General features: G+C 45.0%; 50 protein-coding genes and 1 pseudogene (2 of these 51 only partly in view). 6 read left to right on the forward strand and 45 right to left on the reverse strand.

The genetic code is table 11. The annotated features are described in order from the left end of the window. The 29 genes from dnm_RS15670 to dnm_RS15810 form a co-directional block, all read right to left on the reverse strand. Positions 1 to 2772: the 5' portion of a LamG-like jellyroll fold domain-containing protein gene (locus dnm_RS15670; protein WP_207677859.1), read on the reverse strand. Its footprint begins 1617 nt before the window's first position; only the first 2772 of its 4389 coding nucleotides appear in the window; it begins with the start codon at positions 2770 to 2772; its stop codon lies beyond the left edge, outside the window. Between the two features lie 476 nt (positions 2773 to 3248). After that, positions 3249 to 4790 carry a DUF6519 domain-containing protein gene (locus dnm_RS15675; protein ID WP_207677860.1) on the reverse strand — a complete coding sequence of 514 codons (1542 nt, stop codon included), beginning with the start codon at positions 4788 to 4790 and terminating at the stop codon, positions 3249 to 3251. A gap of 166 nt (positions 4791 to 4956) precedes the next feature. Then, positions 4957 to 7089 carry a phage tail protein gene (locus dnm_RS15680; RefSeq protein ID WP_207677861.1) on the reverse strand — a complete coding sequence of 711 codons (2133 nt, stop codon included), beginning with the start codon at positions 7087 to 7089 and terminating at the stop codon, positions 4957 to 4959. A gap of 282 nt (positions 7090 to 7371) precedes the next feature. Beyond that, on the reverse strand, positions 7372 to 7923 hold the full coding sequence (locus dnm_RS15685) for a hypothetical protein (protein ID WP_207677862.1): 552 nt from the start codon (positions 7921 to 7923) through the stop codon (positions 7372 to 7374). Continuing rightward, positions 7913 to 8407, reverse strand: a complete 495-nt coding sequence (locus dnm_RS15690) for a hypothetical protein (protein WP_207677863.1) — start codon at positions 8405 to 8407, stop codon at positions 7913 to 7915. The genes dnm_RS15685 and dnm_RS15690 overlap by 11 nt, the downstream gene beginning before the upstream one ends. 476 nt (positions 8408 to 8883) lie before the next feature. Next, the gene (locus dnm_RS15695) at positions 8884 to 9177 is read right to left on the reverse strand and encodes a hypothetical protein (RefSeq protein ID WP_207677864.1); all 294 of its coding nucleotides are present in this window, start codon (positions 9175 to 9177) and stop codon (positions 8884 to 8886) included. A gap of 9 nt (positions 9178 to 9186) precedes the next feature. Further along, entirely contained in the window at positions 9187 to 9501 is a 315-nt protein-coding gene (locus dnm_RS15700) for a DUF4258 domain-containing protein (RefSeq protein ID WP_207677865.1), read from the reverse strand. A gap of 308 nt (positions 9502 to 9809) precedes the next feature. Beyond that, the gene (locus dnm_RS15705) at positions 9810 to 10163 is read right to left on the reverse strand and encodes a hypothetical protein (protein WP_207677866.1); all 354 of its coding nucleotides are present in this window, start codon (positions 10161 to 10163) and stop codon (positions 9810 to 9812) included. A 252-nt stretch (positions 10164 to 10415) separates the two neighbouring features. Then, entirely contained in the window at positions 10416 to 14192 is a 3777-nt protein-coding gene (locus dnm_RS15710) for a putative baseplate assembly protein (protein WP_207677867.1), read from the reverse strand. Between the two features lie 39 nt (positions 14193 to 14231). Next, positions 14232 to 14870: a hypothetical protein gene (locus dnm_RS15715; RefSeq protein ID WP_207677868.1), complete on the reverse strand. Its 639-nt coding sequence runs from the start codon at positions 14868 to 14870 to the stop codon at positions 14232 to 14234. Between the two features lie 40 nt (positions 14871 to 14910). Next, positions 14911 to 18201 carry a LamG-like jellyroll fold domain-containing protein gene (locus tag dnm_RS15720; RefSeq protein ID WP_207677869.1) on the reverse strand — a complete coding sequence of 1097 codons (3291 nt, stop codon included), beginning with the start codon at positions 18199 to 18201 and terminating at the stop codon, positions 14911 to 14913. Positions 18202 to 18302: 101 nt separating this feature from the next. Next, entirely contained in the window at positions 18303 to 18680 is a 378-nt protein-coding gene (locus dnm_RS15725) for a GPW/gp25 family protein (RefSeq protein ID WP_207677870.1), read from the reverse strand. A gap of 6 nt (positions 18681 to 18686) precedes the next feature. Further along, a complete protein-coding gene (locus dnm_RS15730; RefSeq protein ID WP_207677871.1) occupies positions 18687 to 18881 on the reverse strand; it encodes a DUF5615 family PIN-like protein in 195 nt (64 codons plus the stop codon). 374 nt (positions 18882 to 19255) lie between these two features. Then, entirely contained in the window at positions 19256 to 19453 is a 198-nt protein-coding gene (locus dnm_RS15735) for a hypothetical protein (protein ID WP_207677872.1), read from the reverse strand. A 114-nt stretch (positions 19454 to 19567) separates the two neighbouring features. Beyond that, entirely contained in the window at positions 19568 to 20209 is a 642-nt protein-coding gene (locus dnm_RS15740) for a phage baseplate assembly protein V (RefSeq protein WP_207677873.1), read from the reverse strand. 290 nt (positions 20210 to 20499) lie between these two features. Then, entirely contained in the window at positions 20500 to 21612 is a 1113-nt protein-coding gene (locus dnm_RS15745; RefSeq protein ID WP_207677874.1) for a hypothetical protein, read from the reverse strand. Between the two features lie 64 nt (positions 21613 to 21676). Next, on the reverse strand, positions 21677 to 22006 hold the full coding sequence (locus dnm_RS15750; protein ID WP_207677875.1) for a LysM peptidoglycan-binding domain-containing protein: 330 nt from the start codon (positions 22004 to 22006) through the stop codon (positions 21677 to 21679). A 369-nt stretch (positions 22007 to 22375) separates the two neighbouring features. Then, positions 22376 to 23041, reverse strand: coding sequence for a CIS tube protein (locus dnm_RS15755; RefSeq protein WP_207677876.1), 666 nt, complete (start codon positions 23039 to 23041; stop codon positions 22376 to 22378). 104 nt (positions 23042 to 23145) lie between these two features. After that, the gene (locus dnm_RS15760) at positions 23146 to 25386 is read right to left on the reverse strand and encodes an eCIS core domain-containing protein (protein WP_207677877.1); all 2241 of its coding nucleotides are present in this window, start codon (positions 25384 to 25386) and stop codon (positions 23146 to 23148) included. Positions 25387 to 25429: 43 nt separating this feature from the next. Next, on the reverse strand, positions 25430 to 25705 hold the full coding sequence (locus dnm_RS15765; protein ID WP_207677878.1) for a hypothetical protein: 276 nt from the start codon (positions 25703 to 25705) through the stop codon (positions 25430 to 25432). Further along, positions 25696 to 27675 (reverse strand): ATP-binding protein, encoded by a 1980-nt coding sequence (locus dnm_RS15770; protein ID WP_207677879.1) that lies wholly within the window; start codon positions 27673 to 27675, stop codon positions 25696 to 25698. Before dnm_RS15770 ends, dnm_RS15765 begins: the two co-directional genes overlap by 10 nt. Positions 27676 to 27813: 138 nt before the next feature. After that, a complete protein-coding gene (locus tag dnm_RS15775; protein WP_207677880.1) occupies positions 27814 to 28485 on the reverse strand; it encodes a DUF8756 domain-containing protein in 672 nt (223 codons plus the stop codon). A 33-nt stretch (positions 28486 to 28518) separates the two neighbouring features. Further along, positions 28519 to 29085, reverse strand: coding sequence for a Pvc16 family protein (locus dnm_RS15780; RefSeq protein ID WP_207677881.1), 567 nt, complete (start codon positions 29083 to 29085; stop codon positions 28519 to 28521). Next, positions 29082 to 30446 (reverse strand): hypothetical protein, encoded by a 1365-nt coding sequence (locus tag dnm_RS15785; protein WP_207677882.1) that lies wholly within the window; start codon positions 30444 to 30446, stop codon positions 29082 to 29084. Before dnm_RS15785 ends, dnm_RS15780 begins: the two co-directional genes overlap by 4 nt. Beyond that, positions 30443 to 31174, reverse strand: coding sequence for a T4 family baseplate hub assembly chaperone (locus tag dnm_RS15790; protein WP_207677883.1), 732 nt, complete (start codon positions 31172 to 31174; stop codon positions 30443 to 30445). The genes dnm_RS15785 and dnm_RS15790 overlap by 4 nt, the downstream gene beginning before the upstream one ends. Positions 31175 to 31197: 23 nt before the next feature. Next, entirely contained in the window at positions 31198 to 31710 is a 513-nt protein-coding gene (locus dnm_RS15795; RefSeq protein WP_207677884.1) for a phage tail protein, read from the reverse strand. Positions 31711 to 31823: 113 nt separating this feature from the next. After that, positions 31824 to 32309 (reverse strand): phage tail protein, encoded by a 486-nt coding sequence (locus dnm_RS15800; protein WP_207677885.1) that lies wholly within the window; start codon positions 32307 to 32309, stop codon positions 31824 to 31826. A gap of 47 nt (positions 32310 to 32356) precedes the next feature. Next, positions 32357 to 32827 carry a contractile injection system inner tube protein gene (locus dnm_RS15805; protein ID WP_207677886.1) on the reverse strand — a complete coding sequence of 157 codons (471 nt, stop codon included), beginning with the start codon at positions 32825 to 32827 and terminating at the stop codon, positions 32357 to 32359. Positions 32828 to 32859: 32 nt separating this feature from the next. Next, positions 32860 to 34383, reverse strand: coding sequence for a phage tail sheath C-terminal domain-containing protein (locus dnm_RS15810; RefSeq protein WP_207677887.1), 1524 nt, complete (start codon positions 34381 to 34383; stop codon positions 32860 to 32862). 543 nt (positions 34384 to 34926) lie between these two features. Between dnm_RS15810 and dnm_RS15815 the strand changes: the two genes are divergently transcribed. Next, positions 34927 to 35217, forward strand: a complete 291-nt coding sequence (locus dnm_RS15815) for a hypothetical protein (protein WP_207677888.1) — start codon at positions 34927 to 34929, stop codon at positions 35215 to 35217. Between the two features lie 598 nt (positions 35218 to 35815). Here the strand turns inward: dnm_RS15815 and dnm_RS15820 are convergent. The 16 genes and pseudogenes from dnm_RS15820 to dnm_RS15890 form a co-directional block, all read right to left on the reverse strand. Next, positions 35816 to 37117: a hypothetical protein gene (locus tag dnm_RS15820; protein ID WP_207677889.1), complete on the reverse strand. Its 1302-nt coding sequence runs from the start codon at positions 37115 to 37117 to the stop codon at positions 35816 to 35818. Then, on the reverse strand, positions 37104 to 37934 hold the full coding sequence (locus dnm_RS15825; protein WP_246555995.1) for an outer membrane lipoprotein-sorting protein: 831 nt from the start codon (positions 37932 to 37934) through the stop codon (positions 37104 to 37106). The genes dnm_RS15820 and dnm_RS15825 overlap by 14 nt, the downstream gene beginning before the upstream one ends. Before the next feature lie 221 nt (positions 37935 to 38155). Next, positions 38156 to 40843: an efflux RND transporter permease subunit gene (locus tag dnm_RS15830; protein WP_207677890.1), complete on the reverse strand. Its 2688-nt coding sequence runs from the start codon at positions 40841 to 40843 to the stop codon at positions 38156 to 38158. Between the two features lie 592 nt (positions 40844 to 41435). Next, complete coding sequence (locus dnm_RS31305) at positions 41436 to 41567, reverse strand: hypothetical protein (protein ID WP_276571802.1); 132 nt, start codon at positions 41565 to 41567, stop codon at positions 41436 to 41438. After that, entirely contained in the window at positions 41564 to 42109 is a 546-nt protein-coding gene (locus dnm_RS15835; protein ID WP_207677891.1) for a flavodoxin family protein, read from the reverse strand. The genes dnm_RS31305 and dnm_RS15835 overlap by 4 nt, the downstream gene beginning before the upstream one ends. Positions 42110 to 42283: 174 nt before the next feature. After that, complete coding sequence (locus dnm_RS15840) at positions 42284 to 42751, reverse strand: MarR family winged helix-turn-helix transcriptional regulator (RefSeq protein WP_207677892.1); 468 nt, start codon at positions 42749 to 42751, stop codon at positions 42284 to 42286. A gap of 572 nt (positions 42752 to 43323) precedes the next feature. After that, positions 43324 to 43932 (reverse strand): methyltransferase family protein, encoded by a 609-nt coding sequence (locus tag dnm_RS15845; RefSeq protein WP_207677893.1) that lies wholly within the window; start codon positions 43930 to 43932, stop codon positions 43324 to 43326. A gap of 629 nt (positions 43933 to 44561) precedes the next feature. Beyond that, positions 44562 to 45134 (reverse strand): annotated as a pseudogene (locus dnm_RS31800) (methyl-accepting chemotaxis protein); the annotation flags it as partial. Between the two features lie 1133 nt (positions 45135 to 46267). After that, positions 46268 to 46618 (reverse strand): ABC transporter substrate binding protein, encoded by a 351-nt coding sequence (locus tag dnm_RS15855; protein ID WP_207677896.1) that lies wholly within the window; start codon positions 46616 to 46618, stop codon positions 46268 to 46270. 1 nt (position 46619) lies between these two features. Next, a complete protein-coding gene (locus dnm_RS15860) occupies positions 46620 to 47861 on the reverse strand; it encodes an ISAzo13 family transposase (RefSeq protein ID WP_246555998.1) in 1242 nt (413 codons plus the stop codon). An 86-nt stretch (positions 47862 to 47947) separates the two neighbouring features. Further along, positions 47948 to 48301, reverse strand: coding sequence for an ABC transporter substrate binding protein (locus dnm_RS15865; RefSeq protein WP_207677897.1), 354 nt, complete (start codon positions 48299 to 48301; stop codon positions 47948 to 47950). Between the two features lie 51 nt (positions 48302 to 48352). Further along, positions 48353 to 48712, reverse strand: a complete 360-nt coding sequence (locus dnm_RS15870) for a type 1 periplasmic-binding domain-containing protein (RefSeq protein WP_207677898.1) — start codon at positions 48710 to 48712, stop codon at positions 48353 to 48355. A 503-nt stretch (positions 48713 to 49215) separates the two neighbouring features. Then, entirely contained in the window at positions 49216 to 49773 is a 558-nt protein-coding gene (locus dnm_RS15875; RefSeq protein WP_207677900.1) for a class I SAM-dependent methyltransferase, read from the reverse strand. Between the two features lie 593 nt (positions 49774 to 50366). Then, on the reverse strand, positions 50367 to 51467 hold the full coding sequence (locus dnm_RS15880; RefSeq protein WP_207677902.1) for a transposase: 1101 nt from the start codon (positions 51465 to 51467) through the stop codon (positions 50367 to 50369). Between the two features lie 198 nt (positions 51468 to 51665). Beyond that, a complete protein-coding gene (locus dnm_RS15885) occupies positions 51666 to 52325 on the reverse strand; it encodes a PHP domain-containing protein (protein WP_207677903.1) in 660 nt (219 codons plus the stop codon). Between the two features lie 11 nt (positions 52326 to 52336). Next, positions 52337 to 52834: a hypothetical protein gene (locus dnm_RS15890; protein WP_207677904.1), complete on the reverse strand. Its 498-nt coding sequence runs from the start codon at positions 52832 to 52834 to the stop codon at positions 52337 to 52339. 551 nt (positions 52835 to 53385) lie between these two features. Here dnm_RS15890 and dnm_RS15895 point away from each other — a divergent pair. The 5 genes from dnm_RS15895 to dnm_RS15915 all read left to right on the forward strand — a co-directional run. Then, entirely contained in the window at positions 53386 to 54153 is a 768-nt protein-coding gene (locus tag dnm_RS15895; RefSeq protein WP_207677905.1) for an electron transfer flavoprotein subunit beta/FixA family protein, read from the forward strand. Positions 54154 to 54213: 60 nt separating this feature from the next. Next, entirely contained in the window at positions 54214 to 55167 is a 954-nt protein-coding gene (locus tag dnm_RS15900; RefSeq protein WP_207677906.1) for an electron transfer flavoprotein subunit alpha/FixB family protein, read from the forward strand. Positions 55168 to 55353: 186 nt separating this feature from the next. Continuing rightward, positions 55354 to 55698 carry a membrane protein insertion efficiency factor YidD gene (yidD, locus tag dnm_RS30730; protein WP_246556376.1) on the forward strand — a complete coding sequence of 115 codons (345 nt, stop codon included), beginning with the start codon at positions 55354 to 55356 and terminating at the stop codon, positions 55696 to 55698. Further along, positions 55695 to 56420: a hypothetical protein gene (locus tag dnm_RS15910; protein ID WP_207677908.1), complete on the forward strand. Its 726-nt coding sequence runs from the start codon at positions 55695 to 55697 to the stop codon at positions 56418 to 56420. Before yidD ends, dnm_RS15910 begins: the two co-directional genes overlap by 4 nt. A 182-nt stretch (positions 56421 to 56602) precedes the next feature. After that, positions 56603 to 57671 carry the 5' portion of a 30S ribosomal protein S1 gene (locus dnm_RS15915; RefSeq protein WP_207677909.1) on the forward strand. It continues 464 nt past the right edge of the window, so the window shows 1069 of its 1533 coding nt (coding positions 1-1069); the start codon lies at positions 56603 to 56605; the stop codon falls past the right edge of the window.

A 57671-nucleotide genomic window follows, 5' to 3' on the forward strand; every position in this document is an offset into this window, starting at 1 on the left:
CGCGCCGCTTATGGTTCCGTCATGATCCCCTGCGGAGTCGGTTATATCGGTTCCGGTTCCCTGATCCAGTCTCCAGTAGCCTGCCAGCCCGGCTTCCTTTCCCGACATCCTGCGCTGGATATGAGTTTCGATTTCACTTTCCGAACGGGATCTGTTCCAGACACGCAAGTCCGCAACATTTCCATTAAAATAATTCCCGCCCTGGCTCCTTCCGATATACAGCTTTCCGCTTCCCTGGAATGGTTCGTGATCTTTCTCAGACACCTCAAGCCTGCCATCAACAAAAATTGCCATCTCCTTTTCCGCTTTTGTATAGCGCCAGGCAATATGATGCCAGACATTTATGCCAAGGTCTGTTTTGCTTGTCAAATCGTTGTTCAAAAATCCGAGATGCGGTTTGCCATCTTTCATGCCCAGGCACAAGGTCTGACCGTTAATATTTCCGTCCGTGCCAAGCACCGTGTCCGTGCCTGAAAAAGCGCCGCTGTTTATCCACGCCTCGACCGTGAAATCACCATCCTTCAAGCCCAGATATGAGGCATTGGTCAAGTCCGCATAATCATCGCCGCCGAATCCGAGAACAGATTTCGGGGTTTCGATCTCAGAAGCCGTGGAACCGTTCCCAAGCTGTCCCTTGTTGTTTCTGCCCCAGGTAAACACCGACCCGTCTTCCTTGAGCGCCATTGCGTGGTTGTTGTACGCGGATATCGTCACGACTCCGCTCAGATTTTTGACTTGGACCGGAACAAGGCTGTCCTCATTGGTTTCATTGCCGAGCTGCCCGTAAAAATTGGAACCCCACGCCAGAACAGTGTTCTCTTTTGTCCTCGCCAGAGTGAAATATTTTCCCACCGCCACTTCTTCGACATTGCCGAGGTAAACATTCTCTTTTGTCTTTACCTGCACCGGAGCGACACGATCTATTGTGGTTCCGTCCCCGAGCTGACCAAAATCGTTCTGTCCCCATGTCCAAACTGTGCCGTCCTGTGCAAGCGCGACAGTATGACAGGGACCCGCGGCGATCTGCTTAATCTCTTCGAGAGGTCTGTAAAGGGAAAGTTCGTCAGCATCGCCCCATTTGGCCTTGTCTCCCTTCAGGACTCCGTTATTATTTTTTGCACAATCCGCCACAACAGATCCTGCGCTTTCATCGCAGCGCCAGCACCCGACAAGTTGGGGATGATCCTCGGGTTTGACCCGCCACTGCATATATTTTTTTAGCTCCTCGGCAGATCGCATTGTGTTCCAGATACGCGCTTCCGCAAGCTTTCCTTTAAAGGGGATAAAATCAATGCTGTCCTGATATACGCCGATCACAAACCTTCCCTGCTTGGGGTTGCCCGGATCCGTGACCGGATAGTTGATATCCCCGCTCTGAACTTCAGATTCCGCCTCCATATTGCCGTTCACATACAGTTGCATCTTTGTGCCGGTATAGACCCCTGCCAGATGATACCATGTGCCGGGTTTATGGTCTTTCTCCGTTTTCAGATAAGTAAGATCACTCTGCGAAATGCTGTCCATCCTGCCCTGGGATGAAATGGCAAAACAAAACCTGCCGTTCCTGCTGCCCAGAAGCCAGCCCTGCTGCTCAATTTCATCTTCTATGACACCTAAGTATCCGCCTTTTTCCTGTATTTCAGAAGGCTTTATCCATATTTCCGCAGTAAACGCCTGCCTGAACAGGAGCTTTATCGTATCAGCAGGACACACATCTATATGATCGTTTGCCGCGGTCAGCTCCGCGCAATAATTTGCATAGGAGCTGCTTCTTTCGAGCGTTGTCACAGAACCGCTCATGCTGCTTATGCCGATTCCGTCCTCGTTTTCCGACCGCACCCGAAAATAATATTTGGTTGTTTCGGTCAGACCGCTCACAGCCTGTTTTGTGTCTGTGACTTTTTTATTTTCAAAGCCTGCGACAAATGCGGCGAAATCCGGATCCGTGGAAACATCAAGATAATAGCAATCTGCTTCCGCCACAGCCTGCCATTTGGCAATAAACGCATTACCCCGAATATCCTTTTCCGGATCCGGTTCGACAATCTGCGGCGGGGGCGGCGCGGGCGTAAAGCCTCCCAAAGTCAGGGATTCATCCATTATCCACACGACTTCCGATCCTTTGATTTCGCCAGTCTGCTCCGCTTTGCCCAGTGCCCAGTTGTCCACATATCCATCTTTGTCACCGCGCAGGGGCCAATATCCCACAATATCCGGAAACTTGCTGCCATCAAGGCGTTTGTTCATATTCCCGTTGATCTCTTCCTCGGAGCGGGCTATGTTCCACAAACGCACCTCGGCAATGCTGCCATAAAAAGGATACGTCTCGTCCTGGTCTATGAAAGCCCCGACCACGAATTTCGCATTTTCCGGGTATAAAATGCCGCCGGACTGATCTCCGGAGATGCCCATAAGCTGGCCGTTCACATAAAATCTCATTTCCTCGCCATCATACACACCCGCCAGATGCCGCCATCTGTTCAGCGGAAATTCCATATCATCCCGAAGGTATGTGAACCCTCCCAGCGGGGCTTTCGCCAAAGAAGCCAGCGCAAAGCTGCATCTTCTGCCAAAAGGGATGCCCAGCATCCATCCTTTTTCAATCTCGCCCTTATCCTCCATGATCCCGACGAAACCGGTCCAGATATGATGGTCAGCCTGCCTGACCCATGCCTCAATGGTAAAAGCCTTTGAAATCAGATCCTTTGCCATATCCGTATCGCCCAGCAGGATATAATTATCTGTTCCGTTAAATTTAAATGTCCGTATCACGTTGTTTCTCCTGTATGCAATTATCCGACATCTCCAACTCAGAAAGATGTCAGCACGGAAAACTCTATTTTACAGTGGCGTTATGATTTGCAGCCAATCATTCTAACAGGAATTTCTCAATAAATAATCTGCCCGAACATGCCTGCTAAAATTCCGTTCCGCTCCATTTTAGCACTCCATTCTAACAGGAATTTCTCAATAAATAATCTGCCCGAACATGCCTGCTAAAATTCCGTTCCGCTCCGTTCCTCCGCTCCACTCCATTTTAGCACTCCGGATTCGGGTATATTAACTCTTTGGAAGTTCCTCGAAATACTCGTCGAAAGCATTATCAATTTTAGCCACTTTAGCTCACTTTAGCTCACTTTTATCACTTTAGCTCACTTTTATCACTTTAGCTCACTTTAGCTCACTTTAGCTCACTTTTATCACTTTAGCTCACTTTTATCACTTTAGCTCACTTTTATCACTTTAGCTCACTTAATACCGACTTTCTTCTCCAGATCCTCAATCCGCTTCTCCAATTTTTTTATAATCTGTTCGATTCCGCCCTCGAACTTTGCGGCCCGGATACTGCGGGCATAAATAATCTCTGCGGTCAGGTCGCCATTTACATCGAGCCTTGAAACAGGAGATTTTACGCCAACACCGATATTGCCCCTGACATCCAGGGATTTATTGAACGTCATATCTCCGGTAATCGTGTCCCCTTCTTTGCTGACCAATCCCGTGACCAAATTTTTAAAAGGAACCCTGAGATCATTGGTCAGTGTCCATGCCCCATTGTAGCGCACCACCACCCCGAGGCAGGCATAACAATGGCGGACACCATAAGGCGGCTGAGATAAGGGATTTCCGCCAGTGTCCCGCTCCCAGTAAATATTTTTCATCAGCGTTCGTGAAGGAATGAGCCAGTAATCCCCGGATTTGTAATAGGAAGAGCCGGAATCAGCATCAAATTGAATCTCGATATCATTCTCTGTCTTCAGCCATTCCCCCTCTTTTACGCTGCCCGTTGCGTCCCATAATCTTGCCCGGGTATGAAGCTGCCGCAGGCGGTCGGTTTTGGCAACACTGCCGCCCCCGATAATGTCATTGTACCAGCAATCCTCATCTTTTTCTTTAATCTTCAAGGTGAGAGCATCATCCGCGGCCTGATTGATTTCAGCAAGCACGCCCGGTTTTCCGCGTAACTCAAGTTTGTCGTTGGTTACCTCAATGATCTCTCCGGCTCTGAAGCCCTCTTCCATTCCCCGCCCGATTCTCCAAATCGTAACGGTGCGATCAGTGATCCCCGTCACCTCTGCCGCGATGGATCCGTTATCCCTGGACCATTTGAATGAAGCCGCTTCCCCCTGCCCCGGGGTATGAATCTCAATGCGGTACAACTGATTTCCCAAGGTGCTGCCCGTTCCTGAAACCCGTGCTTTAAGCTGACCCGTACTCAGAGGAAGGTCATCTGAATTCTTTGTTTCATCAGCCGGAATCCATTCCTTACCCGGTTTGAACCTGTCTGTTTCGCCATCATCGAGTTTCAGGTTTCTGTCACCAAGCCTGAGCAGCTTTACCTGCCACAAGTTTTTAAGCCTGGCAGCCGTATCCTGATCTCCCAGGGCCGCATCTCGCATATCCGGCTCCTCAAGAGCAGTCAGATGGTGTCTCCACACATCCAGATAAGCCAGATACAAGCCATCATCCCCGGGCAATTCCTCATCAGGCAAGTCAGGCTGCTCAGTGAATCTCATATCATTTTCATTCTCAATGAGCATCCCATCCACGTAAAACCGTCCCTTACCGATCAGGAAATCGCCATTTTCACCTTTTATCTCAAACCCCGGATTTTTTTCCGGCGTTCCGCTTTGACCTATGAAATCCTTTACCTCAGTCTCCATACGGTGACGTGCGATTTCAAACTGCTCATTAATATCCGCATCCGTCTGCACCCGTCCCTGCTGCACAAGCACGCCGCTATAGTGTTTTTTCGGATCAAAAGTAATTCTTGAATAATCGCCCTTCATGGTTTTTGCTCCTTTGTCATTGTTAAATCTCCCACACCATGATATTTAGTCAATTCTCCGGAGTGCGGAAATGGAGCGCAGCGGAATTTTCGCAGCTTTCACAATTTCTCGGAGTGCAATTTTTGCGAAAATTCCGCTGCGCTCCATTTCCGCACTCCCTTTCCTATTAGGTCACATAAAAAACCCCCGCCTCCATATCCTGCCTTAAATACTCATGGATCACATTTTTCAAATTTTCTTCCCTCTGATTTTGGCGCAAATGCTTGAACGCTCCCATTTCCGAGCCGCCCTTTGTGCCCCTGCGAATTTCGTCAGGGCAGATATGGCTGAGTTGGGCATATCCGGGATTTCCGTATTTAACGGAAGTGAAATGGGGCCGCACGGATATGGAACCCACAGAAGCAGGTTGACATCTGTATTTTATGGGTAACAGAGAATCAGGCGGGGCATAACTGAAGCGGATATAACCGAGCTGGCATCGCTCCGCAGTGACCGTGCCTGAAAATATGGTTTCCGAAGCAGTGAGTTCCCTGACCCGAATCTGACCAAACACGGTGACACGCCTCAAAACAGAAGGCGGTCCCCATCCCTCGGAATCTTTATCCTGACCAATAGCCATGCCCGTGGAATTTTCATCCACAATTGAATCTGTTATCTCCAGGGATACTGCCGCATCCGCAGGCACATACACGGGGCCTGTGATGGTGTGAGAAATATCTATACGAATATCATGAGCTTCCGCATCAGCAAGAATTCCCGCCGAAGACGATACGCCGGAAGCAGACGGCATAATCGTACTGTGCAGGACTTTCAGGCTGACACCGCCCCTGAGTCGGACAGGTTTGTCTATCCGTAATCCGTTCATAATAAGACTTGCCTGTGTATCTTTTTGTTCGGGACCCGCCAATTCCAAGCTGACAAGGGGACAGATACATGGCTCTTTGCCATCTGCCGCCTCTATTATGAGGTGAGTGCCCGCGGGGAGATTTATAACGAATTCTCCTTCATAAACCCCGTTATCCACAATTCTTATAATCCCTTTCAGGGGCGTGGAGCCGCTGTTTTCCGCGCAATACGCATCCCACCTGTCAAAAGCCTTTTGCAGTGTATTCAGTTCCGCACCGTTTCCCACAAGGAGTTCCAAACCTGCTGAAGATGAATCCGTCAGCACGGAAGTTCTGTCATATGAACCTCCGCCAATATCCGCGCTGAACCCGTAATAAAAATTCACAATCACATCGCCATCTTTCAACGGATTTTCCTGCAAAAACGCTTTGGAAAAAGCCATTCTGCCCAGTTCCACATCCACAGCCACGGAAGGGGACAGTTCATTTCCCTCCGTGATCTCTTTTCTTTCTAAAAGTTCCCCGTTCCATTCACTGAGGTCCGCGCTGATCACCTGCATGGGGGGCACTGGTTTGTCTTTTACCATAATGTGCATACTGCGATCCGGCCCATAAAAAGCAGTATTTTCTGAGCGATGTCTCTCAAAGATGTTGATCTCTTTCTTTTTATATTCTTTTAAATCTTTCTCAAAAATATCCCGGTTGAGCAAAGCAGGAAGATTATATGCCTCTGAAACAGACGTTAAGTCATTATTTGTCTGCGCCTTGTTGAATAAAGGTATGTCAAGCCCCGTGGGACTGAAAAAAAAGCAGCCTTTTTTTTCGGAACAGGAGCGAGCAGGATATCCTATGGCTGCATAGCTCTGCAAACGCCATAAGAACAGACCGATATTGGAGATATTGTACTTTCCCTGTTTTCCTCCGGACGAATTTTTATCTCGCCCTATGGAACGCACATCCATGAGATGAGCCGTTGAGTCAAAAGGCCCGCCGGACTGGGCAATGGCTGATTTGTCACGGAAATCAAGTGTCATGCCTCTGTCCAATCTGACATTATATACACACTGAGTTATGGAAACTCTGTCAAAGAATTCCACAACCCGGGTACGCCATCCTGTTACGTCATATACCACATTTTCCAGAACCGCTCCGATTCCTTTGCGCCTCCTGTAACGAACAGTATTTGCAATGCGCCTGCGCTGACTCGTAATGACGCTTTTCTCATCCAGGATATCCCGAACCCCCAACAGTTCGCCGATATAGGGCAGAACCCATTCCTGGCAGGTATCCACGAACCAGTTATCATAAAGCCTTTCAATATCCGCCTCCACCACGCGCATTTCCCGTTCCATCACCGACATGAACGCGCGTAGCGATTCTCCACTTTCAAGGTCCCGCTGGCGGTATATCGCGGGCAGAAGGTTGTATAATCTTTCAGTAACAGGTTGTTTCATGTTCCCCCTATAAATTTTAAAATGAGCCAAAGGATGTAGGAAATAAGGTGGGTGGAGCGCAGCGCAACCCACCTTACGGTGTAATGAGATATTTTATTTTCACATATTCCGATCTTGTTTTTAAAATCAGTCCCGCTACTGGAGCGATTGGCTTTCCGGTAATTGATACCAATGGAAGTTCCTGATTTTATCAGATGATTCCGTATAACGCCAGGCTAACCGACGCAAAGGGCGGAGGGAGCGAAGCGGCCAGAGACCTTTGTGTCCGTGTTCGGCATCAGGTTAGGCAGGTCTTGAGATTGTACCAAAATCAGGGTGTTCTTCTAATTGTTTGAGAATTTTTGAAATTATCTCATATGCCTTTTGAGGCGTAATATTGGGCGGCGCATCTTTGCTGATGTTGCGATGAGCCACCCAATCCCGATATTGTTTTATCTGTTTAGCCTGCCCAATAATATCAGGATCAATAACCACCTTGAATAGGTTCAGGATATCGTCAATTCTCCAATACTCTATTTCATGTTCCACTTTCTCATGAATTTTTTGATTAAATGCGGACGGGGGATTGCTTAAAATCCTTCGCCCCTGTATTTGCAGATATTCCATTATGGTTCTCTCAAATGCTGCCCATAAAGATAATATGACATAGTCATTTGCATCGGTTCTGCTTTTTTTAATCTGATTTATCGAGTCTTCTTCGGAGGTTGCCAAAAAATTGGTTCTGTTTAAAAGGCTCATGTCTTGTTTTAATATACCTCTTTGTGCAATTTTCAGACAATCACATATCACCTGATAAGATTCCCATATCGGGTCAAGAGGATTTTCAAAACTCATAATCCGATACCTCCGACAATAAATCAAAGAACAAATCTTTGTTTAAAACATGAGCCTTACCAAGTTTTTTATCTTCAATCCAATACCATCCTGCCTTTTCAAAGCCTTTGTAGAGGGAATGACCATTTTTTGACACCTCCTGATCTTCATCATCATTTATCGAAGTCGTCCCAGACGTTTTCATTTTTATATCTTTTTGTAAATAAATAAGAATCTGTTGGTCAAAGTTTCCAATCAAATCAATACGTCCATTTGCACCTATTGTCCAAGCACCGACAGGAATCAGTTCCGCAATCTGATTATTTTTGTCTTTATAAATAATCAGCTTTTTAGTTATATATTTACCTGATGCCTTTTCATGTATATCGTACTCAATTTGTTCAGAGAAAAGAGATTTTTCTTTCAACCATCCCTCAATCATGGTATGACATTTTGAAACATTATTAAGGTATTTGGCTAAAATTACTTCATTTTCTTTGCTCATTGCAAATCTCCTTATAAGAAATATGGTGGTGGTACAGATATGCTGATGATATATTAATTTTAAAATGTCAGCGGAACGAAAAACGCCTCGAAAAGCTCCAGGCAGATTGGAAAATCCGCCGGAAATGTCCGGGATTTGTCAATCCCGGACGAGCATGAAATATCCCCCGAAAAGCTCCCGGGGGATTGGGAAATCCGCCGGAAATGTCCGGGATTTGTCAATCCCGGACGAGCATGGGGACGGATTCCGACGACTTTTTTTAGTTCACTTTGGTCTCCCTCATATTCAAAACCAACCCCGTCCGAAACGTTTGTCCGCCGTGTTGAAACATCCCGGACGAGGTTGCAAACCCCGTCCGGCAAAAGAGAAAAATAACCTCGCCTTGGTGGTGGGTTACGCTGCGCTCCACCCTCCCTGTGGCTACTGTCCGGTGCAACGACTTGTCACCCACCTCTAATTGCGGTATGTTTTTAAAGTCAGCAATAGAGTTCTCTTTCAACTGGAGGAAATTGTATGCCAACATGAGGAGCAGGCAGAACTTTATCCTGTTGCATGGATTCAGCGTCAAAAATCGGATCTATTATTGAATCAATATATTTTGCAATTTTACTTGGAATTATTCTGTAAAAACATTTTGTACAAACATTGGCAGGAATTCCTATAACGTCAATTTGGGTTTCGCATTTTTCTCTTTTGTATAGAATGTTGATAAGCTGAGGTTGCATTTCCGCACCGCATTCCGGACAATTTCTTTTTCTTAAAAATGTCATAATTTCACACTATTTCTTCCGTATTTGATATTTAATCCAATATTTGCTGTCGGGAACGTAACTTGTGACTATGACGGGCTCCTCCAAATCAGAATAATCAACTACAATATGAACAGGCAGATTATCTTCTTCAATTTCCGAATATATCAGGATTCTTTTACGTTCCGGATACTCTTCGATTATTTTTCCATTTATGGCTACATATTCAAGTTTCTTAATTGTTTTTGGATCAATACCATCTTTCCTACCCTCAATAATGGCATGATCGCTAACAGCATATTCACCACTTTTAAATCTTGCAAGTATTTCTTCAAATATATCCATTTGACTTTGTTTATGAATTTAAAACTTTAAAATCCACCGGAAACGTCCGGAATTTGTCAATCCCGGACGAGCATGAGGACCGATTTCCGGCGACTTTTCAAATATCAGCAGATCGAAAACATCACCAATCCAGCGACATACGGAATTGCCGATCCGCTTCGCAGCTAACTCAACAGGCCATTCGCTACAATACCGGGTTATTTTTTCCAAACCGGATTGCTTCGCTGCCTTTGTTTTACTCCCCTGTTTCCTTCGTTGAAACCGGAATGCCTCACATAACCATTTGTTATAAAATTCGATTTGTTTCATTAAATAATAATAGGTGATCCATATTTACGAAATAAATCCCATAGTACAGACATAACACTTTTTCGAGAATGCCTTAATATTCCATCTTTTGAATAATCCCTAGCTTCAATTTCTTTGATGATAAATCTGGATGTATATACCTGTAAATACAATCTTTTAGTTAAATTTATAGCTTCCTTTTCCCTCTTTTTATTGAGTCGCGTAATATTAATATTTTCCTTAATATTTTTCCTCTTTTTTTTCTTTAACTTTCCATAACTGTATAACCCCTGATTTACAAGCGATTCAGTTTTTTCCTGATGTATCCTAAGTATTTTATATCCGCTACCACCAGATTTGAACAATTTTGACATATTATTCCTCATGCCTTATAATTTTAGATGGCTAGCCAAATTTGTTGATAAATCAAATGTTAAGAATCACTCTGATATATTGTTTGTTTGGTAGTGCCCCAAAACTGGAGATCAACTTTATAACTCTTTGAATCAATTTAGTAAATATTGAATCAAATCCAATTTTAGAACACCACCCTTTTTAACAAAATCTTTATTATCCATTATAATGAATATCAAATGCTTAACTTCAAGCACATTAGCCCACTTTAGTCATTTTTTTATATTCAAAAGCATTTTTTCAGGATCAATCAGCAGCATCTCAGCAGGCAGGACTTTATCTTTTTCATAGTCCCAGTGGGCTTTCAGGGCTTCCAGAGAACGGGCTTCTTTTTGATGCTCCATTATAAACCCTTTGAAAACCACATACACGACTCCGGGCGTATTCTGAATAACCGGAACAGCATCGGATTTGGTCACTTTCTGACCGAATTTTTGGTTTTCAAAAGAAAAAGCGTCAAGCAAAGCGGCCCGAACCCTCTCTTCCACTTTTTCTTCCCTGTGATTCGTATCGAAAAAAATATCGGCCTCCAGTCCGAAACGGAGCGGCTTATATGACTGAAGCTTTACTGCCTGTCCGTAAATATGTCTGTTTTTGATTGCATCGAACAACGTCTGAGCAATTTTTGAGTTATTGGGAATCTCCCTGCCCTTTTCTCCGGCAAGTGTGATATGCACGAGAAAGCGGTTTTTTACTCGAAATCTGGTTGCCTGTGCCTTTGCCACGCCGGGAAACGTGGCTGCAAAGTTTTCATAATCCCCAAGGGAAACGATACGATCATGGGGAGCTTCAATGAGCGGGAGGCGAATACGGGTCTGTTCATGGTTTTCCGGGTCCGCGCCTCCGGTTGCAGGAACAGGATTGCTCACCTTTAGGATTCCCAAGGGCGGAGCTGTCAGTAAAATCAGGCTGTTTGCCTCTGGCATATCTTCACTGCCCAGACCGATTCTGTATGTTGCGGTAATATTTTCCTCTCCACTGGGCAGCCTGGCACCGTGTTTCCCATCGCCGAATATGACCACAGCGTTGCCGCTTTCATCTATGCGAACCATGTAAGTTTTGCTGTTTTCATCTGAATCATACAGGGAAGCTGTTTCGTTCCAGCGTACACCGTTCACCCATATCTCCAGCGTGCTTTTTTCGGCGATTATGTATGTAAGCGGTTTTCTTTTCAGCATAAAACGCTGATTGGTCACAGTTGCGTCGCCGCTGCCCAGCACCTCATTGTCAATTGTTTCACCGTGGGTGGCGAGAACCACGTTGGCGTTAATGGACAGTGTTCCGTAAACATAATCGTTTTTTAAAGGTTCTTCGAACTCCAATAAGGTTTGCTCCTCATCTTCAATCACCTTTTGGACGATGGCTATTTCTCCGATTTTTTCATTTTTTATATTATTTCCTGTAAAAGCAATGGCCTGTCCTGGAGTCAGTCCGAGTTTTTTGTCGAAACTCAGCCTTATCACTGTTTTCTCAGCGTAGTTCAGAATCCGGTCTTTGTTTGCGGTAAAATCTGCCGAGTCTAAAATGGATTCGTCAAATTCCCGATCCCTCAATTTTTCTATGTTTGGAATATCTGATAATTCTTCTAATGCCTTCTCCGTCAGTGTATATTTGGACGCGGCCGCGTCTTTCACGGACGGGTCGGTTGTGTCCGGTTCGAGGTGTTCACTTTTGGCGTAAAGAACCGTATCCCGCAAATTGAAGATATCCGGGTTGAAATCGCTGTCAGCATTGATTTCAATCCGGGTGACTTTTCCTGAAACGCCGTAGTTCCTTCGGAACACGGTGGAAACACGCTTTATGTATGTCAGAACAGGTTCCACACCGTCTCTGATTAAGACCGCGTAACTGCCGGCCACAATATCGGAATAGTCGCTGTCAAAATCAAGAAATTTTTTGTCTTTGATTTTGTAATTATACCAGTCATCGAGCAAATGACCGGCAAGAAGTTTTTCAATGCTGTCCGCGTCCTGACCGGAAGAGCCGCTGTCCCCCTGACTTTCACCCTCTTTTGTCCATGTGCCGCTTGACTCGGGAATCTGTGCTGAGGTATCTGATTCTGCGCTTTCAATTTTTTGATAAAATGTGCCTGAGAGTTTTGAATGGCTGGCATGAGCGGCAAAAAATCCGTTGCTGCCCACGGACCATGCGCTAAAATTTTTGTCTGCGCCTGAGCCTGAGTCGTTCCAGATTAAACTGCCAACAGACGCTTCAGTGGTTAATGATTCTTTCACACAATAAACCGCGTCTGATGAAGGTTTTTTGTCATGGCTGCCGACTGTGGCAAGCCCTATGGCCCTGTATCCTTGGGGCGGGATGGGCTTCCAGCAACTGAAATCATCATCCGCGCCTGAGCCCCCATCGTCCCATATCTTCTCATAACCTGATGGTTTTGCAATAAAGGAACTGTCGGCTTTTGCAATAAGAACTGAAAACTTGGGTTCTTCATGCGAACCTGTCGCGACATGACCAAGGCACACATAGCCATCCTCAAGTTTGGGCTTATAAAAAGAACCGTTCATTTTTGCACCTGAACCAGCATCCCTCCACGTCTGTTCATATTCGGATGTTTCTTTAAAGTCCTCCGAAATTTGTTTGGCTTCCGCGGCTTTTTTCATCGCCTCTATGGCCTCGGCACTAAAACAATTGAACTTTCCGGATGCAGTTTCGGCAAACAGACTGCCCAGCTCATCATATTTGAGAGACTCCACATTCAGGTTGGTCAGCCCGTCATTAAATTCATTCCAGGAGTTCCCATTATCTCCGGAGATAAAAACGCCGTGTCCGGCCGTACCCGCTGCAAATTTCCCATCTCTTCCGGAAGCCAATGATGTTATGGCGGAAGGAATATTCAAATTCGCCGCCTCTTTCCACTCAGCACCGCCGGTGTTGCGAAAAATGCGCCCGCGGGAAACTCCGGCAAACAGCACGCCATTATGAATCGCCACTGCTTTGACATCTGTATTAAGCATATACCCCAGCTTTTTTTTATTGGACAGTTCATTCCAGTCCGCGGCATTGTGTCCGAACAGGGATGCCCGTTTTCTGAGTGCGTAAATCTGAGGATTGGACGGAACCGCAGATTTCCCCGGGGGAACCATCCAGCGCACCAGCGTATGGTCTTTTTCATGCTTTGATTCCGCATCAAGCACAATACCGATGTACCACCCGCTTCTTCTTCCGCCTCCTCTGACAAGGACAACATCTCCCTTGCGTAAGCCGCTGTTCACGCCCTTGATCCGAAGAGAAGCGGTCGAAGGCTGAGATGTCCTGCCGCGTCCGGTTTTATCGGCATTATCAGAGAAATCAGGTGATTGAAAAGACGCTATGCCGCTGTCAGCCTGGGAAACCGCCTGCTGCTCCGGGGTCAGTTCCAACTGATCCCGCAGAGCGAAATCATCGCCATCCCCGGAAACACCTCCGTCTCCGTCTTCGTCTGCTATGACATGAATAGATGCGGGGACAGACTCAATCTTTGCTGGTTTAATATCATTCCATTCCAGGCGGGCCGTAAACGCCTTTTCAGTCTCAAAGATCAGAGGCATGGCATCCCTGTGTTTTGGAACGCTCATCACTTTGGTTCCGGCAGGTATTCTCACTTCACGCGGAGAGCCTGGAGCATCATTCACGATAAACGCGAGATAAGCTGCCGAAGCCATACCCGGAGAGAGTTCGTACCCCACGGTCCGCGCCAGTTCCATCACCGACCGCCGCTCCGTTGCTGTTCTCAGATATCCCTCGTTAACGATACGTTCCTGATAAAACGTCAGCACATCCAGTGTCATTGCCCACGCATCAACAAGAGCGATAAAGGGATCATCCTTATCCCTTGTTCTCAAAGTTTCAAGGGGGCGGTATTTCTGACCATCCCCTGTAATGACAGCCTCTTTCCTGAGTCCCCCGAGCATTCTTTCAAAAAACTCAGGATGAGTTCCCACCCTGTAGGAAAGCTCAGACAAGCCCGGTGGATTATAATTTGATGATGACATTTTTGTCCCCAAAAACTTTAGTTCACGCTATGTGCAAATTTATAATGCCACGAAGGCACCAAGACACGAAGTCTCACGAAGTTTCTCTTTGTGGCATTGCTCCTCCGTGTTCTGCAATTTATAATGCCACGAAGGCACCAAGACACGAAGTCTCACGAAGTTTTTCTTCGTGTCTTTGTGACATTGCTCCTCCGTGTTCTGCAATTTATAATGCCACGAAGGCACCAAGACACGAAGTCTCACGAAGTTTCTCTTCGTGTCTTTGTGGCATTGCTCCTCCGTGTTCTGCAATTTATAATGCCACGAAGGCACCAAGACACGAAGTCTCACGAAGTTTCTCTTCGTGTCTTTGTGACATTGCTCCTCCGTGTTCTGCAATTTATAATGCCACGAAGGCACCAAGACACGAAGTCTCACGAAGTTTCTCTTCGTGTCTTTGTGGCATTGCTCCTCCGTGTTCTGCAATTTATAATGCCACGAAGGCACCAAGACACGAAGTCTCACGAAGTTTCTCTTCGTGTCTTTGTGGCATTGCTCCTCCGTGTTCTGCAATTTATAATGCCACGAAGGCACCAAGACACGAAGTCTCACGAAGTTTCTCTTCGTGTCTTTGTGGCATTGCTCCTCCGTGTTCTGCAATTTATAATGCCACGAAGGCACCAAGACACGAAGTCTCACGAAGTTTTTCTTCGTGTCTTTGTGGCATTGCTCCTCCCTGTTAGCTCACTTCAGACATTTCAAACAAAATTCTCCCGTTTCCCGGGGCTTCGATATTATTATCCAGACGAACAATTTCGAGGGGGCCGACAGCAATCTCACCTTCTTCTATTTCATCGCCCGAGGGGCGGTCCCATCGTTGAAATCTTGTAAATCTGATCTCTCCCACGCCCGGAACCTTTCCCGCCTCTGTCATGAGATGACTCAGATACACAGACTGACCAAAAGAAAAATTATCCGGATGAAAAAGCCCGAGCCTGCCGTCAGAGAATTCCACATTGCTGAATTTTTCTTCAAGCGACTTTTCCACTGTGCCAGGAAAGTATCCGGGCAAAACGCTTACTGTCATGGCAATATCCAAAGGCACAAAGCGCGGCGGTTCGATTCTCATATCCGCTCCCACGATGCGGAATCTTTTCATAAAAGCGCTCAGACGCTTGCAAAACTCGGCATCAGAAGGATTATCTCCCACACGATCCACAGCAATAAAAACAGTATGCCATGAACCTGTCCAGCGTACACTGGCAGCAGCCCTCTGCACCTCCGGATGAGATTCAATTTTCCGGACATAGTCCTCCGGAGTTATGCAGCGTTCCTGTGTGCGGAAGGCCTGGGGAGCCTGCAATCGCACCTGATTCATCTTTTCGGGGTCTGTTCCGCCGTATGCGGACAGGGGATTCCGAACACGGATAATTGCTTTTTCGGCCGTTATGACGTGGGCGATGGCGTCTCTCCCAATGTTACCGGCGGAACCATTGCCAATGCGGTATGCTGCGCTAAAACAAGTTGCTGGCAAGGGGATTTTCCCATGGCTTCCATCTCCGAAACGGAGAAAGACACGCCGGTCGTTTTCGGTCTCCGCCACAAAACCCCTGACAAAACGGTCACAATTAAAAAAGTCGTTTTGGGCTGTCCATGCTTCTTCAGTGTCTTGTTCTGTCAGCCAGATGAGCGGTCCTGCTGTGCGGGGATTCTGATCAAGGGTTTCTTGAGCAGACAACTGCCTTGCTGAAAAATGATCATATGGAACAGAGCATGTCAGATTGATGCGTTCAAGCTGAGGGCGATATTTGCCAGTTGGCGGAACTTCAGGCAGAGATTCCCCCCTGATGGTTCTTCCGTGGTCCGCCAGAACAACATTTCCCAAGGCCGTGGTGATGTCACTGATTTCCGTTCCTTCAAATGCCGAGGCAATATAAAAATCAAAGGGAAGTGCATCTGCCTCAGCCCATTGAATATTCGTAATATGGGCAGGTTCTCCGTCCGCGCCTCCCATCAGATCGGAGGAAAGCCTCACTTTTGTGAGACGTACCGCGTGCCGTCGGTTTGGCTCCGCATCCTCTTTCAGCCCTGTCAGCACACCTTTTACTTCTTCAAAAATCAGTACGTCGCCGGCCTGCAAATTCGGAAAATTTCCACTTAACGCAGCCTGTATGGCACCTTTGCGAAGACGCGTGATATTGCCGCCCCATGTATAAAAAGAAAGTCGGTTATGATCTTTGAACAAGCTGACAGGATGCATGGTTTCAAAAATCTTCGGGCCTGTTGGGAGCATTTCTTCGATAAAAGTGTCATTGGAAACACATACATCCCTGCCGGGTGTTTTTGTGATCAAAACCGTGCCTTTTTCAAGTTCTGTATCGCTTTCCACTTCTACCTGAACCCAGACGCGTGCGTTGCATCCCTCATGCATACGATAGTCTATCAGACGGGCATGGCGTGCCAGAGAAACCCTCCGTCTGGCAGTTCCCAAATATGCTTCGGTGGAAACTGCATCCTGGAAGTAGCTGAGATGATCAGCCATGTAAGCAAGAACCTCTGTTATTGCCACGCCCATATCCGCAGGGTTGCGCTCTGTCCAGTTCGGCGCGAGCGCGGACATCCTGTAGAACATCAGTTTGCGGAAACTCTCGTAGTCTTTTGTCAGGTAGTCAATATCCGGCGATATTCCTTTTTTTGGCTCAACCCGGGGAGGAGGCTCAGGATCAAACTCGCTTTCCTCATTCAAATCAAACGTAATCTGCGAAAAAAACGGATCAAGATTCGTTATCTCAGGAAGCTCCAGTCTGTATTTGCAACCCTCCTTTTCCTGAGCTATCTGGTTTTCTCTGCTTACGGCGATGGTCAGCACATCTTCCTCTTGGTAGAGGTCCACCCGGGAGCCTTCCTGCTTCACGATATAACCCTGGGGAAGCGGCGGCTGATCCATCCGACATAAAAAAGACTTCGGGCATTTGAAGCTATTGCCGTTTTTACTTATATCGGCCACAGTTATTTCTTTACTGTCAAACCATTTACCTGAACCGAATACCGCTTTTCCGAATTTTGATAAATCTAAGTTTCTGGCGGGCAGCATCCAATAAGCCATCAGGCGAGCTTCTCTGCCTGTGAGCCTGTGGTACATATCGGCAATGATCCCATCTTGCGTCCTGGCTTTGTTCCAGATGCGGATATCTGCGACGGCCCCGTGAAAAAAGTCGTCTGTATGTGATAAGAAACCATTGCTGACCGGTCTTGTGCGCGCCCTGTTCCAGATTCGCACAGTTTCCGGCGCTTCCTCAATGATAGCGTTGAAAAAAAGCCCGCCAGAGGAACCAGAACCCAGATATAAATATCCGCATCCATGATAATGATCCGATGTATAGCGTCTGGCAGCTATTTTTCCGTCTCTGTATATAGTTTGTCTTTTGGGCGCTGCTTCATACACACATGCCCAGTGATGCCAGTCCGTATCTGACCAGGTGTTTTCCGTATCCAGATCATCGCCGGAGAATCCAAAAGTAAAACAGCCCGTATCTTTGAACCCAATTTTTAAAGCAGCATTTTTTGCAGGCGGTCCCTGTCCGATAATAATATGGTGCTTTCCGGCAGACTCCCGCCTTGCCCAGAACTCCACGGTAAAGCTTTTATCCGCCAAATTTATTTTGTTCCCGCAGTTTATCTTTGTTTTTCCATCCAGATTAAGGGCCGAATCTATGACTGGTTCTATGCTCCTTTCCCATTTTCCATTCACCACATCCCTTACCAGAATATCAGATGATGCCTTGTTTTCTCCGTAGTCTGATATACGGATGCTTGCCGGAGTAACTGCATCAGGAACCGTCTTCCTGTCGGGCAAGTCCGATGCCGAAGGGATAAAATATAAAAACAGCTTATAACCATCGCCGTCCTTTTTTACATTGACATAATCAATCCCCATCTGTTCCGGGTGGCGGCTAACAGCCCCGCGACGGCGAGTAATAGCCAACGAATTCATAGTCTCTGCAAAATTAGTTGCTATAATCTCATTCATTTTTTATAATATCAGCAGTTAAGAGTGTATGTTATCAATAAGTCCCCCGAAAGTTCAGGCACTTCAGCCACTTTAGTTCACTTCAGGCACTTCAGTTTACTTTAGCTCACTTCGCTCACTTCAGGCAGTTTCCTCTCAAACATGGCAACCCTCTGCTGCCCGCTTTTAATAGCGACATACTGCACAGCAACCCTCAGCGCTGCATCTTCGCTTTCAACATGAATATCCTGCACCAGTATGACATCACTCAGATGCTGCTGCAACGCCCCCTGAACCATAAACTTGGTGGCAGCTATGATCTCATCTCCTATAGAGGCGAATATAAGATTTGAAATCCCTGTTCCAAAATCCGGACGGTTTACGCGTTCTCCGGGCGAAGTAAAAAGAACCTGCTCGATCATCTGCCGGATGTGTTCATCAGTTTCCACCTTCGCTGTCCGTCCGCGGCCGTTTATTTTAAATGGAAATGCTATATGCATATAAGGTTATCCTTTTTTCAAATGAGCTAAAGCGAGAGTTCCAAAATCAAAATCGTGGGTGAGGATAAAACAGCACTCCGAACATGCCTTTTCCAGAAGATATTCGTCCTCTCTGGCGTGCCATTTTCTTTCCTTTGCGTCAGTCACACCTGTTCCTTTCCCTCTGAGAAAGGACACCGCTCTCGGTGAGATGTTCTTCATCCGCCAGCATTTTCAGACATCAGAATTTCATCATGCGGCTTCCGGTTCAAGATATATTTCGTTTTTCAGAGAACTGGCTGCATATCTGAGACGGGCATATAAGTACCTGAGCAAAAATTTTTTATATTTGCCCGGGAAGAAACCCGGCTTTTTTTCCTGGAATAACCCGCCACCCGTAAAGGAAAAAGCCGGGTTTCTCCGCGGTTCGCAGAAAAAAAGATATATAAAAAACTTTTGCACAGGTACTTATGCCTCTCCCGTAAGATGGGAATAATCTGTGAGTATCTCATCATAACTCATAACGGATGTGAGCAGTTCCGTGGAGAGCTGGCAGAAGCCCCAAATTGTTCGCCGGAGTGCCGGGCCAGGTGTGTTTACCGTTCTGTAATTTCAGGAATATTTTCATCTTCACACTTTTCAACCAATATACCTGAAATTTCCATAAATGATACTAACGGATGATTTTCATCTTCTCCCACTTCATCTGTCAGACTATCCAATAATTCGACAATTCTGTCATATTCTTCTTCTGTGTGAGGATTTCCTATCCCGAAAAATGTATCATATACCATTTATGAAGTGTCATCAGGATATTGTATCACGCTTTTATTATATATAAATTTAGCTCACTTTGGTCACTTTAATCACTTTGGTCACTTTAGTCACTTTAGATCACTTTAGTCACTTCAGACAACTTCCACAGCTCCATTATTTATATCCACCTTTGGCCCGTTAAGTTTCAGGGCTGCCGGCCCATTTGTGGCTTCAACACCTGATGCAGAAAGTTTTATGGATGCGGGCGGGCTTTCTGCTTCGAGGTTCGAGGGGTCCATTCTGATGGTCGTGGGAGGTATGCTCAGTTCTATACCTTTGGGAGTCAGTTTGACATTGGCAGGGTTGCAGTCAATTTCGATGCCAGCGGAATTGAACGTCATTTTAAGCGGTGCGGATACCCCCGGAGGATTTACCTCCAGGATTGCTCCCCCTGCCCCGGGCATGTCATTTAGCGTAATGGATACGGACTGAGTTTTAAAAACCTTTATCTGCTCCACAGCAGGTTTTGCCGGAACCTCGCCTGTTCCCCAGAAGCAGCCACTCCATATGGGATAGTCAATATCTCCCCCTTCAAATTCCACCCAGATATTTGCGTTTATCGGAGGAATCGCAAAAAAACCTACCTGCATGCCAGCATACGGCACACACGGCATGGCCCAGCTTAAACGGCCGTCTCCCAGAACCGAGGGAACCTCCACCTGCACTCTGCCCAGCTGCATGGGATCATTATTATTTGTCACCTTGCCGCGATATTTTCCAAAATATTTTTCCATGTCAAACCTGATTCTCTTAAAAGTGAACTGAAGTGAGCTGAAGTGTCTGAAATGAACTAAAGTGCCTGAAATGAACTAAAGTGCCTGAAGTGAGCTGAAGTGTCTGAAGTGAACTAAAGTGCTGGAAGTGAGTGAGAAAACCTCCTTGCTTCGTTGTGACCGTAAGGCCATAATCATTTATAAGTTACCTTAACTTTAAGCTCACTTTAGCTCACTTTAGCTCACTTCAGGCACTTCAGGCACTTCAGGCACTTCAGTTCACTTTAGGCACTTTACTTACTTCCGGCACTTCAAACTCTCACAACTGGCGACAGCGCCCCTGTTCCTTCTCTCGTCAGCGTAAAATTCTGCTTGTATGAACCCTTTTGTATCCCATGTGTCACCTCTTTGACATAATACATGCCGTCGTAAGTTTCTCCAACGCCGCGAACCCCGACAATGCTCCGAGCTTTAAGTGGTTTGCCGTATTTGATCGCATCAATTGTTCCTCTGGCTGTAACCGTATCTCCGACCGATTTGTTTGTTGCACCCTGGGCTCTTGCCATGGCCGCTTGAATGTTCAACCCCCCTGCATTGTCAGGCAAAATTTTTCTGGCATTCAACATATTCATTGCCAGGCTTTGCTCTCTTGCCAGGGGAGTTTGCATGGCTGCCAGGGTCATCACAGGCAGCTTGATGTTTGTCCTGCCATCTTGCAGCCTGCCATCAACCAGCTCAGGTGCAAGCGCGTCATGCTCAAAGCTGATTGTTTCGACATTGCTGGCCGCTCCCATGTTATATGTTATTGCGGATTGCGGCAATCCAAGGCGTTTGGGAGGTCCCCAGTAAGCGATGTTCGATCCCGGGACAGGGCCTGATTCAATATAGAATACATATCCGTAACGCGCGGCCATGTCCCGCAGATACGCCAGATCAGTTCCGCGCTGCACCGGTGTCCGCTCTGTAGGAACAGGAACATCCGCGACTGGGGGAGGAATCACTGTGGGAATCAGTCCGTATTGCGAATACATCGCGATTATTTTGGCGGCAATGACATTTTCCGTCTGTCCCGGATGCTCCATGGTCTTTTCTTCCAGATCCATCATAACGCTCACGTCTTCGCCTGTGATTGTAACCATGTCGCTTCCGCCATTGGCACCAGGAGACAACTGGCGGTTGGTAATAATGCCATCCATCAGCACATAGGGGATCGCCATAATTGTCGTTATTAGGATCACCCGGTTAAACACCCGAGTTTGCGGATTCAAATGAAATGAATAATCAAGCGGACCGAGCAAAGGGTCGCGTATCGCTTTAAAATTGATCTGGAAACCGGAGCGTCCGTCATCTCGGCATGTCACCTCGGCGCTTTCAAACGTCTCCATAAGAGGCTGAATGGCCGGAATCGGAACCTTCGGTCCCATAAGTATTGTCAGATTAAAACCCAGCATACGCTTATTTAGTATTGTCTTTTAAATTTTCTGTAGGTTATCTCGTTAAATCTGCCTGATTTCCAGTTATGTCAAGCCCGATTTTCGGGGAGCCGATTCTGATTTTCCTTCCGATTTCGCTTGTAAGTTCAAAGGGATTCATTGCATTATTTGCATCGCAAATCTGCCAAAAGCGCATGGGATCACCCAAAAATCTCGCAGCGATAAGATCCAGACGATCACCTTCGGTTACGGTCTCCTCCGCCATCGTCTGCAACGCTTCGGCCCGGGGCAGAAATCGCCGCCTTTTGTATGACACAATTCCGCCGTCCGCCGTCTTGAGCGTTGCTGTTTCCAAGTTGTAATATCTGCTGTCATGTTCAAACATGGTTTTGTATTCTCACTTTTCTAACCTTTGAAAAAATAGAATATTCATAAAAAAGCCGGGTTTTTCGCCCCCCGGCATGAAAAGGTTCTCATATAAAAAACCCGGGTTTTCAAAATTTGCTAACCTTTGAAAAAATAGAATATTCATAAAAAAGCCGGGTTTTTCGCCCCCCGGCATGAAAAGGTTCTCATATAAAAAACCCGGCTTTTTAAAATATATTTTTCACGTCAAAATAAATATGTTATCAGATAAAATTTTCCTCGGACAGCCGTGTTCATCTTGAACTCTCTCAAAATCTGAATGAGCATAATACCTTTAAATAAATGTATCTGAATTCGGGAGATTTACAGACAATATGACTTTTGCTTTCTACCCGAATTGCAATGGAGGTTTGTGCCAATACTTGGACATATTACGAAAGTTTTCTAAATTATAACCACTTAGGAGTTCCTTGTATGAATGATGCGTAAGAAATGTCATAAAACCAAGGTTCTTAAAACTCTTAAAATCGCCATAAGATAAAACTTTAAAAGTTATCGTAGCCTCGGCGCGAATAGGAACCAGGTTTTCATTGAAGGCTTTCTCTGTTATCGTCACGTCAGTAATCTGCACCGGAACGATCCATTTTACGCCCCATATGAATAAGGTCAGCGGAACAGAAAGTTCGCTTATTTCAATCGTTCCCGTGTTTGATAAAGCCATGCCTCTTATTACTGAAAGCACTCCGGGATAAAGCATCAGCTCCAAAGCAGCCAACTCACGAGAAATCCCAAGCCCGGTTGGAATTGTATCGCTGTCCGCCATATCGTCTGTGGCATCAAAATGTGCCTCCAATACAACTTCTTCTTCAGGGAAATCTTTAAATTGAATCGGCGGTTTTTCAGTTATCCTGGCTGTCATTGAATGTTCAAGAGATTCCGGATTGAATTGAAAAATAACCCCTCTTGGCACAGCATTACCCAGACTAACACCGCTGCCCACGGGAGGCAATGTGACCAGACAGCCTTTCCATAGTTTTGGTGATATTCGATCCATTCTTTTATCCTATTTTATGTGAGAGTGTTAGGTGTTAAGTGTTAAGTGTTAGGAAAAAATAGCAAAACTTTCATTGTCTGTTGTGATCGGCTGGTCGTGACTGGTTATATGATTCTGGCCCGGATTCGTTCTATGGTTCGTATTTCTTTTGTAAGTTCTGCTGTTGATATCCCTTCCTTTTTTTCTGTATCTTCTTCATGGGTTGTGAATGTCAAGGCACGCTGCCCCTCGGGTTGTTTCCCTTCCAATGCCCTCTTAATTTGTTCAGACAGACCGCCTTTCTTCCTAATGGAAGTTCTTTTAAATGCCTTTTCCCAAGATGCTTCATCTAATTCACGGCTTCGAACTATTTGCGCTCTTTTTGCCTTAAATTTTATTCCCGGGAGAAAATAGTTCTTAATATATGGCTTAATAATTCTGTCAGCCAAATCATGATCATCTCCATATTCTTCCAAATATTGACAGAATATAATCGCCCATATCTCAGCGTTGCCTGTGTCTGTAAAAAGTTTGGCTGGGTCTCCAAAAAGTTGGGGCTGGTTTACATCTATCTGAGGCAGTGTATTTAGTTCTTTCTGGTGTTCTTCAGCGATTATCTTATAAATCGCTGATTTTTCCTGAACACTTAACTTTTTAAAGTTATCTCTAATTTTGTCCGTAATACTTTCGGTTTCCCCGAAAAAATGATCCGCAAACATCTCATTGGATGCCAATTCGTTACCAAAGGCTTTGGTTATATTATCTTTACAACGATTCCAGTTCTCGTTGAAACTTTTTATTACATTTGACTCTGGAGCAGCAGCATTTTTCTTGGCTGTTTCAAGTTCCTTTTTGGCCGCTTCAAAATTCTCTTCGGCTTCATAAGCTTTTGCATCATCTCCAGCAAGCCTATTCCAGCTTGCAAGTTGATCATAGGCTTCCTTTTCCTGAAGTGCATCTTCATAAACTTTCTCGGCCCTATCACGATTCTCTTTAGCTTTAATAACATTAACATCAGCATTAATCCACTCTTCCCTGACAGCCTCTCTGTCTTTCTTGGCAGCCTCTCTTGCATCTTTGCGCTTTTTCTCTTCCAATTCTTTTGCTTTTTCTGCTTCTTCAGCCAATTTTTCTTTCTTTTCAATTTGCTCTATCTGCTTTTTTGCCAATTCTGCCTGTATTTCCTGAGCTCCAGCCATCCTTTCCTGAGCTGCAAGCTGCTGTTTTTGAACATCAAGCTGCCCTTGTTGCAAATTACGCTGCTGCTTTTGAACATCAAGCTGCCCTTGTTGCAAATTACGCTGCTGCTTTTGAACATTCAAACGCTCTCTTTGAATTCCTGTATTCTCAATCTGAGTTGCAGATATGTTTCTCAATGCTGTTGTTTGATCTGTCTGATTGATAAATTGAAAAATTTGAATATCAGGCCACTGTTTTTGAGGACCAAGCTGTTCCAGATTTAAACCAAGTTGCCATTTCAAGAAGTTTAACCCCTTGTCTTTGTTGCCATAATTCTGCTTTTTCTTAGTTTCAGGATTAACAGACGAGGGGTTTTTTGCATTTTTTAATTTCCCTTCATATTGAATTATAAGCTTTGTCATGTGATTAAAATCAACCTTGTTCTGATTCAGAATATGCTTCAATATACTGGCATCCTGTCTATTCCCCTCAGCTTTTAATTGCTCTGCTATTTCGATTAACCTTTTTCTTGCTTCTTGTTCATTTTTGGGCTGCATTTGGATCATCTCCCCACCCATCTGCCCCTGCTGGACAACATGAGTGAGTTCATGTGCAAGCACATTGCGCCCCTGGGAAGAAGAATCATTATACTCCCCTTTTCCGAAATATATGTTGCTGCCTACGGTAAAAGCCCGGGCACCGATGGATTCTGCGGTTTTATGCGAAGCACCGTTGTCGTGAACACGCACATCCGCAAAAGAGTGGCCAAAACCGGATTCCATATCTGCTCTTGTATTTTTATTCAGCGCCTTGCCGCCATGTTCCGGCAGAGCTAGATTCACGGATGAACCCGAAGCGGCCGCACCAGATACAGAAACACCTCCGCCATTATGACTTGGCGCACCGCCCACAACCTGAGAGGCCACGCGGTCCGCCTGACGCTCGTATCTGTCTCCCGGCTCGCCAACATCAAGGCTTTTTGTCTGGAGCATTCCTGCTGGTGCAGGCGAAATATTGATGCGATTCAGTCTGTGTCCGGCATCGGCCGGAGGAGCATATTCAGTCTGTGTCCGAGTGTTAAAAGCAGGCCGCTCGTCAAATAAACCTGTCTTTTCAGCCAGGGCCGGCACATTCTGCGCCGGAGCTTTTTTTGCCTCATATGCCGCAGTTTTTTCAATCGCCATCATCCATTCCTCTGAAAGTATTATTGTTTATAAGGCTTAAAATTTTTTACTTCATATTCCCCGACAACCCGTCATAAAGTGATTGAGCGATCTGCACACCAGTTGCTTCGGGTTTGTTCGTGAGATTTCCCTTCAGAACGCCAGTATTCAGTTGATCAAGATTTCCCTTTATCGCCAGATCGCCTGATGAAATCTCTTTTTCCGCTAACAACCTTGTCAGTTCAGTTTTCAACGCCTTTACCACGCGTCCCTTATGACGCGGTTCTACCCCTTCAAGAACAAGGTTGCCTATTTCCAATTCAATATTGTTTTTCAGACCCATCCCTCTGTCTCCGCCCTGGTCAATGACCTTTCCATTTTTGCGTACTCTCCCTGAGCCGCTTCAAGCAGATGTTCCATGGACACGGATTTATCCGCTTCTGCCGCGAGAAACGCGGCATTTAACGCTATATTTCTGATGTTGCCGCCCGGAATATTCAGTTGAGACAATCTTGCAGTGTCCACATCCCGCGTCGGCGTATCTGACGGAAATATTCTCTGCCATATTCTTTCGCGCTGCTCGGTATCGGGAAAGGGAAAATCAACAATGAACCGAATCCTGCGCATGAACGCGGTATCCAGTGCGTCTTTCAAGTTTGTTGTGAGTATTGCAATCCCTTTGTAGTCCTCCATCCTTTGGAGGAGATAACTGACCTCGATATTCGCGTGCCGGTCGTGGCTGTCCTTTACCTCGCTCCGCTTTCCGAACAAGGCATCAGCCTCGTCAAACACGAGTATCGCACCGCCAGCTTCAGCAGAATCAAACACACGACGAAGCTGTTTTTCAGTCTCACCGATATATTTGCTGACAACAGCGCTCAAATCAATTCTGTAAAGATCAAGCTGCAATTCATTTGCCAGAACTTCCGCAGCCATTGTCTTACCTGTTCCGCTCGCGCCAGCGAATAGCGCAGTAATGCCAAGCCCCCGGCTCAGTTTGGCTGCAAATCCCCAGTGCTCATACACTTTCTGTCGGTGTCGTGCATGTATCGCTATGTTTCGCAGCGTCTTCATCTGTGCTTCAGGGAGAACAAGATCATCCCACCCTGTGTTCGATGTGATGCCCCGGGCAAGCCCATCCATTCCCTGACGCGTCTGGAATCTGCACGCATTCCACAAATCCGAACGGTTATCCCCATTTCTGTTGTTCCCTGATATGCTGATCCACGCGGATCGAATCGAAGAAACGCTCATGTCAAACTGTGAAACAATCTTTCCGATGTCCGAACTCACATCTGCTGAATCTTCTTTAATGTAATTCCGCCATATCTTCTCCTGTTCAGCACTTTCAGGTTTCTGCACATCGAAAACTGCTGTCTGGCAATGTCTCAGAGACTTGCGATCCCGACAGGAAAGCATGACCAGCCCCGTACTCTGCTCAAGTATATGGACAATCGTGCCATATCTGACCGGATTCGTGTCATTTGTTCCATGACAATCAATCATCAAGACCCTGGAATTTAAAGCCGCCTCTCTGATCCACAGCCGCGTGAAATGCTCCAAGCCCTCGGGATCAGGCGGAAGCAGATATTCCGGCATAACGCAAAGCTCATGGTCAAGCATTGAACAAACAGAGGATGCAATCGCTGTTTTTCCCGCACCAGCCTTGCCGCAAAGCTGGACAACAGGCGGTCTGTCAAAATTTTCCACAGCTTTTATAAGGGTTTTCACGATCCTGTCAGCGAGCTTTTTATGTGAAAGAACCAACGCTTCATCATTTTTCACACACCTGACAAAACGCTTCAGACGGGCATCCATCTGGGGAACCCCAGCCAGATAATGCAGCGCAAACTCGTCAATCCGAAGCGGACTATGGACAAGAGACCTTCCCGCTTCCACTTCGATTAAACGCCATTTCCTGAGAGGCGCGTCAGGCGTAAGCGCGCTCCAATGAGGATCAGGAAGGGCAGACAACCCAAGGCTGAAAGTCGGATATGTCTGTTTTTCATCCCCGAGAACCTTGGCACAGAGTCCTGCAAAATCCCCCTCCGTCTCAATGCCCGCGCAAAGCAGCAAAATGTTTTTCTCAAACCCTGACAGACCAAAAACCGAACACAAAATATCCAACGCACTGCCAGCGGCCTCCACAGGTTCCTTTCTCTCCGTCTCCCCGTCCCCACATGAAGAAATCGCCACATGATCACCAATGCGGCAAAGCAATGCCTGCCGCACCTCGTCAATGGCCGAGGCAAGACAACGCCTGTTTTTCTCCAGCCAGTCGGCTGAAGCAAAGCTATTCGATATTGCATTCATTTCAAAACCATAAAAAAAGTGTCTAAAGTGTCTAAAGTGCCGAAAGTGTCTAAAGTGCCTAATGATTGAGAGAATGAATTTAGCCCACTTTAGCTCACTTTAGCTCACTTTAGCTCACTTTAGACACTTTAGCCCACTTCAAAAACTCACCACCGGCCCGCGATACACCCCATCCTGCATTTCAAGAACGGTTTCAGCGCGGTCCACTTCTATTCTTACGAGATATTTTCCTGCTTTTATGCGATTTATCGGAAAAATAACTTCATCGGTGTCTTCATTTTTCGAAGTTGCGGGAAATCTGTAGGAACAAGGTTCATCAGGAGATAATTCATTCAGGAGAATATATGTTTTTTGGTGGGTGCCGAGTATCGTGTTGAGCTTTGCCGTCATATCCGCCGATATCAGCCCGTTACTGCCGCTTTTATTACTTACCCTAGTCTCTCCGACAATCTTTGGACGAAGTTTTATCCTGATCTTGTTTGATGAGGGTCCGTTTCGCCAGTCCAGCTCATCTTTTTGAGCGTTTGGATGACCGAACCCTATTTTGTGTACAATCTGTAAATCCTGTTCACCTGCTCTCAGCAATGGATTATCAAGAGCGAGAGAAATTTCAGTTTTACTGATTTCATCATCATTTAGCGGAGATATCACGCTTCCGATCCGAATCAGCGTTTTTTCACCTTTCAAGCTGTCGCCGCAGAGGATTATTTTATCCCCGATAAACACAGGATGCTTTTTCCCTTTTTCAGATTCCGCCGCATAAATAACCGGGTTTGCAAACGGCGAAACCAAGATGTTTCGACCATCCATGTTAAATGCCTTTGTCTCTGATTTTCATTTTTTTTAGCCATGAACCGGAAGCGCAGGCGCGCTTACTGTATCTTCGCTTTCGATCTGCACAACACTCGCCTCATAAGCAATCGAGAGCGCGTGCTGGGTCTGGAATGCGGACCAGATTTTAAACGATTCTTCCAGAGAAAACGGAATCGTCGTAAATTTGACCTGTTCAACACTTGTATCCAGATCGGAATTCCTGATGTAATCAATTTTGTTTATCACATCTCTGATCTGCTGACTTTCCAAAACCGGGTTCGCGTGAATGGCTGAGACCACGCTCCCAAGAAGACGCTGAGGTTCATGTGTTGCGTCATTACCGTAAAAACTGATCAAATAATTTAAATTAAGTGCGATCTGGGGACATTGAATCAGAGAACCGTTGCTACGTCTTGTGGGAAGGTCTGTGTTGCGTAAAGATTTATTGGGGTTTACCTGGTACATATAAATATTTATGGCCGGGCTTTCTTTTTGTTTTGAAGGGTGCATGGTTGTAACAGCGGCACCCTGAACCGCTTCCTGCAACAGTTCCTTCAAGACTTCCGTAACAGTTGCGATTGCCAGGTAATTGCTCATATTCTTCCTCTGCTTCTTCGTTCAAGATAGGCATTAAGAGATGTGGACGGGGAAAACGGGGCACTGGGAGGTGCAACCTGCCTCTTCTGAGGCTGAGGCGGACTTTTAACCTCCACCCTGCCTATGTTCACTTTTATTGTCCTCTCAGCATCTCTTTGTTTTTTTTCCTGACGAGCCGGTACCGTGTTCGGGATCTGTGATTTCATTGTTTGCTGCATCATGCTGTCAGAGGAGATTCTGTCTCTGTCTCTTTTGAGATGCTTTTGATTAAATTTTTTAACAAGATGGCGTGGTTTATCTGTTTTTTGCAGTCTGTCCTGTCGCGGCTCAGATATCTCAATTTTATCTCCATGATCTGATGGTTCAGGTCCCTTCCTGGTTTTTTCCTCCTCACTTCGCCGCTGTCGGATGAAATTACCCTCAGCCACATAATCACCGGGCCAGATGTCCTTTTCATGGGACATTTCTATCAATGGCTCTGACGATATTTTTTTTTCTGTTGATTTTACAGAACCGGCTGCTTCTGATTCTATGTTTTTCAGCCTGTCCCCGGCATTTCTGACTTTTTTGTTATGGCCGCGCGTTCCGTCATCTCTGACCCTGTGTTTCCGCATATTGAGATCTTCGGGCTGATGATTGCCTTCAGTGTTCAGGTCCGAGAGCATCTCTGTATCTCTGTCCTTTTTATCGGGAACTTTTATGACAGACCGGGGCAGAAATTTCTCCTTTGTCGGTTTCGCAGACTCGGCAAAATATGCTTCTTTTCTTTGCCTCCCATCATCAGCGATGTCTTTCTTTTTCGTGTCAGGAGGGTCCCAGGACTTCTCTGCCAAATCGTTTTGGATGGCGGCAGTCTCTTCTTTTTTACGGCGATCATCTTCTCCCTCCAAATTTATCAGGGCGCCTGTGCCGGAATCCGCATCTGTCCCCGCTGACCAACGGTGTTCATCTCTTTTTTGCACATCGTTTGCATTGTCTCTTCCATCTGACATGCTTATCAAAGATTCAGGAGATTCATTCCTTGTTATTTTTTTCACCGCTCCTGTCGCATCTGATATTATTTTTTTCTCCGGGGCATTCTCCCTGCCTGGTTCTCTGATATGAAAATCTTTCTCAGACCCCTCGGTATTCGGTACAAGAGGCTTTTTTTCCTTATGTCTTTCCGGCTGATACGGACCGGAACGATCTGCCGAGTCTCTTTTTTTGTCCTTGTTTCTGATTCTTTGCTCATCTAAAAGAGAGGTCTCAGGCAAGTCTTTAACCACAGGCTGCCCAGGTGAAAACATCGGTGCTATCAGGGGCCTTGTCACGGGGGCCGATTCTATTTGCTGTGATGCGATCTGAGTCAGAAAATCGGTCATGATTCTGCCATTTCCATATATTGATGCCTGCGAACAGCGCTCATTCCAAGGATGTCTGCCTCCCGCCATCCGTAGTATCTCGCCAGAATGCTCACTTCACGCAGCAACCGCTTTGCCTGTGCCTCGATTTCTCTCCACAAATAAGCTGCAATGTCAATAGGAAGCAATAATTCGCTGCCACACTCCGGGCATTCCACTTCTATCTTCATGTTCGCCTGGGGATCCGATTCGGCGATTCTTTCCGAAATTACAGCAATCACCGAATCAGGCAACTGACCCGCCGATATTTCAGTTCTGGCACAGGATAACTCCAGTATTGCCCTTTCCGCCAGCAGCCTTCGGGCGGATTTAACATCCGAGCAATTTGCGGCCGCAGCCAAGTCAAAGCTGTTAATCAGTCGTAATTTCATTTCATAAGCTTCAAATTTCAGCCTTTCATCGCTTTTGTCCCTGTCAGCAGTTCCGGATTTATCCCGAAGTTCATCCACATCCGCGATAAACTCCAGTTCCTGGCTGCATTGATCACATTTTGCAACACCATGCAGTTTTCTGCCGAAAGTCCGCTCCCGAATCAAAAGCAAAAGATCATTGCGTTGTCCGATGCTCAACAAGGCCAGGTCATCCCACGATTTTTCCGGAAATGCTGTCTGTAAAATTATCATGGCCTGATCCACAGGATGCTGCTGCTGGGCGAGTTCCCAAACACGGAGTATTTTGTCATTATCCAAGGTCATTATCCGCCATAAAACGTCTATGCTGGTCTTTTCCGGGCTCCTTCTTCGGCGGAGGTTCCAAGCACTTCATGTGTCCACCCCTCGTGTTCTACTGTAATCTCTTCAATTGCGATGGCGTTATCATCGGCAGAAAGTTCCGGAAGTGTGTTGTACCCCGAAACCCAGCATTTTTCCAGAGTATATTTTACAGCAATTTCCCCCTTTTCATCACATAGGGCAATGATCAGCCGCTTACGCAGCCCTTTAAGCTGATTATTGTTACTATAATTCCAGACTGCTTCGGCCCAGTCCTTGAATTTATTATCTGCTGTGATTCCGCGGGACAAGGTCACAGGTTCATAAGATATCTGCCCCGGGACTTTCCGTTGGCTCTGATAGTTGCCTCCCTCGCCATACGAAACCACATCCACGGACCAGGACAGACCGCTCACGTTATTCACATATGCGACGAGACTTTTTTCCTCGTCACTGTCAAAATAAACTTTGAACCTGAAATTTTTATAAGGATCTCTTGAAAGGGCCTTTGCCATCCTGTTTCATCTCCATTTCAGGGCTTGCGACAAAATGACCTGAAAAAATTTTAAAATTAGCGTGCAATATCGAAATTTATGGGAATCAGAGAGATAACATTCTTTCATAAAAATTATTCTGTTTCACGCTGAAACCCTTCATGCTGAATCGTCAGCGTCTGAATTGCTATCGCATTGTCGGTCGAATTCAGATCCGGCAGAGCCTGATACTGGGATACCCAGCAATCATAAACCCGGTATTTTAACACGGTGTCGCCTTTGTCATTGCAAAGCTCAATGGTAATATCTTTTCGAATATTAGCGTTACCTTCAGATTCATCATAACCGTTAACAGGATCAAGCGCCATGGCCCACGCGTGAAATGTGCCGTCCTTTGTCATGCCTCTGGACAGCGTGAGCGGTTCAAAGCTTGCCAGCCCGGGCGAGGGACATGATGAAGGGACGCTGTCTCCGCCGCCGTCTCTGAATGATATTGCCTCAATGCTTCTTGACAAAGCGCTCACATTTGTCACACCAGCCACCGCATCTGACGAGCCTTCACCAAAATAAACTTTGAATCTGTAATTCTTATATGGATCAAGGACAAGAGTTCTTGCCATTGGATCAACCCTCCTGAATTTTTTTCATGAAAAAGAAGACCTTTTACTCAGGTTTTATCAAAACCAACATCTGTGTAATTAAATCCTTCGTGTTCAATTGTAATTGACTCAATCGCAATTGAGTTGTCATCTGCATCTAAGTCCGAGAGAGCCTGATAATCAGAAATCCAACAGTTGGACAGTTTAAATGTAATTGCTTCCGTTCCGTTCACATCACACAAGATGATCTTTATGTCTTTTCGAAAATTATCTTTGTATTCGGCTCGCGGGTCAAGGGTGCCTGCCCATTCATGAAATTCTTTATCGTTGGTCAGCCCCCTCTCTATTGTCACCGGATCATAATTTGTCTGCCCCGGTGCGGATTTTATAAAGGGTTCCTCATTTCCATTGCGGTATTCAATGACATCTGTGGTATGACTCATAGCACTGACGCTGTTTACGCCAGCAACCGTTTTCCCGTCCCATTCCACTTTGAAACGAAATGTTTTATAAGGATCTTTTCTCACTGCCTCCGCCATAATATTTCCCTCCGTCTGACAGAAATGAAAGTTTAAACCTGACCGGCCATTTGTTGTAATTTGATGACAATAAACTCAGCCGGTTTAAGCGGGGCAAAACCGACAACAATATTTACAATTCCCCGGTTAATATCTTCCTGGATGGTTGTGTCAGCATCACATTTCACAAAATAAGCCTGGGCAGCATTTGTTCCCTGAAAAGCGCCCTTACGAAACAGATCGTGCATAAAAGAATTAATGGTATATCGGATATCAGACCACAACCGTTCATCATTTGGCTCAAAAACGGCAAATTGTGTGCCCCGATAAAGATTTTCCTCAATGTGAAGTGTCAGACGACGGACCGGAATATATTTAAATTCAGATGCCAACTGATCAGCACCTTTCAATGTGCGGGCACCATAAATCACATTACCGACAACCGGAAAAGAGCGGAGACAGTTTATGCCAAGCGGATTCAAATGTCCCTGCTCACCATCAGACACATTAACGGAGAATCCCTGAACCCCCATTAGGACAGCATTGGTTCCGGCAGGTGCCTTCCAAATACCTCGCTGTACGTCTGTCCGGGCAAACACGCCGGCAACAGCGCCGCAAGGGGCAAATTCCCGAATTCGGTTTTCCTGAAGCGGGTCTGGCATCAGCAGCCGGGGAAAGAAGATAGCTCCGTTTTCATGGGGCGCAAGTCCGGGGAGTCCTTTTTCGGCAGTTTCAACGTCAACCCATGCCTTTGGAGAGTCAACGATCAGCATGGCCCGCTTTTTCCTACACAGCGTTATTGCTTTGGATAATACAGCAACCGGGGTGTCATCATCATCCGAAATGGGCGGGATACACACCAAATTGACAATGTCAACATCATTCAGGGCATAGATGCCGGTTTTTTTACTTTCACTCCCTGTATATTCATCCCCAGTCAGTTGGGTGCCGTCCGTACCGCCATCAAAAGCTGCCTGGGTGATTGCATTCGGCCTGGCGACAGGCAATGTTCCGGAAGACACCCGGGCCAGTTTGGAGATTCCTGACAAAATATCATCTATCTGACGCGGACTTTCCTTTACAGAAATATTCCTGAACTCCTCAGCAGCTCCGCTTAATGTGTCCGTAATTGTCAGGTTAAACAGGTCTCCGGCTTCAAGCCCGTATTGTGCCTCAAGTTCCGCAGACGTATTGTTATCAACAGTCACCTTTAAATTGTTGCCCCAGATGCCCTCATTGTTCGCCTCAAGCATCAGTTGCTCCGCACCTTCGCCAGTTCCGCAGGCAAGCGTCAGACCAGCTTTTGCCGCATTTTTGCAGAGTCGGATAATAACAGTGTCACCGCCGCCATTTTGAAAAAAATGCTGAACCGCATAACTCATTGTGCTATGACGCCAAAGACCGCCAAATTCGCGTTCAAACTGTCCGAAACTCTGAACCCGGATAGCTTTGTTGACAGAGCCTCGCTTGGCTCTGCCAATAAATGCGGTAACTGATGTGGCAGTTCCGGAAATAGTCCGACTACCGCTTGGAACTTCTTCAATATAGACGCCGGGATAAGCTAACTGAGCAGGCATGTCGTTCCTCCTAGCTTTTTGTATGAAAGTGTTTAGGTGTTAGATGTCAAGTCTCAGGAAAAACAGTGAAACTTTTATGTTTTGTTGTGACCGCAGAGTCAGAGCGGTTTTATATGAAAGGGTTAAGGGTTAAGAAAAATTGTAAAACTTTCATCATTCTTTTTTTAATCTTGAAAATTTATAATAGCAGCCTTCGCTTTTTTTTCTTTAACGCTTCAAACGGTTCTTGTCCGAGAAGGATGCTGGCCTTACAGACATTCTTTACGTTTTTTGGGATCAGGATGAGATAAATTTAGCAGTCTGATTCATCTGAGGGTGAAGGTCTTCTATGATTCAAGACATTCCGAATAATGACGTAGATACTGCCAGAACCTAAATTACTTTTTTTATATACAGAGAAATTTTTCTTGTCAAGATAAAAAAATACTTGAGTTTTCGAAAAATAGTTTACCTCTTTTTTAAGTACATGGCATGATATTTGCTTTAAACATTTAACTTATTAAAATAATTCAATAAAAAATAATACTGGATTTTGAATGATAAATGGGACTTGGAAGATTTGATCTCACTCTCGAAGCCATCGAACGTTTTGTCAATCTTTCCGGAATCGCCCTCGGAGTTCTTCAGTATCTTTCCCTGACCCGGGCTTCCGAGGTGTTGGGAAAATATGAAGGCTGGCTGAGAACAGCCTCCTCCGACTGTCCCTCGGAGGGCGTTGTGCGGAGTGTCATTCAGGCGGAATTTCTGTCCTCTCTCGGCAAAGTTCCGGCTGACCGAACTTTGCGGATGATCCGGGGAAGAGGTCGTGAGACTTCGTCCGACATTGCCGCATGAGACTATATATATATAGGTATAAACATATTGCTGTCCGGTTACGAATTACTCAGTTTACTATCTAAAACTTTCTACTGTACAGTTCAAAACTTCGGAAACGTCTTCTTATAAAATTTAATGATTAAATACCCGGACAAAAGTTTTTGTATATTTTTTCTGTCACACAGAGTCCGGCAGCCCTGGAAAAAACAGGTATCGGATTTTTTATTTTTATACCAGTATGTTATCGCACTTCAGATATGTCATGAACAGTTTTTTTATTTTATTACTCATATTGCCGTCATTTCAAAAAAATATATGACCGTAATGAATTACTTCTTTTTTCAATATAGTATTATATAATCATAAGATTATGCGGAATACGGATAACAAAATTATTTCGGAAATATAAGTAATTCGACATTGCCGGAAGTGTGTCTGAGTCCGTTATATGAAAATATGCAAAAACTTATGTACAGGTACTTATAACGGATTTAGGGGAGACCGGCTTGCGAACCTGCTGCAAATATACCGCCCTTACAGGGCTTAGGCGGCCCTCTCCTAAATCCGTTATAATCGGAAAAATTTTTGTCCGGATACTTAAAGGCGTTGCCAAGTATCAGAAACTATACCGGACAGCCAGGTAAAGATTCGTATTATTCCGGAACTGGGCAAAAAAGGTATAAGGCTCATCACCGAAAAAGATATTGCCTCCGGTTTCCAGTGCGATTTTGTCCGAATACTTGTAATGAATATGGGGACGGAGATAGGCATCCTCATCACTCGGTGAATAATATCCGGACAGCCCCAGCTCCAGGTTCTGATTCATCAGCAATTTTGTTAATTGCAGAGTGATGACGTGCCTGTAGCGATCCCGGGCCGCACCGCCGGCCAGGTTTTCTTCGTAGTTATCATAATTCAGCAGCTGCTCAATATAATACTGCAACGTAGCATTCAGGTCTTTTCCGATATCCTGTGTATAGCCGGCCAAATACCGCATTTCTGAATTATCCACCAGTGAGTCTGAGCCGCTTTCATCATCAGCGGACTGATACCAGGCAAGCTCAATATTTCCGATTCCCGCCCCTACCTGTCCGCGTGCGCTGGCACCGTAAACATTCAGCTTGGGAAAAATGGCGAGTCCTGATGATGTCTCGCCCCCGGGACGCTTCCAGAATCCTCTGTAACCATACAGGGCCAGTTCATAATTACGGATGTTCTTATAAACACGAACCGCAATCTCATCATCCTGAAACCAGCGATCAGGTCTGTCCGAAGTCACCATGGCATCCTGGCCGGCCCGTGTCTGTTCTGTTCCGTTCCAGTAAGAAACATATTCCCCTGTGATGTACCGGTCCGAGTCAAATTGCGGCGTATAGACCATATCAATATTCACCAGGTCTGTAAAAAATCCGAATTTCGCAGCATCAGACGGCGCTTTGAGATATTCCGCATCCCTGCCGATAAAAAAGGATTGCCAGTCCTTGGGGAACAGGTCGTTTAAGAACACCAAATCCCCGGTTCCCCAAGTCAGAATCTGCCGGCCGATTTTCACATCCAGAAAATCCGTGGGTCTTGAGAAAATCCATGCTTCACGGATGTCGTAATGGCCTTTTTCTGTGACACCGTCCCCCCACACATCCCCTTTATATTTGAAATCTGCCCAGTCATTGCAGGTAAAAACTTCGGCCTGCAAACGGGCTTCCATGACAGAGATATCTTTTTCATATGGGTCGTTCTGGATACGGCATCCCGCTCGCATCTCACAGAATCCGTGTATCTCAGGCCGCGAAAACTGATCCCATAAAGCATCCGGATTTTCTTCCTCTGCCTGACCTGGCTGTGTCAGAAAACTCAGAGCCAGCAGAAAGCTCAGATTTAAAATCTTCCAGAATTTGCTGTTCTTTTTATCGCATTGCATTTCTCGGGGGCCTTCTCAGATAGCGTTCCGTAAAAATTTTATCGTCGAGTCCGATATTGTATCGGACATTGGAAAAAGTCATTTCGCTCTTGGTGCCATTTTCCATATCTTTGGCCGAGGATCGGATTACCGTGGGATAGATCACCTTTTTTCCGTTTTCCTCGGCTTCGATATTCTCCACTTTTTTAGACTCAATAATGCGGCAGCACCTCTTATCTTTTTTGAAATATTCTATCTTCATCGGTATAAACGTCTTTTTGTCAATATAGGCGACGTAGTATTCAAATTCCACACTATCAGGTACTTTAGGAATATTTTTGATCACATAATATTCGTCAGTTGTCCGGATCAGTTCGTGAGTATCTTCGGTGATGTTCCGGCCGGAAATATCTTCATACAAAAAATCTGATCCGACAAAACTGGTGCGTTTGTCACTGGCTGCAATTCGTTTGACCAAATCCAGGCTTGGCATATAAAGCCAGCGGTCATCGTCTTTTTCCAAAGCCGCATGTTTATGCACCATGAAAACCATCTTCCGAACATCCGCGGGTGATTGGAAATAAACAAAATACTGCTGATCCCCGTCTTTTTCGCCAACATCCTTGCGGAGCATGTTGAACGCCCGCTCGCGTGTGCGGCCCTGTTTGTCGGTGATCACCATGGTCACTTTGCCTTTGCCGTCCGCTCCCTGATACAGGGAGGCATGGTTGGCTTTGCGGACGATATCCTCAACTGTCAAAGCTTCTTGCATCTCTTCCGTAAATCCGTTCGTAAAAAATACCAACACCAGAAATGCTGCAATAATTATTTTTCTCATTTTACTCCTCTCTTTCGTTATTGTCCGAACCTTGATTAATTGCCCGAACCATGATTAAAGGATTTAAGGATTTTCATGATTTGTGTCTCTTGGCCCGATAGCCTGAATCCATTGTCATAATGAGTCAGGCAGAACTGAAATCATGGAAATCTTTTAATCCTTTAATCAGGGTTCAGACAATTTAATCAGGGTTCAGACAGCGTGACCATACAAAAGCCTATTCAGTTACAGCCAACAGACTTGCTCTCGAAATTGGGAGATGCGACTGTCTTGATATCCGGCTTTTCAACCTTCCTGAAAAACCATTTTTTTGCTACGGTTAAAATCGCCGGCAAAACCAGCAATGTGATAAGACCCGAAGCAGACAGAATCACGAACAGCATAATCCCCGTTGTTTTATACGGAATCAGCGGTGCCACCAGCAGCGGCAAAAATCCGATGGCGATGACCAGCACATTCCGGCTGATGGCCCGGGCCGGTTCGCCGAACATTTTCGGAACCACTGCTTTCCACGAGCCTTGTTCCTGATACGCCACACGGCTGCGTTCCAGAAAGTGGATGGCAAAGTCAACGGCCATGCCAATGGACAAGGCGCTCAGAACCGCAATGGGCAGATCATAATCCTTGCCGATGATTCCGGTAATCCCGTAAATCGCCACAAGGGTGATGGTGAGCGGAACCATGCACAACATCCCCCACAGGGCTGAACGAAACAGCACAGACATCATGACAAAGACGATCAGAAAACTCCCGAGAAACGAATTCAGAAATCCCCAGACCAGTTTATCCTCCAAAACAAGATTGATATAGTGCAGACCGGCCCAGCGATACGACAGTTCTGCTGGCGGCTCATGATCCCTGAAATACGCATCAGCAGCCCTGACAGCGGCCTTTGTGTTCATACTGTCGCCAGTTGTGAACTGCATCTGAATACTGGTCCGCATATAGTCCGGCGTGACCAGATGCCACAGATCATTGGGTCGGTGGCTTTGCTGAAACTGCATATAGCATTCGGCAACCCCCTGCAACTTCTCAGGGATACGGAAATTTTCAGGTCTGCCGTCTGTCAGTTCCTGGTTGACTTTGCGAACCACATCCGCAACCGAGGTGCTTTTGCCGATCAGACCGGCGTTTTCCATATATGCCTGAAACCCGGCCATATACGCCAGTATCTCAGGCTGTTTGAATGTCCTGAGCTTTTCTTTTTCAATTCCGAAAAAATTCTGCAATTCCTGCCACGCATAGTATGTCTCATCCGAAGTATCCGCGGATATTTTCTCAATATGTTCAATCACTGAATTCAGGAAATCTTCGAGTGTGTCGTTCTCCCGTGCAAAATCAGGAAGTTTCTGAACCAAAGCTTCCGCCAATCCCGGGGCATTTTCATACTCATTCATAACCTCACGGGCATAGTGCGTCAGGTCTTTCCCGATTTTCTGAATATCCTGTTTCTTTGCTTTTCCGGGTAGTTTTCCTTCAAGTATCAGGTAAGCGGTGTAGGTTCCGCCAAAATGCTTGTTCAAGGCGATATCAGCCTTGCGGATCGGATGGCTTTTGATAAAGCGCTTGGCATAGTTGTCATTGATCTGGATTTGTGTGATCCCCCAGACCGCCACAGCCGCCAGAATAAGAAAAACTCCCAGAAGCGGTTTCGCATAATTGTAGGACAGTCGCCCCATTGCCCCCAATACCCGCGTCAGCCAGTTCTGCTTTTTCTCCTCGTGCGCGGACAATCCGAAATTCTCCAGCTTTTGTTCAGGAATCATCATAATATATGCCGGTACAAACAGAATCGTAACCAGCCATGCGATCATCACTCCGATACTGAGAAACGCGCCAAAGATCCGTGCCGGCGGGATGGGAGCCAATGTCAGTGAGAGAAACCCGGCCGCTGTCGTCAGGGACGTATAAAGCATGGGCGCAAACAGGGTGTTCATGACTTCCTTTATCGTTTCCTTACGTCCCTTTTCTTTGGTATAGACATCAAAAAATTCCGAGAGAACGTGTACCGAATCCACCATGGCAATGGACATCAGAAAAATCGGCAGCATGGAACTCAGGATATGCACCGGAAACCCGAGCGCGATCATCAGTCCCATTGAGGAAATAATTGAAACGGTTGCAATGATCATTGGCAGGATGATTATCACCCCCTTGCGAAAAAACAGCATGAGCAGTCCGAAAATAAGGGCCATGGCCAGCGGTGACGCTGTTCCCATCTGAGTGAACATCTCCACGCCAATGGCTCCCTCGGCCACGGGCAGCCCGGTAATATGATACTCCTCATCTCCGCCCAGTTCTCCTATTTTCTTACGCAGCGAGGTGTAAACCTGATAACTCAGCATCTTGTCCGTGAGCGGCAGATAAACACACAATGCCTTGCCATCTTCTGAGACCATCTGACCTCTGAGCAGGGGATTTGAGAGCGCCTTGTCCCGAATTGCCAAAGCCTCTTTCCTGGTCTCCGGGGGCCGGGGCATCAGCCATTCGAATCTGATCACTCCGGGTCCCCCCTGAGTCATATGATCCACCAGTGACGGTGCGATCATGTCCACCTCGATGACACCGGCGGTCTGTCCAGGATTTTTCTCATCACGCCAGCGAAGTGTCTTGGCAAATTCGGTCAGTTCATAAATGTGACGCAGGGTTTTCGGGTTAAACACGCCATCAGGATCATGCTCGTTGATAATCCCCAGCACAACAATTTCACTGAGATCAAAGGCTTTTTTGGTCTTGTTGTGAAAAACGCGGGCAGGTTCGTCTTTCTCAAGCATGTTCTCAGGATCCGTATCCATTGTGACCAGTGGAAAAAATGCGCCGGTAATGAGCGTAAACAGAACCATCACAAATGTGACCAGTTTATAATGACTGACCGAAATGTCTGCCAACTTGTTTTTGAATGTTTTCATTTCTGTCCTCCCCTAAAAAATTTTGTGATTAAAAAATTCAGTTTTGCAGATCCGCACCGGGCGGATCATCTGTCTGAACCGGATATATTATTAAATAGCTTAACTATATGGGCAAAAAAATATCCTTATTTCTCGTTCCCATGGTTTGCGTCACTGCCATTAAGTTAAGGAGAGTATCTCTCCGATAATGATCTGATTTCATATAGTTATATCTGTTATCAGAAAAATTTTGCCCTTAACTTAATGGCAGTGATGCTTTGCCTATGAACGAGATCGAAATGTCCTATTATTAAGCATCTTAACTATATGGGCAAAAAAATATCCTTATTTCTCGTTCCCATGGTTTGCGTTGGAATGCCTTTCGGACGCTTCACGTCCCGGATACGTTGTGGAATAAGGGCGCAAAGCACCCCTTCTGTATTCTCATGTGAAGCATGAAAATTAGATCAAATCGCCATGTTGTTAAGCAGCTTAACTATTTGGGCAAAAAATATCCGGTAATGTTCTAAAAGTGGAGCTAAATTTTTTAACCCTCTGAATCAATTTGGCAAATATCGGAACAAGTCCAGTTTTAGAACACCACCAAATATCCTTATTTCTCGTTTCCACGCTTCGCGTGGGAATGCTCGCGTCCCAGACATCTGTCGGAATAAGGACGCGAAGCGTGGGAACGAGATTGACGATATCGCTGAGAGACTTTTTCCATCTGCTGTCTCTGACTCATTTCCACGCTTCTAATGATGCCAGAATCCCCTCAACGCGGTTTTTCACATTTTCAAGATCGTTCTCATTCGGCCGGTTCTGAATATTTCCCAGTCTGCCGTTTATATTCAGATCATCTCTGTCTTTAAACTGCCCTACAATATGCCATGTATCCAGCACCATAAAGCCGATATGTTCAAGAAAGGAACGGAGCCACATGGTCATTGGCAGAGCTTCCCGTTTTCCGATATGAGGTCCGGCAAATGTTCCGAAGCAAATAGCGAATTTTCCGGGAATGATAGGCGCAGACGGTCTGATCATGCCTTTGCCGTTGTATTCTTTCAGCTTTGTTTTAACAAATTCCATCATGGTTTTTGTAGGCAGCCAGTCAATAACAGGAGAACCGATAAAAATCAGATCATAGTCATAAAAGTCAAGGTCAGTCTCCTTATCAAGTTTTATCATATGACACAGAATCTGTTCCTTTTCAATGGCTTCATGAATCGCTCCTGCGACTTTTTCAGTATTTCCTCCCATTGAATCAAATAAAACCAAAGCGTTCATATCCAGCTCCTTTTTCTGAAATTTCTGAATTTTTTTTCTTAGGGAACTCGAAATAAATAACATACCCGATACAAAAAACCTAGGGTGGGTTCCGCTTCGCTCCACCCACCCTAGGTTTTCTATTCCAGTCATATTATTAAGCAACTTAACTATCTGACCCAAAAAATTATACTTCTATTTCTGTGACAGTCGCTCATTCATAACATTTTCAATAACATCCAGCAGAACAGAGATCGTTGCGATCTGTGACAGGGAAAAAACGCTTAACCGTTCAATAATACGACCCATATCCTTCCCATGAAAACGATCATGAGCATGAAATGCCAGCCAGCCCAGTTTTGTGAGAGACAGTTGCAACTCCTTGTTGCTGTAAGCTGCGTATTCTTTTTTCACGAATCCCTTGTCTGCCAGTTTCCTGACAATCTGCGAGGCCGCACTTTTTGTGACACCGAAATGGGCTGCCACGCCTGTGATGTTGATATGTTCATTCTCGCCGATTGCCTGAATGGTATGGATTTCCCTGGTCGTGATTTCCACGTCTTCGTCAACACGGATCGGCAGTTCCTCAACACGGGAATATTTATTAAGAACCCGCAGAAGTTGCCGTATTATGACTTTGATAAGGTCTTCCTTTGTTTCCATATTAAAATATGGTAAAGCTTCTAAACTATTTTGTCAAGTAAAAATTTTATTGGTGCCCAAAACAATTCTGATATCGTTAAGCTAACCGGCGCAAAAGGGTGGAGGGAGCGCTAGCGACCGGAACCCTTTTGCGCCCGAGTTCAGCGCCGGGTTAGGCTGTTATTAACTGGACAGTCACAAGTTTAAAAAAGTATGCGATAAATATTTATAACTATTTGATATTATTGAGTCTAAAAAATTATTTCTTAAATTCATGGTGTTAATAAAATCAGTATGTTACAAAAAATTGTGACTGTCCAGTTATTAATAGCTATATTGATTTAGTCCGACTTTTCAGGAAACTAACTGAAAAAAGTACCATTTATCATCCGTCTGACTTAGGGAGTCAAGATTTGATATTATTATTCCTACAACGATACTTAGCAATTAAGTAGTTGAATTTAAATGATATTAATAAAAGTAGTCTCAAAATTAAGTTCTTGAAATCTTTGCCTTTCAAATCTAAGTGCCGTAGTAGGGTTATAAAACCTTATGATATGAGCAATTTTTTTTGGGTATTGTAAACAGAGTCATTAATATAGCGACCACAGGAATCCGAACAGTCCGAGTTCTCTCAGTCCCTCAATCAGCTCAAGTATTCCGACTGTCCAGACAAACCACAACGCACTGAAAATATGCCGCCTGTACACAACAGGATTTACATTATAATTATCCGGTTCTTCAAAATTCGAAAGGCTTGGAAAAAAAGAAGGTACTTTTTTCATGTATTCTTCAAATCTGACACCGAAATATTTTTTAAGGCGTTTTTCCTCGCTTCTGATAACAAACGGATAATAAGCTGAAAACAGAACAATAAAAATTGCCGGAAACGTAAAAGTCTCAGTGGCACAGCCGATTCCGACCATGCCGATCATGCTGAAAAAATATAAGGGATTCCGGCAAACTGAGTAAGGGCCTTTTGTAATCAGCTTTTCATCTTTGTATCCGGCTATATAAAGTGAACACCACATCCTTCCCAGAGAAGCAACTGCGACAAAAATCATGCCTATAAGGAACAGAAAAAGTGTGATCAGCTCATTTTCTGTTTCCCAGCGGCTTTGAGTGCCGCACAGAAAAAACAGGGCTGCTGCTGCCGCAATACGGGATAAGACTATCCGATATTTCTCCGTGTTGAATTTCATCGTATTTTTCCTTAGTTGCACAAAACATATGTTTTGTGATAGTAAATTTTTTGTTGCCGTAATATTTGCATAGTCAGGTTTCGAAGCCTGATATTACAGTATCTTATTTTTTATGCCTTATAAAATCTCAAAACAGCCTAACCATTTTTACAAATGATCTGTTATACAGATAGCATAAACCATATCATATAAAAATCAAATAATTGGACTTTGGACAAACAAATTTGCTTTAAAACAATTGTCTAAAATAATTACATTATTTTTAATTGTCATTAAATACAAATAATATCAAACGGTTATAGCTATTTTTCTGTATTTAGCTATAATGATCTGATTTTATTGAAATATATTTATTCGGGAGTTTGGGAAAATCAGCAGTTGCTCAAACTCCCAAATAAATAATTAACAAAAATATCAATATAATAGAATGATAAATAATATTTTATAATTATTTTAAATAGTTAATGTTTTATGTTATTAAATCAGTGTGATATATAACATTTTCATTTTGGGTTGATATTTTGTCCAAAGTCCAAAAATAACAGCAGGTGGTTTCAATTTCACCCGACCATCGCCAACATAATTTTTTATGATGATCCTCATAACAACTTTATTTTTTATCGTTTTTTTCACATCATGAGCAAACTGCGACGTTGGGGGACCTCCATTGCAAATACTGTCTTATTATGCGGTTTGCTGAAGCCCTTATGCTGAGTCTTTCCGCCGACAATAAAGACAAGTTTCAGGACAAGGTCCGCCATCTGTCCGGATGAGGCTTTTATATTTTCTGATGCGCTCGCGGATTCCTCCGCATCACTTGCGTTCTGCTGAGTGACTGCCTCCATTTCTGCAAAAATCCTGTTGCTATCCTCACTCCCCCGGGCCTGTTCCTCAGAGGAACCGGCAATTTCACCCACCAGATCAGCAGCTTTGCCCGCGTGTTCGGCAACCTGCTGAAAGGCATTGTTGGTACTGCTGACAAGCGTCAGAGAATCTTTGATTTTCGTCAGGGTTTCCCTGATCAGTTGCGAGGTGTCTTTTGCCGCTTCCGTGGAACGCAATGCCAGTTTTCTCACCTCATCGGCAACCACTGCAAATCCTGCCCCGGCTTCACCGGCTCTCGCAGCCTCAATCGCGGCGTTTAACGCCAGAAGGTTCGTCTGAAAGGCAATCTGATCAATTGTCTTTATAATTTCGGAACTCTTTTCGCTGGCTCTGGAGATATCTCTCATTGATCCGGTCAGTTTGTTCACGGATATGTTTGCTTTGTCAACAACCTGGTTGACATCCGCCATCAGCTTGTCGGCCTGGCTCGCATTGTTCGCATTCTGCCTGGCCATGGCAGTGATCTCTTCCAGCACAGCTAAAGTCTTCTGTACGGACACAGCCTGTTCCGAGGCTCTTGTGGCTGAGGACCGGCTGGCTGATAAGACCTGGGTGGAAGCTGAGGACACTTTTTCGGAAGTATCATCAAGAAACAGGATGATCCGATGAATAGGCCCGGCAATGGATCTGGCAAAAAAAAACCCGAGCAGCAGCGACAGCGTAATGGCGAAAAAACTCCCCAGAATGAGGTGCGATCTCAGCTGGTTTTTAACTTGGAGACTCCGGGTCTGAAACTCATCCAGCTTCTTTTCAGCGCGGTCTGAAAGCACCGACATAAGTCGGTCCGCCATATTAAATATGTTCCGCCCTTTGGCGCTGTTCAATTTCTCATGTCCCCCTTCTTTCACAAAGTTCCGACTGTCATTGATAATCTCATCAGATAAAACTTTGATTTGTTTCCAGCAGCGCACAAGTTCCGCCCTGATTCTGGCATCAGAAACTGTGGTGATATCTGTGATCGCTTTTTCTTTTTCTTGTTGCCGGGCAGTTCCGAGAGTTTCCGTGTGAGAAAATGTGTCCCCGGACTCGTTTCTCAGGTGTATATTTCCTTTTTTCAACACGTTTGCTATTTCAGCTTCAATAGGCGCATATTTATTCATATTCATTTCAGCCAAATGGTCATTGAGCAGATTTTTGATCTTCCCCACCGTAAGTCGGAATTTCATCAGGTTTTTCAGCGGTGTCACGGCCTGGTCATGGGCCATGTCAAAATATTCCCCCATGAGTTCCAGCCGATTGGCGGAGTAAAAAGAAAGCCCCGCACATATCAGTGCGATGACAAAGAAGCCGGCCATGAGTCTCACAGACAATGACAACTTTTTTTCGGTCCTGAGCATTATTATCCCCCTTTCTCCTCCTGATAAAGATGATTTTTTCCCATCTTCAGCAGATATGAAAGTCCCCTCCTGCGCTCCCAGCGGATTGACAAACTCGGTGAGGATGAAATGGGTCATCGGACATACTTGAAATTTTCCAGTTTGTCTTCAGGAATTTTGATTCTCATAATTTCAGCGCTATTTTTATTAATCAGGATCAGAGGGGGATTCTGTAATTTGGATTGAAGCTGGGAAGGACTGATTTTTTCTTTGAGAATCCTTGCGGCCATTTTACCCGATATTTGCCCAAGGGTATAAAAATCTGCTACCGGACCAAAGGTGGAACCGTTCTCAATGCCAACTTTGTTGGAGCTTAAAATGGGAATCTTTTTCTCCAGTGAAACCTTGATGAGAGCATTTTCCCCTCCTCCCTGAATCAGAGTATCCTGTGTTGTTATGGAATTGGTATTAAATAACTTTCCCATTTTAATTTATTGGAATTGCACGATAATTCCATTTGGGTAAAATTTTGTCGAATACAATTCGCATTTCTGATTTAAAAGTTTCAGCAACTTTTCGACCGGTTTCATAGACTTTATCAATAACATGGACAAAGACTTTTAAACCTTTTTTGGTATGTGTTTTGGCTATCAGATCAGTCACCACCTCCAAACTTGAAAAGATTACTCCCTGACACGCACGAGTAATATGAGGAAACAGGCGATGTTCGATCGGATTAAATTTGGAACAATAGGGCGGGTAATGAGCGATTCGGATTTCAATCCCGATTTCATCCGCCAGAATTTGTAAATCTTGTTTGAAAAGGTAATGTCGGGAACTGTTGCTGCCGCCACCATCGCACAATATCAAAACTGACGTGGCATTTGGATATATTCGGCAACCGTAACCATACCACCAATGACGGAAACTGTCACAGGCAAATTCACTGGTATCATGACTTGTTCCCACCTGAACATACCCGATATTGAGTCGCAGGTCATAAAAACAATGCGGAATTATGACACCTTCGGCAAAACTTGTAAAATCATGATCGAAAACTTGCAATTCCTCCAGCGTATATAGTCGGCCTTTCCTGTAAAAATTTCCAAGATATTCTTTTTTCTTGGTATCCATGCTGATAACGGGATTACCGGCCTTCCGGTATTCTGATCTGAGTTTCAAAATATTGTCAAACTGAGCGTCGCGATCTGGTACGTTTTTTTTCATAGGTTTGCGTTTCTGAGCTTTACGCAACCGATAGTCATGCTTTTTGAGCAATTGACGGACAATGTTACGACTCACTTTTACTCCGTATTTTTTTTCCAGAGCCTCCGCGATTTCCCACTCCCTCAGATTTGTCCATCGTACCTTTTCATCCATCGGATCTCCTGCTGTATGCTCACGCACCACATTCAAAAACTGCTCGTCTATTTCAGGGTGCTCAGTCAGATACTGTTTGCGTCCGCCACCTTTTTTACGTATTTCAGAAGATTCAGCAGGAGATTTTCCAATTTGTTTTGCTACGATGTGTCCGGGCAGGCCGCTTACTTCGATCGCTCCTTTGCGCACAGTCCGCCTGCTGCAACCCAAGACTTTGGCAATATAATTTTGTCCGCCATGTCCCAATTTCAAAGCTTCAATACCGGCATATCGCCGGCGGTCTTTTTCATTCAGACTCTCATAGTATCGCCGCATGATTTCTTCTACTTCTAAGGAATAGGGTTGCATAATAATCTCCTTTTGATAAAGTGATTTTGAAATACACTTTACAGGATTACGCAATTTTTTAACATATAAAAATCAAAATGGGCATATTATTTCATGCTCATTCCTATAAAGATATCTGTCCTGTCCGCGTATTGAATCGCTTTTGAGCTTAATTCCTCAGCCGACTCTCCGGGCAGGTCAATGAAACAGATTCCCTTCTCCGTAAGCAGACGAGCCAGTTGGTTCTTCTGTATGGCAGAATTCGGTTCGTTTTTTCTGCGGAAAATGGCTGCGGTCTTTGTCTGGGGGAGAATGGCTGTAAGCAGTCTGATGAAATGGCGGGATTCCACAAAATTGCTTGTTCCCACCAAGTTATTGCCAGAATGTTCAAAAGATTTGATAAATCCCACCTTAGCCGGAAATGAGACAATTGAAAATACAACAGGTGTGGTTTTCGGCATGATTTTTTGGTAATGTTCTAAAAGTGGAGCTGAATTTTTTAACCCTCTGAATCAATTTGGCAAATATCGGAACAAGTCCAGTTTTAGAACACCACCGATTTTTTTAATGATAAACGTGCCTGAAGTGCAGAGGGAATAAACTAAGTCAACACGCTCCTTTTTGAAATGTTCGGCAATTGCATGTTGTTTGTTTTTGTCTCCGTCGCTTTTTCCCGACAGGAACGTCACGTTTTCCCCCTCAGTCAGACCTTCGGCCGCAAGGCTGTCCTTAAACCCCTTCACACTGCTGGGAAAGCCCACCCATGAAGAGATTCCTATCTTATACTTGTCAGTTTCGCAATGGACGACCGCGGGGCCGAAGGTCAGAAAACAACAAATAACGAAGATGACTGATGCTGATACTTTTCTCATACTTGCCTCCTTTTTATTCCCTGGCTTGCGAGTTGCGTCAGAACCAGGAGATTATAAGAATATTTATCCGAACAGTCTGAAGTCTCTTTCTCCTCCTCAGACTGCCTCATCATACCTTACACTTAATATTGAAAAATCTGGTAGTGTTCTAAAAATGGAGCTAAACTTTATAACTATCTGAATCAATTTCGTAAATATTGGGACAAGTCCAGATTTAGAACACCACTAAAAATCTTACATTGGAAAACTTGTTCACCTGTCAGGAGATCAGTCAGAGTAAGGTATCAGCAGAATCAGAAGGTTTCAATCCGGGCATCCGGGGATCAGTGAAAATGAACTGGTTTCTCCGGGGATAATTTTACAATTAAAATTGATATATTTCAGAGGTTTCGGAAACATCAAAAGAGAAATGCGCCTGAGCTGAGGCATGTTCCTTCATTGGATGCGGAGCGTCTCGGAATTGTGTTCCCACGCTCTGCGTGGGAACAAGATATAAAAATTTTTCATTTCTCCAAAAGAACAACACGACTATGAGCTATCTCAGGGCTGTCTGCCGCCTTCCTGAAACCGCTCTGCCGGGCAATCGATATTGTTACCTCAAAGTCTTTTTCTGACAAATGTCCTTTTGGTTCCGCCACCAGAAATTTTCCGCCTGATTTCATTGCCTCATAGACTTCGGCGAAAAGAACGGAAGCATCCGGCACTTCATGGACCACAGCGAACGCAAGAGCAAAATCTATCTGTTCTTTAACCTCTTGCAGATTAAGGGAATTCTGACGGCATAAGTGTGTTTCAATTCTGTCGGACACGCCTGCTCTCCTGGCACGTTTTTCAAGGGATGTGATCATTTTTTCCTGCATGTCCACACAGATCACCCTGCCATTCGAACCGACCATCCGGGCAAGGGGCAGACTGAAAAATCCCATGGCACATCCGATGTCCAGAACATTCATCCCTTTCCTGATGTACGGTCGGAGTATTTTTTCGGGATTTTGAAACAACTTTCTCACAGGACTGGCAAGAAAATAACCGATCCATACGGGGCATACGCTTTCAGCCATTTGTTCCTCCTTTGAAATTTGAAACTTGAAACTTGAAACTCGAAACTTGAAAATGCTGCAAATATGCCGCGCCCCGCGGGGCTTTACCGGCCTCCCCTAAATCCGTTATAATCAGCAAGTTTCAAGTCTCAAGTCTCAAGTCTCAAGTTTCAAGTCTCAAGTTTCAAGTTTCGAGTTTCAAGTTTCAAGTTTCGAGTTTCAAGTTTCAAGTTTCAAGTCTCAAGTTTCAAGTTTCAAGTTTCGAGTTTCAAGTTTCAAGTTTCAAGTTTCGAGTTTCAAGTTTCAAGTTTCAAGTTTCAAGTTTCAAGTTTCAAGTTTCAAGTTTCAAGTTTCAAGTTTCAAGTTTCAAGTTTCGAGTTTCAAGTTTCAAGTTTCAAGTTTCAAGTTTCAAGTTTCAAGTTTCAAGTTTCAAGTTTCAAGTTTCAAGTTTCAAGTTTCGAGTTTCAAGTTTCAAGTTTCAAGTTTCAAGTTTCAAGTTTCAAGTTTCAAGTTTTGGCAGATATATTGCCTGATTCACTACCGTACACTTTTTATAATAATCTGATTTTATTTTATAAATTGTATGTGACACAGGTTCCGTTTATGATTGATGACTAGAGAGTCGGATTGAACATTTGAAAGGCAACCGGAACAGGTATGTCGTAATTTAAAAAATATTCCAACAGGCTCAGACCTAATTGAAAGAGACTCAGATCACATCGGTCGGCACGGTGAATAATTCTGTCCCAGCCCTGTTCCGTTGCCAGTGTTCCCAGGAACACAATCCAGATGTAGGCAAGACACGCTCCGATCATAAGGCGGCGCAACCGGTCAGGGTCGGAAATATGACTTTTATGAATATTAAACCCCCGGCTTTTCTGGTCGGAAAAAAATGTTTCGATACGAAACCGTTTGGAATAATATTGGCAGGCTTCCCAGGGCGATCTCATATTCGTAACCAGATATATCGGTTCCTTATTTCCTTTCGCCCACCAGACGACAACCGTCACCGGTCCGTATTTTTTATTTGTGAACAAAACATTGCGTATGTACCGATAGCTGTCCGGAACCGTGAACACACCGAGAACATTAAGACGATGCTCCTCTCCGTCCCAAAAAATTTTGGTATTATATGCCGTTCGGCACACATACAGCCATCCCCGTTCGGCCAGATTTTTTTGCAAACCGACACCGTCGAACTCTCCGTCACCAAGAAAAATAACCTTCTGCGCGGATTCCGGTATCACGTTGGCAACCTCCCCGACCAGTCCGACATGGCTTTCTTCCGGGAAATGACCTTTCTTACCTCTGACCACCGTGTAAGCAAGGGGCAGGGCACGTTTTTTATAAATCACACTGATCATCAGGGTTACGCATCCCCGGCCGACCGTGCTTCCGTCCATTGCCAGCACAATTTCGGAAAGTCCCAGACTGATCAGCAGCGCCTGTGCGAACGGCAGAAAAAATGTTTCAGATTCAATGCTGTCATTGGAAATCCAACGTTTTATACGCTTTTCCACACTCGCCGGCGCGGCGTTCTCATCCGGAACTTTGCCTGCAATTTTCGGAAGCTGGCAGCTCCCGCTCCCCGTGATGCCGCTGATTATCGCGGCCAGCGTGTTCAGGCGCCGGGCCTCGTTTCCCTTCGGCTGTTTCGGATACATATTGTCCAAAGCCTTTCTGATCTCACGATATCTGTTCACATTGTCGCTCATGACAGCCTCCCTGTTATCTGTTATTTTCTGAAAGCTGTCATACCATTATTATATTTTTCTGTTAAGATTTTTTTGTGTCATAATCTCAGATGAGTAATATTTACTCAGAAAAAACAGCCGATGGTGAATCTTAAAAAAATTTAAAAAACAAACAGTTATTTAAATTTCAAACCAACTATGGTCGTCTTTATATAATAATTAAAAATAGTTAAAAAAAGTGTACGGTAGTGAAATTGCCTGATAACTTCCTGTTTTCAGCGCCTCCACAAGCGCCTCATCGGTTTGTATCAGTTTTGTGAATTCTGTTGCGGCTGTTGCGATCATGTCCGGGAAATGTGCGTCGCTTCCGCCGATGCCATATATTTTCAGACGGCCGGCGAGTTCTTGTGCTTTTTTGTTCTTTTCATAATCAATATTTCCGTTGATCACCTCTGCTCCGTCCAATGCTTTTAAAACCTTCAGCCTGTCCCAATCCAAATCTAAATTTTTTCCCTGGCATTGCAAGGCAGTGTAAAGACTCCAGGCTCCTGTGCGGTATGGATGAGCAGCAAAGACAACACCTCCGGCTTCGTGAACATAGCGGCACAGATCGTGCAACGGAATATCATCGGGAATATCCTTGTAGTAGCCAAAGACCAGCATATCTCCCAGATCAGAACATGCCTCGATTCCCCGAAACACAGGAAATCCGACCTTACGACCGATTTCCTGGGTAATATTCGCTCCTTCGATGACCAGGTGTTCTGTGACACAGATCGCGTCTAATCCCATTCTCCGGGCGGTTTCTATCAGTTCTTCCGGAGAAAGCACACTGCACGATGAAGAGACATTGGTATGATTGTGCATGTCTATGAGCATTGTTTTATCTCCTATGACCAGCCAAGCATCTTTTTAGCTTCTTCCAAAGAATTCACCTGCTCTGCAACATAATCTAATTCCTGTGCTATTCGGTTGAACTCTACACTTCCGATTTTTGACATGGGGGTATCAGCCACAACACGGATCACCCGGCTCATTTTATGCTCAAGTGCGTATTTTATGGCATTTTTAAAAATAGCATGAACATCTTCAGAAACAGGAATGTAGGTGGTAATATCCACGATACTTACAAATCCGGGTTTAAGTTTGTCCACGCCTTTTTTAAATTTCTTTACAGCTTCCCGGGCACCCCCGGTATCCATACGTCCTGCCAAAACAACGAGAATCACATTTTTTTGGGGGCTGATCTTAATTGTATTGAATTCATCTGTTGATTTCATATAAAAACCTTTCGCCATAACACGAAACAGCTTCTCTTCAGAAGTCTGCATTTCCAAAGGGCAGGAGGACGGGTCATCTTTTATCCTCGGGAACGCCAACTGTTTCACTCATTTCCCTTTCACAAGGGCAATATTCTCCTTTCAAAATCCGCCCGATTTTCCGTTCACCTGACATTCGATCATCGAGTTTTTTTTCTGTCATTTCCGCTTTCGCAGGCTTCGGCGTGAGTTCAGACTTCGGCGGGCTCAGTCGGGTCGTCGGACGGAATGACAGGCTATTGTCGGAATCAGTTCAGAAAACCTGATCATCGAGCGATACAAATCCGGTTTCTTTGAGGTAATCTTTTTCTTTAAGGGTTATGACCTCCCAGTTACAAGGAAACATGAAAGCATTGCAATACATCCTGACAACCGGCAGCTAATTTTTATATAACGTCTGTATATTTATACATAATTATATGCACTTATTCAAAAATACAGATAAATGTCAAGCCCTTTTTAAAAATGTCCATACAAATCCGGCAGACATTCTTTGCAAAAAATCCTTGAAAACTTTTTCATCCTTCATTAAATTAGAAAGTTTTAAACTGGCAACAGATTGCCGGGTTATTATCGAAAAATCGTATAAGCTTGAAAATAAACCGAAAAAGGATGTGGATATGCAAATTTATGTATGTGTCAAACATGTTCCTGATACCGCAGTAAACATAAAAGTTACAGGAAAAGACAGCTTTGATGAATCTGTTGACTTCGTTATAAACCCTTACGATGAATATGCAATTGAACAGGCTGTTCAGATCAGGGAGAAGGAAGGCGGGGAGGTCATCATCGTGACGGTGGGCAAAGAGGCTGCTCTCAAAACCGTGCGGTCCGCCCTGGCAGTGGGGGGAGATCGCGGGATATTTGTCAAAACCGACGCCCATTTTCTTGACAGCACTTTGGTCAGTCAGGCCATTAAAAAGGTGATTGAAGACGATGGAACACCGGACATGATCTTCACTGGCAAACAGTCAGTTGACGCCGAGGGAATGCAGGTTCATTACCGGCTGGCTGCTGGGTTTGACATGCCCATAGCAAGCGATGTCGCGGCTTTTTCCATGTCAGATGGCAAGGTCACGGTCGAGCGGGAGGTCGGCGGCGGAACAAGAGAAGTCATTGAAATGAGCCTTCCCTGTGTGGTCGCAGCGACAAAAGGACTGAACGAACCCCGGTATGCGAATATCCCCAGCATCATGAAGGCCAAGAAAAAGAAGGTCGCACAGTTTGATATCGCAGATATGGGACTGGATTCCGGCTCAGATGGCGCGGAACTGAACGAACTCCGGCCTTTTCCCGATAAAGGCAAGGCAAAAATGATTGAGGGCACCCCGGCTGAAATGGCCGAGGAACTGGTAAAATTGCTTAAAGACGAGGCAAAAGCATTATAAATTGAGAATTGAGAATTATAAATTGAGAATTCTCAATTCTCAATTTTCAAAAGGTGAGACATGGCAAATATAGGCGTACTAATTGAGACAAGTGACAACGAGGTTAAGAAGGCTAATTTTGGCGTAATCAGTGCTGCCCGGGGAGAGGGTGGTAATGAGATTTTCGGTCTGGTTCTGAGCAGTGACGCGGCTCCGTGTAAGGAGGCTGCCCAGGAATATGGCGTGCAAAAGGTCGTGGGCGTGTCAGCTGAAGGGGCGGATATTGGTTCAAGTCCTGATCTCCAGGCAAGCGCTTTGGCAGATGCAACAGAACATTTGGGGATTGATGTTCTGTTCGGTCTGAGCAGCGCGCAGGGAAAAGACCTGCTGGCAAGGGTCGCGGCCATTCTGAATGCACCGCTGGTCATGGACTGCGTCGGCGTGAACCTGACCGAGAATACGGTGACGAAATTCCATTTTGCCGGAAAAACTTATGCAAGCATAAAAGTCACCGGCAATCGCTGGGTCTGCGGTATTCGTCCCAATGCCATCGAGGCCCGTCCGGCACCCTGTGAAGCTGAAGTGATTTCTCATCAGTCTGCGGTTCAGGATCCGGGGAGAATGAAAATCAGAGAGATAAAGAAAGGGGATTCCGAACAGGTTGATCTGACTGAGGCTGAGATCATCATCAGCGGCGGAAATCCAATGGCTTCCGCTGAAAATTTCAAAATTCTGTATGATTGCGCTGAGGTTCTGGGAGCGGCTGTGGGCGCATCAAGATCGGCAGTGGACGCGGGATTTGCCCCTCATGCCATTCAGGTGGGGCAGACCGGAAAGACAGTCAGTCCGAAACTTTATATTGCCTGCGGCATATCTGGTGCGATTCAGCATTTCGCGGGAATGAAAACCTCAAAGACCATTGTGGGAATCAACAAAGACGCTGAGGCCCCCATTTTCAACAAATGTGATTACGGGGTGGTGGGAGATCTCTTTGAAGTTGTCCCCGCACTGACCGAAGTTCTGAAACGCGGCTGATTCGCAGCAGGGTCCCCTTCGACAAGCTCAGGGAGCGGAACCGGAACCGGAACCGGGTACGTGCCGCTCGTTGAGCCTGCCGAAACGGGCAAGTTGCCCCCCAAAAAAACCGTTATAATCAGCAAAAATATGAAAAGGAATCCTCTGATGCAAACGAGGAACACGATGCGGAGACTGATATATGCCATGGTTTTTGGCTTCCTTTTTTCCTGCGCTCACTCAGACGCAGTTAAAACGGAATCTGAAAACAAATTCAACCCAATATCTGACATAGTTCGGTTTTACCGGGGACCTTTGAATCATTTTTCCGCGGTCAGGCGGTCAGAATGTCCTATGTATCCCTCATGTTCTCAATATAGTCTTCAATCTCTTCATCAGCATGGTTTGTTTATCGGATGGATGATGACCTGTGACCGTCTTATGCGGTGCGGTCGTGATGAATTAAAATTATCACCAGGCACATCCGTTGATGGGAAATGGAAATGTTATGATCCTGTAAAAAATAATGATTTTTGGTGGAATCCAAGATGAGCGATCAGCTTTCAGCAGTCAGTTGTGAGCAATTACCGCATATACTCAGCAAAGGAGTGCAAAAATCTTCGCTCTGTTTTGCAAAAAACCGCTTCGCTCTATTTTTGCACTCCGGAAAAAATCTTCGCTCTGTTTTGCAAAAAACCGCTTCGCTCTATTTTTGCACTCCGGAAAAAATCTTCGCTCTGTTTTGCAAAAAACCGCTTCGCTCTATTTTTGCACTCCGGAAAAAATCTTCGCTCTGTTTTGCAAAAAACCGCTTCGCTCTATTTTTGCACTCCGGAAAAAATCTTCGCTCTGTTTTGCAAAAAACCGCTTCGCTCTATTTTTGCACTCCGGAAAAAATCTTCGTTCTGTTTTTGCAAAAAACCGCTTCGCTCTATTTTTGCACTCCGGAAAAAATCTTCGCTCTGTTTTGCAAAAAACCGCTTCGCTCTATTTTTGCACTCCGGAAAAAATCTTCGCTCTGTTTTGCAAAAAACCGCTTCGCTCTATTTTTGCACTCCGGAAAAAATCTTCGCTCTGTTTTGCAAAAAACCGCTTCGCTCTGTTTTTGCACTCCGGAAAAAATCTTCGCTCTGTTTTGCAAAAAACCGCTTCGCTCTATTTTTGCACTCCGGAAAAAATCTTCGCTCTGTTTTTGCAAAAAACCGCTTCGCTCTATTTTTGCACTCCGGAAAAAATCTTCGCTCTGTTTTTGCACTCCGGAAAAAAAATTTTGATCTGCTGATTGTGAGACTGATTTGAAAAAAATACTTGCGATTACCCCGCTGATCTGTCAGAATAAAAAATATAATCAACGTTTGCTGAAGGAAAAACCACGGAATCGCTTTTCGTAAAGTAAAATCTGCACTGATGTGCAGATTTTCCGTATTTTATAATTCTTTTTGGGAGAATAACAGTTATGTCAGATAATTTTATAAATGAAAAAAATGACAATGGAGCAAAGAGCTTTGCCGATGCTGTCGGCTCTTATTTCCATGACAAAAACAAGGAAAGTAAGGTGGAAACCTTTGCAGATCTCCTGGAATCTTACGGCCCTGGCATGAATGAAGATATTCGGGTCGGAGACAAAATCAGGGGAGAAATTATTTCAATTGGGAAGGATACTGTCTTTGTTAATACGGGGACTAAAATTGACGGGGCCGTGGAAAAATCAGAACTTCTGGATGAGAACGGGGAATTACCTCACGAAAAAGGCGACATCCTGGAACTGTATGTTGTGGGGTCTGATGAAAATGAAATCCGGCTATCCAAGGCCCTCTCAGGTATCGGAGGGATTAATCTTCTGCGAGATGCCTTTGAAAGCGGTCTGCCTGTGGAGGGAACGGTAAAAGAGGAGTGCAAGGGCGGTTTCCATGTTGAAATGATGCAACGAACGGTTTTTTGTCATATCAGCCAGATGGATTTGAAATTTGTTGAAACGCCTGAGGAGTATATTGGAAAAGTTTATCCTTTTATGATTTCACGGTTTGAGGAAAAAGGTAAGAATATCGTTGTTTCAAGACGTATGCTGCTTGAAAAAGAGCAGGCGGCCGCGCAAAAAAAGTTCTTGGAAGAAGTTTCCCCCGGGAGTATTCTGGATGGCAAGGTTTCAAGTCTGAAACCCTACGGGGCTTTTGTGGAACTTTTCCCAGGACTTGAAGGCATGGCTCATGTTTCGGAACTGAGCTGGTCAAGGGTGGAAAAACCAGAGGACATTTTAGCCAAAGGAGATTCCGTCACAGTCAAAGTGCTGGATATTAAAGAGGGAGATAAATCAGGTCATTTGAAAATCTCTCTTTCTCTCAAACAAGTTGACGGAGATCCCTGGGAAAGTGACGAAGAAAAATTCCATGAAGGGGATAAGGTCAGGGGAAAAGTGACACGGTGTATGGATTTCGGCGCGTTTGTGGAAATTGCCCCCGGGATCGAAGGTCTGGTGCATATCAGTGAAATGAGCTATAAAAAACGGGTCTTAAAAGCTGAAGATA

Origin of the sequence: Desulfonema magnum, assembly GCF_017377395.1 — a bacterium.
Classification (GTDB): domain Bacteria; phylum Desulfobacterota; class Desulfobacteria; order Desulfobacterales; family 4be13; genus Desulfonema_C; species Desulfonema_C magnum.

Excerpts from the sequence above, each read along its gene's own strand:
- dnm_RS15840 (WP_207677892.1), bottom strand. The coding sequence starts at position 42,751 with ATGGAAACAAAGGAAGACCTTATCAAAGTCATAATACGGCAACTTCTG.
- dnm_RS15895 (WP_207677905.1), top strand. The coding sequence starts at position 53,386 with ATGCAAATTTATGTATGTGTCAAACATGTTCCTGATACCGCAGTAAAC.
- dnm_RS15675 (WP_207677860.1), bottom strand. The coding sequence starts at position 4,790 with ATGAAGGGCGATTATTCAAGAATTACTTTTGATCCGAAAAAACACTAT.
- dnm_RS15800 (WP_207677885.1), bottom strand. The coding sequence starts at position 32,309 with ATGGCAAGAACTCTTGTCCTTGATCCATATAAGAATTACAGATTCAAA.
- dnm_RS15730 (WP_207677871.1), bottom strand. The coding sequence starts at position 18,881 with ATGAAGAACATCTCACCGAGAGCGGTGTCCTTTCTCAGAGGGAAAGGA.
- dnm_RS15780 (WP_207677881.1), bottom strand. The coding sequence starts at position 29,085 with ATGAGCAATTACCTGGCAATCGCAACTGTTACGGAAGTCTTGAAGGAA.
- dnm_RS15845 (WP_207677893.1), bottom strand. The coding sequence starts at position 43,932 with ATGAAATTCAACACGGAGAAATATCGGATAGTCTTATCCCGTATTGCG.
- dnm_RS15870 (WP_207677898.1), bottom strand. The coding sequence starts at position 48,712 with ATGAGAAAAGTATCAGCATCAGTCATCTTCGTTATTTGTTGTTTTCTG.
- dnm_RS15820 (WP_207677889.1), bottom strand. The coding sequence starts at position 37,117 with ATGCAATGCGATAAAAAGAACAGCAAATTCTGGAAGATTTTAAATCTG.
- dnm_RS15865 (WP_207677897.1), bottom strand. The coding sequence starts at position 48,301 with ATGCCGAAAACCACACCTGTTGTATTTTCAATTGTCTCATTTCCGGCT.
- dnm_RS15735 (WP_207677872.1), bottom strand. The coding sequence starts at position 19,453 with ATGGTATATGATACATTTTTCGGGATAGGAAATCCTCACACAGAAGAA.
- dnm_RS15720 (WP_207677869.1), bottom strand. The coding sequence starts at position 18,201 with ATGAATGAGATTATAGCAACTAATTTTGCAGAGACTATGAATTCGTTG.
- dnm_RS15785 (WP_207677882.1), bottom strand. The coding sequence starts at position 30,446 with ATGACCGATTTTCTGACTCAGATCGCATCACAGCAAATAGAATCGGCC.
- dnm_RS15705 (WP_207677866.1), bottom strand. The coding sequence starts at position 10,163 with ATGTCAAAATTGTTCAAATCTGGTGGTAGCGGATATAAAATACTTAGG.
- dnm_RS15835 (WP_207677891.1), bottom strand. The coding sequence starts at position 42,109 with ATGAACGCTTTGGTTTTATTTGATTCAATGGGAGGAAATACTGAAAAA.
- dnm_RS15765 (WP_207677878.1), bottom strand. The coding sequence starts at position 25,705 with ATGGGTCTGAAAAACAATATTGAATTGGAAATAGGCAACCTTGTTCTT.
- dnm_RS15740 (WP_207677873.1), bottom strand. The coding sequence starts at position 20,209 with ATGGAAAAATATTTTGGAAAATATCGCGGCAAGGTGACAAATAATAAT.
- dnm_RS15695 (WP_207677864.1), bottom strand. The coding sequence starts at position 9,177 with ATGACATTTTTAAGAAAAAGAAATTGTCCGGAATGCGGTGCGGAAATG.
- dnm_RS15750 (WP_207677875.1), bottom strand. The coding sequence starts at position 22,006 with ATGTTTGAACATGACAGCAGATATTACAACTTGGAAACAGCAACGCTC.
- dnm_RS15700 (WP_207677865.1), bottom strand. The coding sequence starts at position 9,501 with ATGGATATATTTGAAGAAATACTTGCAAGATTTAAAAGTGGTGAATAT.
- dnm_RS15710 (WP_207677867.1), bottom strand. The coding sequence starts at position 14,192 with ATGTCATCATCAAATTATAATCCACCGGGCTTGTCTGAGCTTTCCTAC.
- dnm_RS15760 (WP_207677877.1), bottom strand. The coding sequence starts at position 25,386 with ATGATGGCGATTGAAAAAACTGCGGCATATGAGGCAAAAAAAGCTCCG.
- dnm_RS15855 (WP_207677896.1), bottom strand. The coding sequence starts at position 46,618 with ATGGGAAAGTTATTTAATACCAATTCCATAACAACACAGGATACTCTG.
- dnm_RS15815 (WP_207677888.1), top strand. The coding sequence starts at position 34,927 with ATGGGACTTGGAAGATTTGATCTCACTCTCGAAGCCATCGAACGTTTT.
- dnm_RS15725 (WP_207677870.1), bottom strand. The coding sequence starts at position 18,680 with ATGCATATAGCATTTCCATTTAAAATAAACGGCCGCGGACGGACAGCG.
- dnm_RS15775 (WP_207677880.1), bottom strand. The coding sequence starts at position 28,485 with ATGGATGGTCGAAACATCTTGGTTTCGCCGTTTGCAAACCCGGTTATT.
- dnm_RS15825 (WP_246555995.1), bottom strand. The coding sequence starts at position 37,934 with ATGAGAAAAATAATTATTGCAGCATTTCTGGTGTTGGTATTTTTTACG.
- dnm_RS15910 (WP_207677908.1), top strand. The coding sequence starts at position 55,695 with ATGAGCGATCAGCTTTCAGCAGTCAGTTGTGAGCAATTACCGCATATA.
- dnm_RS15805 (WP_207677886.1), bottom strand. The coding sequence starts at position 32,827 with ATGGCGGAGGCAGTGAGAAAAGATCCTTATAAAACATTTCGTTTCAAA.
- dnm_RS15690 (WP_207677863.1), bottom strand. The coding sequence starts at position 8,407 with ATGAGCAAAGAAAATGAAGTAATTTTAGCCAAATACCTTAATAATGTT.
- dnm_RS15795 (WP_207677884.1), bottom strand. The coding sequence starts at position 31,710 with ATGGCAAAGGCCCTTTCAAGAGATCCTTATAAAAATTTCAGGTTCAAA.
- dnm_RS15885 (WP_207677903.1), bottom strand. The coding sequence starts at position 52,325 with ATGCTCATAGACATGCACAATCATACCAATGTCTCTTCATCGTGCAGT.
- dnm_RS15880 (WP_207677902.1), bottom strand. The coding sequence starts at position 51,467 with ATGAGCGACAATGTGAACAGATATCGTGAGATCAGAAAGGCTTTGGAC.
- dnm_RS31305 (WP_276571802.1), bottom strand. The coding sequence starts at position 41,567 with ATGAGTCAGAGACAGCAGATGGAAAAAGTCTCTCAGCGATATCGTCAA.
- yidD (WP_246556376.1), top strand. The coding sequence starts at position 55,354 with ATGGTTTTTGGCTTCCTTTTTTCCTGCGCTCACTCAGACGCAGTTAAA.
- dnm_RS15680 (WP_207677861.1), bottom strand. The coding sequence starts at position 7,089 with ATGAAACAACCTGTTACTGAAAGATTATACAACCTTCTGCCCGCGATA.
- dnm_RS15770 (WP_207677879.1), bottom strand. The coding sequence starts at position 27,675 with ATGAATGCAATATCGAATAGCTTTGCTTCAGCCGACTGGCTGGAGAAA.
- dnm_RS15900 (WP_207677906.1), top strand. The coding sequence starts at position 54,214 with ATGGCAAATATAGGCGTACTAATTGAGACAAGTGACAACGAGGTTAAG.
- dnm_RS15860 (WP_246555998.1), bottom strand. The coding sequence starts at position 47,861 with ATGCAACCCTATTCCTTAGAAGTAGAAGAAATCATGCGGCGATACTAT.
- dnm_RS15755 (WP_207677876.1), bottom strand. The coding sequence starts at position 23,041 with ATGGATCGAATATCACCAAAACTATGGAAAGGCTGTCTGGTCACATTG.
- dnm_RS15745 (WP_207677874.1), bottom strand. The coding sequence starts at position 21,612 with ATGGGACCGAAGGTTCCGATTCCGGCCATTCAGCCTCTTATGGAGACG.
- dnm_RS15810 (WP_207677887.1), bottom strand. The coding sequence starts at position 34,383 with ATGCCTGCTCAGTTAGCTTATCCCGGCGTCTATATTGAAGAAGTTCCA.
- dnm_RS15830 (WP_207677890.1), bottom strand. The coding sequence starts at position 40,843 with ATGAAAACATTCAAAAACAAGTTGGCAGACATTTCGGTCAGTCATTAT.
- dnm_RS15875 (WP_207677900.1), bottom strand. The coding sequence starts at position 49,773 with ATGGCTGAAAGCGTATGCCCCGTATGGATCGGTTATTTTCTTGCCAGT.
- dnm_RS15685 (WP_207677862.1), bottom strand. The coding sequence starts at position 7,923 with ATGAGTTTTGAAAATCCTCTTGACCCGATATGGGAATCTTATCAGGTG.